The sequence below is a fragment of the Kitasatospora sp. NPDC090308 genome (assembly GCF_044769485.1).
GTDB lineage: Bacteria > Actinomycetota > Actinomycetes > Streptomycetales > Streptomycetaceae > Kitasatospora > Kitasatospora fiedleri.
The window spans coordinates 1-54,382 of the sequence record NZ_JBIVXY010000011.1; the positions used below are offsets into that span (position 1 = coordinate 1).

Sequence of the window (54,382 nt, forward strand, 5' to 3'; positions counted from 1 at the left end):
GCGGCACCGCGCTGGCCCACGTCAAGTGGCAGTGGCTGCTGCTGGTGAACGCCCCGATCGCACTGATCGCCGCCATCGGCGTGCGCCTGGGCGTCTCCGCCGACCGGCCCGAAGACCTCACCCGCGACCGCCTCGACCTGCCCGGCGCGCTCCTCAGCGTCGCCGCCATCGGCCTCGCCTGCTACGCGCTGACCAGCGGCGTCGACCACGGCTGGACCTCCGCCGCCACCCTCGGCTCGATCCTCGGCGCCCTGCTGGCGGGCGCGGTGTTCGTCTGGCACGAGCGCCGCACCGCCTCGCCGATGCTGGACCTGCGGCTGTTCTCGAACGGCACCGTCCGGGGCGCGGCCGTGGCGCAGATCGGCACCGCCATCGCCATGGCCGCCGTCATGTTCGGCCTGATCCTGCACTTCCAGTACGCCTACGGCTGGAGCCCCGTCAAAGCGGGCCTGGCCAACCTGCCGATCATCGTCACCATGCTCGCCGCCACCCCGCTGTCCGAATGGTTCGCCAAGCGCTTCGGCCACCGCATCGCCTGCCTGATCGGCGCGCTCTGCCTGTCGGGTTCGCTGGCGGGCCTGGCCTGGGGCGTCTCGCACGGCTACGCCGCCATCGCGGTCTGCATGGTGGTGATGACGATTGGCCTGCGCACCGTGATGACCATCTGCGCGATCGCCCTGGTCGAGAAGATGCCCGAGAACCGCACCTCGATCGGCACCGCCCTCAACGACACCGCCCAGGAGGTCGGCAGCAGCGTCGGCACCGCCGTCGTCGGCACCCTGATCGCCGCCCTGGTCACCACCCAGCTCCCCGCCGGCACCTGGAGCAACACCCTCGTCCACTCCTTCTTCCACGGCGAACGCATCACCTACGCCATCCTCGCCGCCGTCGTCGGCCTCATCACCGCATTCGGCGCACTCACCCTCACCGACTCCCACAGCACCGAAGAGCACCCCGCCTGACCCCTCCGGTGCTTCGACCGCGACCGGCGCCCCGCCCCTCCCGGCGGGGCGCCGGTCGCGGTCGGATGCGGGCCCGGATCACCAGTGTCTCCTCGCGGGCCGAGACGTGGGAGGCGATTCGCGCGCGCCGGGAAGCAGGGGGTCTGCTCCTACATCGAGGAGGCCGTGCAGCGGCAGCTCCAGCGCGAAGCCATCGACGGGTACATCGCCACCGCCGAAGCGGAACACGGCCCGGTCGATCCGGCCGAGGTGGCGGCCAGGGCGGAGCGCGTCCGCGCCCACCACGCCGCCCACCGCAGCAACTCGACTCCGGCGGACGCGGCGTGAGCGGCACGCGCCGCGAGCGAACTCCTCGCGACCGAAGAGGCTGCACGGCCACAAGGACGCCGTCGACGCCACTGTCGCCGAGATGGCGCTCCGCCGGCCGGGGCCGGTGGCCGTGCTCACCTCGGACGTCGACGACACGGCCAAGCTCTGCGGTTCACGGGTCCGACCGATCGCGATCCGAGCCGGAGCGGAACCTGAACGGCTCCTGGTGGGTGTTTCGACAGGTCGGGCAGCGGGGCTCGCGCCGGCAGGCGCGCGGGGTCGTGATCTGCGCGAGCCCCAGCCCGCGAAGATCACGGACCGTGCGGTGCCCCGCCCAGTCGATCAGTTGCCCGGCGTCTTCTCGGGGACGGGGGTGGAGCGGACCAGCCAGACGTCGTACTCCTCGGTCGTCACGCCGCAGGAGGTGTGGCCGTCGCGTGCCATGGCGACGAACTCCGGCTGCTGTGGGCCGTCGGTGAGGTGCGCGGCCAAGTGCGCGTCGTCGTTCCAGCGGACCAGGGCCCAGCCGAGGCGGCCCATGCCGTGGCCTCCGACGTGGATGAGGAAAGTCCCGTCGGGGGCGAGCAGTTCGGACTCCCGCGAGAGCCGGAGCCAGTGCTCGTCGACCTGCGCGGCCCAGTCGGAGGTGCTGAGCGGAACGGTGGCGTCGGGTTCCACGAGGAAGCCGATGACCGACTGCCAGACCTCGCCCGGGGACGGTAGGCCGGCCTCGTCCGGCGCGCCGAGGACGGTGAGACCGGCGGCTTCCAGCAGTAGCCTTCTCGAATCCTCGGAAGGGGCCGGCATTATTTCCTCCGGTAGAAGAAGTGGTGGTCTCCGCCAGGTTTGTTCATCTTACCGTAGCGTTCCATCCTGGTGTAGCCCTCGGGTGAGTTGTCCCAGCCGAAATTGACCAATTCCCGGGTGTCGTCGTACTTGGGTTTTCCGGCGTGGAAGTGCAGGCCGGCGGGGTCGTCGGTGTGCTCCACGACCACGCGGGAACCGTTTTCCGTCTCGAATTGACGGAAATTCCCCCAGTGCGTGGGATCTTCGGAGTAGACATGTCCCGGCATGTTCCGGTACCGCTTGTCCCCGACGACCTTCCATTCCGCGATCGGTTCTTCCCCGTACGGAACGCCCGCCAGGTCGAAGGCCGCCCGCTCGGCCTCCTCGCGGGAGTCGAAGGGGTTGCTGTGCTCACCCCGCGGCGGCCCCTGGTGGTTCTGGTGGGGGGACAGGCCGAGCGGGTCGCACCAGGTGTGCGGGTTGGTGACGTAGGCGTCCGGGTTCGGGCCGGGGATCAGGCCCAGCGGATCCGGCGTCAGGTACCGGGCGGTCTCGGGGTTGTAGTAGCGGTGGACGTTGTAGTGGAGGCGGGTCTCGGGGTCGAAGTACTGGCCGGGGAAGCGCAGCGGCGTGTAGGTGGTGCTGTCGGACGGCCAGGTGGTCTGCCCCCAGAGGGTGGGAGTGGCGCGCCAGGCGATCGACTCGGCGGCCGGGTCGATCAGTTCGGTGGGCGTGCCGATCAGGTCGGTGACGATCGCGAAGAACCGCCGGTCCACCCGCTCCGCCGTGCTGATGGTCTCGGTCTGCGTGAGCGGACGGATCCCGTGGTGCTCCCAGCTCAGGGTGTGCGGGCCCGGGAGGTAGGGCGCGGAGGTGGTCTGCTCGGCGAGCACCGGGCCGTCCCAGGTGAAGTCCGTGCGCTCCCCGGCGCTGCCGGAGGTGGGGGTCCGCTCCTTGGCGATGCGGCGGCCGAACGGGTCGTAGCGGTACTGCCAACGGCTGCCGTCCGGGGTGGTGACCTCGGTCAGCCGGTCCTCGGCGTCCCAGGTGTAGTGCCAGGCGTCGGGCTTGCGGGAGAGCCGGGTGACCCGGCGCACCGTGGTGCGACCTGCGGCGTCGTACTCGAAGGCCGTCCGGCCCGCGGTGGAGATCAGGGTGCCGGAGTAGGTCCGCTCACCGACGGCCGACCGGGTGGTGCCGGTCGCGGGCCACGACGCGCGGGTGATGTTGCCGGCCGGGTCGTAGGCGTAGCTCTCCTCCCACTCCGTTCCCCGGACGGCCGTGACCCTCCCGACCGGGTCGAGGTCGAAGGCACGGGGACCGCCCCACAGGTCCTCGACCGTCACGAGCGAGCTGTCGGCGCGGTAGTCGTAACTGCGCTGCTGCAGGGTACGGTCGGCCGTACGGGCCGACTGCCCGGTCATCCGGTGCCTGGAGTCCCACTCGCTGGTCAGCACGAGCCGCCGGTCGAAGGTCCGGTGGGTCTCACGACCGGCCGGGTCGTAGCCGAACGCGATGCTTCCGTCCGGGGTGTCCAGCGCCGTCGCGCGGCCTGCGCCGTCGTACGTCCAGGTCCCGGAGCGGCCGGTGGGGGTGGTGCGGCTCGTGCGGCGGCCGAGGACGTCGCGGGTGATGCGCAGGGTGCGCCCGTTGACCGTCTCCTCCAAGAGGTTGCCGAGGGCGTCGACCGTACGGACGACCGTCGCGTCGGCGTTCTCCGCCCGCACCAGGTGGCCCGATCCGTTGTACGCGTAGGCCGTCTCCCGGCCACCGGCGTTCTTCCGGACCAGGTGGCCGGTCAGGTCGTAGGAGTACTCGGTGACCGTGCCGAGCGAATCGGTCACCGCGGTGACCTGTCCCGCGGCGTCCAGCCGGTATGTCAGGGTGCGGCCCTGGTAGTCGCGTTCGCCGGTCACCCGCCCCGCGGCGTCGTAGTCGTAGTGCCAGGTCCGGCCGAGCCCGTCGGTGACCGCGATCAGCCGCATGTCGGCGTCGTGAGTGAAGGCGACGCGGGCACCGTCGGGAGCGGTGCGGGCGGCGAGCGTCTCGAAGTGGGTGTACTCGAACGCGGTGGTCAGGCCGAGTTGGTCGGTGTGGGTCAGCGCGTTGCCCTCGCCGTCGTACGTCCAGCGCTCGGTGCTGCCGTCCGGGCGGGTCCGCTCAGCCAGGTTGCCCTCGACCGTCCAGCGCGACCGGACGGTGCCGCCGAGCGGGTCGGTGATCGCCACGACCCGGCCGAAGGCGTCCCGGTCGTAGCGGATCACCGCGCCGGTGGGGTCCGTGACCTCGACGGGGAGACCGGCGGGGTCGCAGCGCACTCGGGTGGTGTGGCCCAGGGCGTCGGTCGTGCCGGCGAGGTGACCGAGCCCGTCGTAGGCGTACGTGGTGGTGGCGCCGAGCGGGCCGGTCAGGGCGGTGCGCAGGCCGTTCTCGTCGTACGTCTGGTGCCAGGTGGCGCCGCCGGGTTCGGTGATCGTGACCGGAAGGCCGAGGAGGTCGGCGTACTGCGCAGTGGAACGCCCGCCGTCGGGGCGGGTGATGGCGGTGAGGTCGCCGGCGCCGTCGTACTCGTAGCGGGTGGTGCGGCCGAGCGGGTCGGTCTCGGCGAGGAGGCGGTCGTGGTCGTCGCGTTCGTACCGGGTGGTGTGGCCGAGGGGGTCGGTGACGGCGGTGATCTGGGCGTGGTCGTTGACGGTGTAGGTGGTGGTGCGGCCGAGGGCGTTGGTCTCGGTGTGGGTGCGCAGGCCGGTGGCGGGGTCGGGGTCGCCGTAGGTGAAGGTGAAGCGCAGGGCGCCGGTGGTGCCGCCTTCGTCGACCACGCGGTCCAGGCTGTCGTACCGGTAGACGTACTGGGAGCCGTTGCGGTCGGTCCAGGAGGTGAGGCGTCCGGTGGCGTCGTTGGTGAAGCGCATCGGCTTGCCGCTGGAGTTGTAGACCGCGGCGAGGTGGCCGTCGGTGTAGCTGTAGCGGGTCAGCAGGGCGTCGCCGCCGTTGTCCCCGGCGCCCGCGAGGCGCAGGGCGGTGATGCGGTCGTTGTCGACGGTGACCAGGAGCCGGTAGCCACCGGAGTGGGTGATCGAGAGCGGGACGCCGTCGGGGTCGTAGGCGAGGGCGTAGTGGCGGCCGTGGCGGTCGCGGACCTCGGTGAGCAGCGCCTCGTCGCCGTCGGGGGTGGGGGTGAAGGTCTTGACCAGGCCGGTGGCGGGGTCGGTGACGGTGAAGCGGCCATTGACGAGGCCGAGTTCGTGGCGGGAGCCGGCCGAGGCGTGCACCGGGTCGCCGGGTTCGGGGTGCGGGTATGCCTGGGTGATCCGGTCGGGGCGGACGTGGACGACGCCGTGCTCGTCGATCTCCAGCCGCTCGTCGAAGGTGCAGATCCACCTCGGGCCCATCCAGCGGCCGGTCCGCAGGCCGGAGTCGAAGCCGCGGGTGAACCGCAGCGGCAGCGAGCCGGGCAGGCTCGCGTCGACCTGGTCGATGTACATCCGCCCGGTGGCCATGTCGACGGGCTCGCCGCCACCGCACCGGGTGTCCAGCGGGCGGCCCTCGGTACGCGGGCTCCCGACCTGCTCGCGCCCCCGGCCCCCGGGGTGCGAGGTGCCGTCCTTTCCGCGCCGTCCACCGCCGGAGCGCGGGTGCGGCAGGCCGTCCTTGCCCTCGCCCTTGAGGATCTTCTCCAGGTCCTTGACGTGCTTCTCCTCCACGTCCCGGACGTTCTTGGCGACCTTCTTCAGGTTGTCGCCGGCCTTGCGGTAGAAGCCCTTCAACGCCTTCCCGGCGTCCTCGGCCAGCGTCTTGCCGAGCTTCTGGGCGCCGTGCTCCAGTGCCTTGACGATCTGGTTGCTCATCCGGAGCTCACCGCCGCCCGGTACGAGGACCCCGCGCCCTGCGCGAACCCCCTCGCGTGCGGAGCGGACTCACCCACCTCGTCCGCGTGCACCGTCGGCCGGTCGATCCCGATCACCGACAGGAACGACACCACCTCGCCCGGCAGCTCGATCGCCACGCCAAGACCTCCCCCGAAGACGCCCGCACATCCGTGCGACCGTAACCACGGCCGCACACCGGGAAGGAGGGACTTTCCGAAACCTTGACCATGGAGGCGCGCAGGCCGACGGCGCACGGCCGTGCGTACGCCGTCGACGCGGCCCTCACCGCCACGGCCCGCCTCGGACGCGGCGACGCCACCGGACCCGGCCGCACAGCGGCGACCCCGCGCCACCCCACGGGTCAGCGGACTCCCCGGGAATCGTCCTGCGCTTCGAGGAAGTAGGCGATCCGATCGGTGTCCGTCCGGACACCCAGGAGCGCGGAGACCGCCGCGAGCCGGCTCTCCGGGAGCGGGAAGGACGACCCGACCAGGTCGGGGTGCGGTCCGACCAGCCGGGCCGCGTCGTCCTCGGTGAAGCTCGCGGGCAGCTCCCACTCCACCACCAGCGAGTCGCTGCTCCGGTCGAAGCCGAGTACCACCCAGGTCATTTCACGCGCTTCCGTCCTGGGCCGGGGCCCCTGAGCCGCCGGCCTCGCGGGAGAAGGACTCCAGCGCCTTGCCGGCGTCCTCGGCGAGTGTCCTGCCGAGCTTCTGCGCGCCGTGTTCGAGTGCTCTGACGATCTGGTTGCTCACTCGAAGCTCACTCCCGCGATCTTCGACTGGAAGGCCTGGGCGTGGCCGGCGACGGTCTCGGCGTGGTCGTGCATGGTGCGGGCGTGTTCGTCCAGGGCGTCCGGGTCGATGCGGAAGCCGGTGCCGCCCGCGCCGCCGGCGGAGACGCCGAGCGCGCCTTCGGCGGCCTGGAAGACCATGCCCTGGACGGCGTTGGCGACGGTGTCCACCAGCGGGTTGATGGCGGCTTCCACCACCTGGCCGATGACGTACTGCTCCAACTGCTGTTCCAGGTAGTTGATCAGGCGTTTGGCGGCCTCCTCGATCAGGAGCACCGCGGCTTCGGCCGCGCCGAGGGTGGCGATCGCGGCGGCCTGGTCGGCGACGAACGCGGCGGCCAGCGCGACCAGTTCGGCGATGGTCTCCACCTTCATCGCCACGATCACGTCCGCCGCCGCGTCCAGTGCCTGCGCCACCACGTGGCAGGCCTGGACGAGTTCGTTCAGGTGCTGGTCGGAGACGGCCGCCCACTTGGCGAGCAGCGCCTCGTAGGAGGCGCCCTCGTAGGCCTGGCCCAGTTGCTGGATCGTCGCCGTGGACTGCTGGTGCGAGGCGTCCACGTTCTCCGCGAACTCCCGCACGTGGCCCGCGAACTCGCGGACCTTGTCCTCGTTCACCGTCGGCCAGTTGATGCCGATGATCGAGAGGAAGTCCACCACCTCGCCGGGCAGTTCGATCGCCACGCCAAGCCCCCCCGAAGACGTCCGCACATCCGGCGCACATCCGGGCGACCGTAACCACGGGTGGGCGGGCGGGAGGGGGATTTTGCGCAACGTTGACCGCGTGCACCGGGCCCGCGCGTACGGTGGTGCCGGCCGTCGGCGGTCCGGGACGGCGCGTTCCCAGCGGGCCCGCTCTTTGGGAGCATGGACCGGACCGGACCCAGACCGCGGAGGTGCTGCGTGAACACCGGTGCACCGCCCACCGACGACATCCCCGACGACGGCGCCGGTGACACCCCCGGCGACGGCGCCGACGGCGCCACCGGTGACCGCGTCGACGGGACCGTCCGGCCCGCGGGGCGCGAACGGCGGCGGACGGCCGACGCGGTCTGGCCGACCGGCTCGTACCTGGGCCTGCTGTCCGCGCCGTCGCGGCAACTCCTGCTGCGGGCGGGGCGGGTGGCGTCCTACGCCCCCGGCGAGGTCATCCTCCGGGAGGGGGACCGGGCCTCCCACCTCCTCCTGATCGAGAAGGGGCTCGTCAAGGTCACGTCCACGACCCGGGAGGGGCACACCAGCCTGCTCGCCATCCGGGCCGCGGGCGACGTGGTCGGGGAGCTCGCCGCGATCGACGGCGCGCCCCGCTCCGCCACGGTGACCGCGGCCCGGGCGGTGCGGGCGCGCGCCATCCAGCACGGCGAGTTCGTGCGCCTCTTCCGCGAGCAGCCGCAGATCGCCCTCGCCCTGGTGGCGGCCGTGGCGGGCAAGCTGCGGGCGGCCACCAGGGCCCGGGTGGACACCGGGGGCTACCCGCTCCAGGTGCGCATGGCGCGGGCGCTGGTGGAACTCGCGGAGACCTACGGGGAGCCCGCGGGCACCGGGATCACCATCACCGTCCCGCTGAGCCAGGAGGACCTGGCCGCGCTGATCTCCTCGTCCACGGCGGGGGTGACGCGGTCGCTCCAGCACCTCAGGAAGAACGGGCTCATCGACACCAGCTACCGGCGGCTGACCGTCCTGGACCTGGACGCGCTCAGCGAGCTGGCGGTGCTCTCCCGCCCGGCCGACGGGACGGTCGACGGGGCGGTCGGCGGGACGGTCGACAGGGCGATCGGCGGGACGGCCACCGGGCTCCCGGCGGGGACGTAGCCGGGCTACGCCGGACCGACGACCGGCACCTGGACGTGCGCAGGTGGGAGCTGCGGGCTACCACCCCCGCGGCTCCACCCACGGTCGCACTGCGGCGGGCTCGGCAGGAGGACCCGGCGACAGCCTGATCAGGGTAGATGCCCGGACCGGGCCAAGACCTGCTCAAAGTAGAGAGTCCGACGCCCTTTCCGCGCTCCGTTCCGAGCCGCCCGAAGCCCTGGAGCCCGGCACTTCCGGCTCGTAGCGTGGACTCCACCGGCCGCCCGCGAGACGCGGCACCCCCCTACCAGGGCGCCCCGGGGCCGCCGGTGCCCAGGGCTCGGCAGACACCCCTTCCGGGAGGCAGTTTGGACACCAACATCTGGATCGCGGCGGTCGGCGCGGTGGTCGCGCTGGCCGCCCTCGGCCTGGCGGGCTTCGCCGTCGCCAGGATGAGCGGGAGCGCCCCGCTCAAGGTGGCGGCCGTGATCACCGCGCTGGCCGGACTGATCGCCGTACTTCCGCCGCTGATCGCCGCGTTCGCCTCCTTCAAGGTCTAGCGGTGACCGGACAGGGGCGCCCGCCCTCCAGGGCCGGCCGCGGACGGGGGTGCCGGAAGCAGCCGGCGCCGCCCCGCGAGGCCGGCCCCGGCGGGGAGGCGGCGCCCCTGCTACCGGAACGGCTGCACACCGAACCGTTCGTCCTGCTGGGGGAGTTGGGCCTCCCGCCCGAGGACCTGCTGATCGCCGGGAGCGCCCCCCTGTACGTCCGGGGACTGCGCGACCGGATCGGCGACCTCGACGTGGTGGCGCGGGGCGAGGCGCTGCGGCGGGCCCTGCTGCTCGGCGAACCGGAACCGGCTCCGTTCGACGGCGCCGTCTCGGTCCGCCTGCTGGAAGGGCGGCTGGAGATCACCGACAGCTGGTTCACCGGCCTCCTCGGCGGCGTGGAGGAACTGTTCGACCGGGCGGAGGAGATCGGCGGCCTCCACTTCCTGGGCATCGCCGACACCGCCGCGTGGAAACGCTGGCTCGACCGCCCGAAGGACCGGCTGGACCTCCGCCGCCTTGACCTCCACCGCCCGGACCTCCAACGCCCGGACCTCCACCGGCCGACCGGTCCGGCCGGGCCGACCGACCCCGGCCCCCGCCGGTCCGGCCGGTTCAGCCGGCCCCGACCGGGCTGCTCCGCCCCCGGCGTCGACGAGGACCGGGACGAGCGGGACGGGCGGGACGGGCGGACCGGGCGCGACACCGGGTCCGAGCCCGGACCTGATCAGTGGGGTGCCTCGGTGGTGGTCCGAACCGGGCCCTAGGCTCGGTGGCGGAGCCCGAAGGACGGGACCGGAGCCATGGAGGGGTACGGATGAGCGGGGACGGCGGCAGTCCGGGTCAGCAGCACGGCGGCGGGCAGCCGTACGGGCCGGGGGCCCACGGGCCGGGCGGCGGGCCGGGGTACTGGCCGGGGTACGGACAGCCGGGGGGCCACCCCAACGGGGGCTGGGGGCGGAGCCCCTGGGGCGCCGTGCCGGTCGCGCCGAAGCCCGGGGTGCTGCCGCTGCGCCCGCTCGCGTTCGGGGAGATGTTCAGCGCCGTCTTCGACACCGTGCGGCGCTACACCGGCGCGCTCTACCTGCCGCTCACGGCGGTCACCGGCGTCCTGGCGGTGCCGATGGTGGTGGTGTCGGTGCTGCTGGCGGGCCGGCTCGGCGACGCCTACAACGCCCTCCCGGACACCTCGCAGGGCGAAGTGCCCACCGGCGACCAACTGTGGGCGCTGTGCTGGCCACTGCTGGTGGTCTTCGGGCTGATCCTGCTGCTGGGGATCGTGCAGTACGTGATCGCCGGACCGCTGGCCACGGTGGTGCTGCGGGCCGCGACCCTCGGCCGCCGGATGACGGCCGGTCAGGCCTGGAAGGAGGCCCGCCCCCGGCTCGGGGCGGCCGTCGCCTCGATGGCGCTGCTGTACGGCCCGCTGCTGGTGCTGAACGTCCTGCTGCTGGGCCTGGCGGTGGGGCTCGGTGCCGTCACCGGCAGCGCGCCGCTGTTCCTGCTGCTGCTCCTGCTGAGCGCGGCCGTCGGGATCGCCGGCGTCTACGCGGTGGTGCGGCTGGCCCCGCAGGTCCCGGTGCTGGTGCTGGAGGACAGCACCCCGAAGGCGGCGATCGGCCGGGCCTGGCAGCTCAACCGGGGCAACTGGTGGCGCAGCTTCGGCCTCACCGCGCTGGTCATCGCCATCGGCCGGGTCGCGGCCGGGGTGATCAGCTACCCGCTGACGATCGTCCTGTCGGTGCTGGTGCCGCTCAGCTCCGTCGACTTCGAGGGCGAACCCGCCCGGCTCCAGCTCAGCCACGGCACGATGACCGCCGTGCTGGTGGGCTACTCGCTGCTGGTGCTGTTCGGCACGCTGGCGACCGGCCCGCTGGTCCCGCTGGTCAACGGCGTGCTCTACATCGACCGCCGGATCCGCAACGAGCGCCTGGACATCGCGCTCGCCGAGGCGGCCGGCATCCACTTCGCCGAGGCGTACGGCTACCCGCAGGCGGCGCCGTCCGCGCCGTCCCAGCCCGCGCCCGCCCAGCCCGCGCCGTCCGCGCCGTCCGCGCCCGTTCCTTCCCAGCCCGGGGCGCCCGCGGAGCCCGGGACGGCGGCCGAGCCGTCCGCCGAGGAGGGGCCGGCGGGGCGCTGAACCGCTCCGGTTCCGGGTTGCGGTTCAGTCACGGCCTGTCCGATTGGCCGTGGATTACGGCGATTGGTCGGCGGAACCGTGTTGTTGAGGGCCACACAGGTCTCACATAATTCGTGCACCGCGCAATGACGAACGCGTTCGGGCCGACCGGGGGGACGGCCCGCGCCGCTGCGCGGGCCGCCATGTGAACCCTGGGGGGAGACCCTTGTCCGTTCCCGAACCGTCCCCTGACCGGGACCTGACCCCGGATCCGGCGCCGACCCCGGCCTCGGTTCCGGCCCCGGCACCGACCCCGACGGCCCCGCCCGTCGCACCCGCGCCCGCGCCCGCGTCCGGGCCGGAGCCCGTGCCCGCGCCCGCCGCTGAGGCCCAGGAGACCCAGGACGCGCAGGCGGCCCCCGCCGGGCCCCCGCGCCGGCTGCCCCGGGCGGCCGGGGTGGTGCTGTCGGTGGCCGGGCTGCTCGCGGTGACCGCGGCCAGCGCGGCCGTCACCGTCGCGGTGGGCCGGCCCGACCGCTCCGGGCACGTCGCGGCCGTCGCGGCGTCCCCGTCGGCGGCCCCGAGCCCGTCGGCCACGCCGAGTCCGACCCCGACGCCGTCGGCCGCGCCGACCCCGTCGCCGACGGTGGCCCCGCGTCCGGCCAGCACCCTGCGGGGCAGCGTCTCGGGCGGCAAGCACAGCGGTGACCTGCGGTACTTCCTGCTGCCCGTGCCCGACGACGCGGACCCGTACGGCTCCCCGGACGGCGCGATGATGAGCATGGCGGACCTCCAGGCCCAGTACAGCAAGGACGTGGACATCAAGGCGGTCCTTGACTCCTGGGGCTTCAAGGAGGCGGCCACCCGCACCTACCGCACCCGGGACGGGAAGTCCGAGGTCCGCACCGACCTGCGGCGCTTCGGCCGGGCCGACCGGGCGCAGGGCTTCGCCGACAACACCAGTTACGACCAGCCCTCGTTCGGCGTCGACGGGGTGTCGAACGCCAGGGGCTACGTCTTCAAGCCCGAGCAGCAGGCGTACACCGGCGAGCTGGTCGGCATCGGCGTGGTCGGCGACGTGGTCTACGAGGTCACCGTCCAGGTGCAGGGCGACCCCGACAAGGCGCTGCTCGCCGACGCCATGAAACGTGCGCGCGACCGCCTTGCCAACGGCTGACGGACGTCCCGAACCCTCTTTCCAGGAGCACCAGTTGAGCACCGAACCCGCGGACGCGGCGGAGCCCGGGACGGCCGCTGCCGAGCCGTCCGCGCCACCCGCGCCGACCGTCCCGCCCACCGCACCCCTTGACCCCACCGCCCCCCTCGACCCCGCCGCACCCCTTGCCCCCGTCGCACCCCTCGACCCCGGGTCCGACCTGATCGAGTCGGGCCGCCCGGACGCCGAACCCGCCCGCGGCAGGCGGCGGTTCGGCGCGGGCGCGCTGTTCCTGGCCGCGGTGCTGGTCGGCCCGGTGGTCGGCGCCGGGGTGGGCTACGCGATCCAGGCGTCCCGGCCGCCGACGCCGCTGCCGGCCCTCACCGCGCCGAAGATGACGTACTCCGCCGAGCGGGTGGACGCCGCCGCGCTGGCCGCCGCCGGTCCGCCGCCGCTCGACATCGACGGCGACCTGCGCAAGCTGCTGGTCGAGCCGCCGTCGGGCAGCACCGACCTGACCGGCGAGGACGGCGACGGCGACGGCTGGCTGTCCCCGGCCGACCGGGCGGAGACCTTCGGCGACAGCGAGCAGATGTTCGTCCGGATGCTCGGCAACGGCTTCCGCCGCGCCGCCACGGTGCGCTGGAAGACGGGCGAGGACGTCTACCAGGTGATGCTGGTCCAGTACGTGCCCGAGTCCGTGGTGGAGGCGATCACCGGGATGACCCCGAGCGCCACCGCGGACATGGACGTGTCGAAGTTCCCGGGGAACGACGAGGGCGTCCTGCTGCTCGCCAAGCAGCCCTACACCTACGCGCGCAGCACCGAGACCTACCACTACGGCGAGGCGCTCGCCCGCAAGGGCACCGTGCTGATGACCGTCCAGGTCTACGCCGAGAAGCCGGTGGACCGGGCGCAACTCGAAGACATCGCCAAGCGCCAGTGGGAGCGACTCGCGTGACCGACATCGAATCCCCCGGGACGGACGCCCCGGTGAAACCCCGCCGACGGGCCCCGAAGGCGGTCGCCGCGGTGGTCGCGGCGGCGCTGCTCGGCGTCGGCATCGGCGAGGTGGTGATCCGGGTGCACTACGGCGACGAGCCGGCCGCGCCGGTCGCCGCCGCGGCCCCCGCGCCCTCGGTCGGCACGCCCGCGCCGTGGGGCGCCAAGTCCAACGGCAACCACTTCGGCAGCCTGCGCGACCTGCTGCTGCCGGTGCCCGACGGGTACCGGCTGGGCCCGGACTACAAGGACCTCGGCAACGACGACGAGTTCGGCGGCGCGGACCTGGCCCGGGCCCAGGAGGAACTGCTGGACGAGGTCCCGGAGAAGTACCGGGGCCAGTTGAAGGACGCGCTCTCCACCCTGCACTTCACCGGCATCGGGGTGCGCAGCCTGACCCGGTTCGACAACCGGCTGATGGCGGTGCTGAAGCTGACCCAGTTCAACCAGCAGACGGTGTCGGAGCAGAACGCGCTGTTCGGGGCCCTGGTCGACGACAGCGACCTGTTCCGGCGCGGCCCGGACGTACCGGGCCACCCGGACGCGCGCTGCGCGCTGCCGGCGCTCCAGGCCGGCGACCAACTCGACTACGTGACCTGCTACTCGGCCGAGGGCGACCTGCTGGTGCAGCTGCGGGTCTCGGGCGTGGCACCCCTCGACCAGAACAAGGTCGTGGACCTGTTCCGCCAGCAACTGGACCGACTGGCCCGACCGGGAGCCGCCGCATGAGCAGTGACACCACCCCTCCGCAGCCGGACGCCCCCGCGGCCCCGGCCACCCCGCCGCCGCCCGCGCAGCCGCTGGACCCCTGGGCGCCCCCGGCCCCGGACCCGTTCCAGCCCCCGGCCGAGGCCCCGGCCGGGGCGCGGACCGGCTCCGACCGCCGGCGCGGGTGGCAGGTCGGCGCGGCGGTGCTGCTGACGCTGGTGACCGGCGCGGCGACCGCCGTGCTGGTGACCCTGCCGGACCGCACCGACGTCCCGGGCCTGGCCACGCCGAACGACGGCCGGTACGCGTTCCCGGAACTGACGCTGCCTCCGCTGCCCGCGGGCGCCTCGGCCCCGTCCGACTACAAGGTCAGGACGCACGCGGCGGACCTGCGGGGGCTGCTGCTGCCGCTCCCGAAGGGCGCGGTCGCCACGGGTCCGTCGGCCGACCCGTCGGCCGATCCGTCGTCCAGCGCCTCCCCGGGAGCGTCCCCGAGCGCGTCCGCGTCCCCGAGCGCCGCCGCGACGGCCTCCGGCGCACCGTCCGCGACGCCGTCCGGGACCGCGTCCGGGTCCGCCGGGCCGGCCCTGCCCGCGGTGGCGGGCCGCTGGATCCCGTGCGACCGCGACGCGATGCTGGCCAAGGACGACGCGCACACCCTGCGGCTGACCACGGACGCCTGCCGGGGCGCCGCCGCCCAGGGCTGGACCACCCCCGACGGCACCCGCACCGAGCTGCGGCTGTTCCACTTCGGGACGGGCGACGAGGCGGCCGACTACTTCGCCGGCGCGACCCTGATGACGGGGACGAAGGACATCGCGTCCTGGCAGCTGGACGCCGGCGGCACGTACCCGATCGCCTTCGGGCGGGTGGACGTCCGGCTCTCCGACGAGCAGGCCCACGGGATGCCCACCGGCCGGGTCGGCTGGGTGCAGAGCGGCGACGTGGTGGCGATGGTCCAGCTGACCAACCCGCAGGGCGTCCCGGTGCAGGCGTTCCGGCAGGTGGTCGCCCTACAGAGCAGCATGCTGTCCTGAGCACGGCCCGGGCGGGCCGTTCCGGCCCGGGCGGCACCCTGACGCACCGTCGGGCGCCGCTCGGGCACCGGCCCGCCGCCCCGTCCCCTAGGGGGCGGGGCCGGGCGGTCATCCCGTGGGGGGAGGGAAGCCCGGCTTCCCAGCGCATTCCGCGGGCCGCCGGTGCACGGCTACGTTGATGACCGTGTCCACAGTCATCAAGACGGACGGCCTCACCAAGAGGTTCCCCCGGGTCACCGCACTCGACCGGCTCACCGTGGAGGTGCAGCCGGGCGTGGTCGGCCTGGTCGGGGCGAACGGCGCGGGCAAGTCCACCCTCATCAAGATCCTCCTCGGGCTGTCCCCGGCCACCGAGGGCACCGGCCAGGTGCTCGGCCTGGACATCGCCACCCAGGGCCCGGCGATCCGCGAACGCGTCGGCTACATGCCGGAGCACGACTGCCTGCCGCCGGACGTGTCCGCCACCGAGTTCGTGGTGCACATGGCCCGGATGTCCGGCCTGCCCGCCGCCGCGGCCCGCGAGCGCACCGCCGACACCCTGCGCCACGTCGGCCTGTACGAGGAGCGCTACCGCCCGATGGGCGGCTACTCGACCGGCATGAAGCAGCGGGTGAAGCTGGCCCAGGCGCTGGTCCACGACCCGCAGTTGGTGCTGCTGGACGAGCCGACCAACGGCCTCGACCCGGTCGGCCGGGACGAGATGCTCGGGCTGATCCGCCGCATCCACTCCGACTTCGGCATCTCGGTGCTGGTCACCACCCACCTGCTGGGCGAGCTGGAGCGGACCTGCGACCACCTGGTGGTGATCGACGGCGGCAAGCTGCTGCGGTCCTCCTCCACCGCCTCGTTCACCGGCACCACCCAGCTGCTCGCCGTCGAGGTCACCGACCACCCGGTCGACCGCGCCTTCGACGCCGACGCGGTGCTGCGCGAGCGGCTGACCGCGGCCGGCCTGACGGTCCGCGCCGACGGCAGCCGCATCCTGCTGGTGGAGATCGCCGGCGACGAGACGTACGACACCGTCCGCGACACCGTGGACGACCTCGGCCTCGGCCTGATCCGGCTGGAGCAGCGCCGCCACCGGGTCGCCGAGATCTTCAGCACCCGGTCCGACGAGGACGAGCCGGGCGAGTACGGCGAGTACGGCCACGACACGTACCGGGCCGCGGCCGTAGGAGGCGAGCAGGCATGACCACCCCCGCCGACGCCCACAGCGGCGTCATCCACGACATCGGCTACCGCCCGTACACCGGGCCGCGGTTGGGCCGCCGGTACGCCACCCGCTCGCTGTACGTGCAGAGCCTGCGGGCCGCGTTCGGCCTGGGCCGCTCCGGCAAGTCCAAGGTGCTGCCGTTCCTGCTGCTGGGCGGGATGGCCGCGCCGGCCCTGGCGATGCTGGCGATCGCGCTGTTCGCGCACCTGGACAAGATGCCGATGGACTACGCCGACTACCTGGCCACGTTCGTCGTCCTGCCGCAGATCTTCCTGGCCGCGCAGGCCCCCGTGCTGATGTCCCGGGACCTGCGGCACCACGTGGTGCCGCTGTACTTCTCCCGCCCGGCCACCCGCGGCGACTACGTGGCGGCCAAGTTCGCCGCGATGTTCAGCGCGCTGATGATCGTGCTGTCCACGCCGCTGCTGCTGCTGTTCGTCGGCGCGCTGCTGGCGAAGTTCCCGCTCGGCGACAACCTGCTGCACCTGCTGTACGGCCTGGTCGCGGCCCTGCTGTACGCGCTGCTGTACGCCTCGCTCGGCCTGCTGATCGCCGCCGCCACCCCGCGCCGCGGCTTCGGCGTGGCCGCGATCATGGGCGTCCTGATGATCACCCGGGCGCTGGCCTCGATCGTCTACGCGCTCAACGGCGGCCTCGACCCGCTGCGGTCGGACTCCGCCGCCTGGGCGTTCCTGATCTCGCCGTCCCAGCTGGTGGAGGCCCTGGCCAACCGGCTCTTCGGCCTGGGGACGGACAGCGCCACCGTCCTGCACGCCCCCGGCGCGGCCGGCGCGGCGGTGTTCGCGGCCGTGCTCGTCGCACTCACGGCCGGCGGCTACGCGCTGATGCTGCGCCGCTACCGGAACGTCTGAGAGGCAGCCATGGCCGTCATCACCATCGACAAGGTCTCCCGCTGGTTCGGCAACGTGGTCGCCGTCAACGACGTCACCATGACCATCGGACCCGGCATCACCGGCCTGCTGGGCCCCAACGGCGCCGGGAAGTCCACCCTCATCCACATGATGAGCGGCTTCCTCGCCCCCTCCTCCGGCACCGTCGCCCTCGACGGCACCCCGATCTGGCGCAACCAGGAGGTCTACCGGGAGATCGGCCTGGTCCCCGAGAAGGAGTCGATGTACGACTACCTGACCGGCTGGGAGTTCGTCCTCGCCAACGCCGAACTGCACGGCCTGGCCGACCCGGGCGCCGCCGCCGAACACGCCCTCGCCCTGGTCGAGATGGAGTACGCCCAGGACCGGCACACCGGCACCTACTCCAAGGGCATGAAGCAGCGGGTCAAGATGGCCTCCGCGCTGGTCCACGACCCCTCGGTGCTGCTGCTGGACGAACCGTTCAACGGCATGGACCCGCGCCAGCGCCTGCACCTGATGGAGCTGCTGCGCCGGTTCGGCGCCGACGGGCGCACCGTGCTGTTCTCCTCGCACATCCTGGAGGAGGTCGAGCAACTGGCCCGCCACATCGAGGTGGTGGTGGCCGGGCGGCACGCCGCGTCCGGCGACTTCCGGGAGATCCGCCGCCTGATGACCGACCGCCCGCACCGCTACCTGGTGCGCTCCAGCGACGACCGGCGGCTCGCCTCGGCGCTGATCGCGGACGGCTCCACCGCGGGCATCGAACTCGACGCCGCCGAGAAGGCCCTGCGCATCCAGGCGATCGACTTCCAGGGCTTCACCACCCTGCTGCCCAAGGTCGCCCGCGAGGCCGGCATCCGCCTGTACACCGTCTCCCCGGCCGACGAGTCGCTGGAAAGCGTTTTCTCGTACCTGGTCTCGTCCTGAAGGGCCCACCGATGAACACCACCGTCGCCCGGCTCACCGCGCGCGGCCTGTTCGGCCGCCGCCGGGTCCTGGTCCTGCTGGCCGTCCCGGTCATGCTGCTGGTCCTGGCCGTGATCGCCGGCAACAGCACCCTGGACGAGCTGGACCTCGCGCACAGCGTCCTGGGCAGCCTCGCCCTGGGCACCCTGGTCCCGATCACCGGCCTGATCGTCGGCACCGGCGTGATCGCCACCGAGATCGAGGACGGCTCGATCGTCTACCTGCTCGCCAAGCCGCTGCCCCGCTGGAAGATCGTCACCACCAAGCTGGCCGTCGCCGTCGCCAGCACCTGGCTGCTCTCCGCCGTCCCCACCTACGTCGCCGGCCTGATCCTGTACGGCCCCGGGGACGGCGTGGCGCTCGGCTACGGGGTGGGCGCGCTCGCCGCGGGCGCCGCCTACAGCGCGCTGTTCCTGCTGCTGGGCGTGCTCACCCGGCACGCGGTGATCGCCGGCCTCGCCTACGCGCTGATCTGGGAGTCCCTGATCGGCAACTACGTCGAGGGCGCCCGCACCCTCTCGGTCCAGCAGTGGGGCCTGGCCCTGACCGAGGCGGTCGCCGCCGACGGCACCGTCACCGCCCCGGTCGGCCTGACCACCGCGGTCTGGCTGCTGGTCGTCGTCGCGGCGGGCGCCACCGCCGTCGCCTCGGTCAAGCTGGCCGGACTCACCCTCGGCAGCGAGGAGTAGGCCCGGCGGCACCGGCCGCGGGCCCCGGACACGCGGACGGGCGGGAAGGTCGACGACCTTCCCGCCCGTCCGTCCTCCCGCCCCGTCACACCGTCCGGTTGCGGCCCGCGCCCCAGCCCGCCACCGCCGCGACCGCGGCCAGCACCAGCATCACCAGCAGCGTCGCGTCCCAGCCGCCGGTCAGCTGGTGCAGCGCACCCGCACCGACCGGGCCGGCCGCCGCCACCAGGTAGCCCACCGCCTGGCTCATCCCGCCCAGCCGGGCCGCGCCCGGCACGCTGTCGGTGCGCAGCACGATGAACGCCAGGCCCAGGCCCAGCGAACCGCCCTGCGCCAGGCCCAGCACCGTCGCCGAGAACCAGGCCCCGGACACCGGCGCCAGCAGCAGCCACAGCACGCCCGCGCCGTTCAGCCCGGCCATCACCAGCGCCAGCCCGCGCTGCCGGGTCATCCGGCCCGCCGCCAGCGGCACCAGGAACGCGCCGACCACCTGCACCAGGTTGCTGAACGCGAACACCAGGCCCGCCTCGCCGCGCGGCATCCCGTGGTCGGCCAGGATGGTCGGCATCCACGCCACCAGGGTGTACACCAGCAGCGAGGAGATGCCCATGAACACGCTGATCTGCCAGGCCAGCCCGGACCGCCACGAGCTGGTGCCGAAGTCCGGGACGGGCGTCACCGGGGCGACCCGCAGGGGCACCGTCCGCTCCTGACGGGCCTTCAGCACCTGCGGCAGCCAGGCCACCGCGGCGACCAGCGCCAGCACCGACCAGGCCCCCAGCGACGCCTGCCAGCCGCCGCCCAGCGCGTGCTCCAGCGGCACCGACAGCCCGGCGGCCATGGTCGCGCCGACCAGCATGGTGGTCGAGTAGACGCCGGTCATCGCCGCGGCCCTCTGCGGGAACTCCCGCTTCACCAGGCCCGGCATCGACACGTTCAGCACCGCGATCGCCACGCCGATCACCACGCAGCCCGCGTACAGCGCCGCCACCGAGGGCAGCACCCGCAGCAGCACGCCCGCGCCCAGCGCCAGCACCGCGCCCAGCACCACCCGCTCGGTGCCGAACCGCCGGGTCAGCCGGGGCGTGAGCGGCGCGCCCACGCCCTGGAACAGCACCGGCACGGTGGTGATCAGGCCGCTCGCGGTGGCGGACAGGCCGAAGGCGCGCTGGATCTCCGCGACCATCGGCGACACCGCGGCCAGGCAGGCCCGCATGTTCAGGGCCACCAGCACGATCCCGGCCAGCAGCAGGGCGGGGTGGGCGTACGGGGCGGCGGTCCGGCCGCCGGCCTTCTGGTCGAGGACGGGCGGCACGGCACGGGTGACCGACATGGCGGGGCTGACTCTCTGTGCGGGTGGAACGGAACGGGGAAGGGGCGGAACCGGGTCGACCGGACTGACCGGGCGTTACTTCCGGGCGGCGATCTCGGCGAGCAGCTGCTCCACCGCCGCCGTCGGCTCCGCCAGCAGCGCCCGGCAGGCCGCCTCGGCCCGCTCCGGGTCCCGGCTCTCGATCGCGTCGACCAGCGCCGCGTGGGTGGCGATCGCCACCTCCGGCATCTCGTGGTCGCCGAACGCGGTGCGCATCGACTCCCGCACCGAGGCCCCGAAGTACCGGTAGACCTCGGTCAGCGCCGGATTGTGCGCCGCCTCCACCACGGCGGTGTGGAACTCCAGGTCGTGCTCGACGGTGGCCTCCCGGCCGGCCCGCTCAGGGTGCGCCGCCATCACGGCGGCCTCCCGCTCCAGCGCCGCCCGCATCCGGGCCAGGTCCTCCGCGGTGTGCCGCTCGGCGGCCAGCCGCGCCGCCTCGGTCTCCAGCGCGGCCCGCACCTCCAGCACGTCCCGCACCCCCGACCGCTGCACCCCGCGCAGCACCGACGCCGGGTCGCTCGTCGACCGGACGAACGTCCCCTCCCCCTGCCGCGACACCAGCATCCCCGCGTGCACCAGCACCCGGATCGCCTCCCGCACGGTGTTGCGCCCCACCCGGAGCCGCTCCGCCAGCTCGTGCTCGGTCGGGATCCGCGCCCCCACCGGCCACACCCCGGACGCCAGTTGCTCCCGCAGCTGCTCGATCGCGGCGTCCACCAACGAACGCCGCCCCGCCGCCTGCAACCCCTCCACGCCCGGGCTCCTCTCCGTACGCACCGACCGACCGACGCCGGTCATCCTACAACCCCTTGCCCGGTCATCCTACAACTGGCCGGTCCCGCGCCTCCCGGCCCCGCGCGCCCACCACCGGGGCGGGTGGGACGTGCGCGGCGTTGTGCGTCTCACACCCGGGGCGGGAACCGGCGGTCCGCGTGCCGGCGTTCCATTGCTCGGAGTGGTGCCCCGGGCGGTGACTCGGAAATGATCCCTTTGTATGCTCCGCTCTCCGGCTTCATCCGTCCGCCGCGCCGATCCGGGCGGACGGCGCGGTGGCAGAGGCGCCCGACGGCAGCCTCCGGTGAAGGGTGCAGGTATGACAGGCCACAGGGCGGGGTCGTCGGGCGAGGACCCCGGCTGGTGGGAGAACCTCCCGCCGCAGGGGGACACCTACCGGCAGGACGCCCCCCGGCGCGACGACGCACCCGCGCCGACCGTTCCGCGCCGCCGTTCCCCCGACCACGACAGCGCCGCCCCCGCCCGGGGCCGCGCCGAGGCCCGCCGGGCCGCCCAGGGCCGCCCCGGAGCCGGTGGCGGCACCAGCGGCGGTGCCGGCGGTGGCGGTGCCGGTGGCGGCGGACGGGCGGAGGCCCGCCGGGCCGCGCAGGGCGGCGGCGGTGGCGGCCGGGCCGCCGCGCAGGGCCGCCGCAAACCGCCCCGCCGGACCAAGCGGATAGTCGTCTGGAGCCTGGTCGGCACCAGCCTCGCCGTGGTCGGCACCGGAGGCTTCCTCTACTGGCGGCTGAACGCCAACCTCTCCTCCTGGGACAGCGCCGGCGTCAGCGAGAGCCGCCCGCCGGAGGCGCAGGCCGACGCCAACGGCAACAAGCCGATGAACATCCTGCTGATCGGCTCCGACTCGCGCGACGGCGCCAACAAGGACCTCGGCGGCGGCGACGAGGGCGGCGCCCGCTCCGACACCACGATCCTGCTGCACGTCTACGCCGACCACAAGCACGCCGTCGGTGTCTCGTTCCCCCGCGACGCCCTGGTCGACATCCCCAAGTGCATGCTGGCCAACAAGAGTTGGACCAAGCCCCAGACCGACGTCATGTTCAACAGCGCCTTCTCGGTGGGCAACTTCAAGGACGGCAACCCGGCCTGCACCCAGAACACCGTCGAGCAGCTCACCAACCTCCGGGTCGACCACACCATCGTGGTCAACTTCGAGGGCTTCGCCGCGATGACCAAGGCGGTCGGCGGCGTCGAGGTCTGCCTGCCCAACGACATCTACGAGCGCGACATCAACCCCAACCTGCCCCGCAAGGGCAACCTGGTCTACCCGAAGGGCGTCCAGAAGGTCGAGGGCCAGGCCGCGCTGGACTACGTCCGGCTGCGCCACGGCATCGGCGACGGCTCCGACGTCGGCCGGATGCAGCGCCAGCAGGCGTTCCTCTCCTCGCTGATCAAGCAGGTCAAGGCGAACGGGATGAGCCCGACCAGCCTGTTCCCGCTGGCCGACGCCGCCACCAAGTCGCTGACGGTGGACGAGGACCTGGGCAGCGTGCAGAAGCTGACCGACCTGGCGATGTCGCTCAAGAACATCGACCTGCACGACATCAAGTTCCTCACCACCCCCTGGCACTACCAGGGCGAGCGGATCGGCCTCAACCACCCCGAGGTCGACCAGCTCTGGGCCGCGCTGAAGGCCGACCGCACCCTGGACGGGAAGGACGCCAGCGCGGGCACCGCCGCCCCGAGTCCCGACCCGGCCACGCCGACCGCGACCCCGGCCCCGCCCGCGGACGGCACCGGCGTGAAGGTCGCCGTCTACAACGGCACCACCACCGGCGGCCTCGGCACCAAGGCCGCCGCGACCCTCAAGGCCGCCAACTACACCATCACCGCGACCGGCAACGCGGCCAGCCAGAACCACGCCACCACGGTGGTGCAGTACGGCTCCGCCGGGCAGAAGGCGCACGCCGAGGCGGTGGCCGCGCTGTTCCCCGGCTCGACCGTCGAGGCGGGCGGCGGCGCGGGCGTCACGCTGATCCTCGGCAAGGACTACGCGGGCACGGCCCCGGCCGCCGGCGCCACCGACCCGGGCCCGGTCGCCTCCCAGGTCGCCGAGAACGCCCGCTCGGCGGACGACGACGCCTGCTCCAACGTCAGCTACGGCTGACCGGACGGCAGGTGACGGCGGGTCACCGCAGGACGGTACGGACGGCGGAGGGGCCGGGCGGACGCCCGGCCCCTCCGCCGTCCCCGCGGGGCGGTGCGGCTCAGCGCAGCCCGAACACCCGCTCCAGCACCACGGCCACGCCGTCCTCGTCGTTGTCGACCGTCACCTCGTCGGCCACCGCGCGCAGCCGCTCGTGCGCGTTGCCCATCGCCACGCCGTACCCGGCCCAGTGGAACATCGGGACGTCGTTGGGCATGTCGCCGAAGGCGATCGTCTCGGCGGCGGTGACGCCCAGCCGGCGGGCGGCCAGCGAGAGGCCGGTGGCCTTGGTCAGGCCGAGCGGGAGGAGTTCGACGATGCCCGCGCCGGCCATCGTGATGCCGACCAGCTGGCCGGCCACCGACCAGGCGGCCTCGGCGAGCTGGTCGTCGGTCAGCTCGGGGTGCTGGATGTAGAGCTTGCTGACGGGGGTGGCGAGCAGCTGGTCGGGGGAGACCGGGCGCAGCGGCAGCTCGGCGCCGATCCGCAGCCGGTAGCCGGGCCCGGCGAGCACCTCGCCGTCCAGGCCGTCCTGGTTGGCGGCGACGGCGAGCGGGCCGACCTCGGCCTCGATCTTGGCGAGGGCGACCGCGGCCAGCCGCCGGTCCAGGGTGACGGAGGTGATCAGCTTGTGCGCGCCCGCGTCGTAGACCTGGGCGCCCTGCCCGCACACCGCTATCCCGTCGTACCCGATCTCGTCGAGCACCGGCCTGGTCCAGCCGGCCGAGCGCCCGGTGACGATGATGTGCCTCGCCCCGAGCGCGGTGACCGCGCCCAGGGCCGCGCGGGTGCGGGCGGAGACGTTCTCGGCGCTGGTGAGCAGCGTCCCGTCGAGGTCGGTGGCGACCAGTCGGTAGGGCAGGGGTGCGGTGCTCATGGCGCGGGGTGCTCCTGGGAGAGGGGGCGTTACTTGGTGACGGGCTCCAGCACGGCCTTCCCGCCGAGGAAGGGCCGCAGCGCCTCGGGGAGGACCACCGAGCCGTCCGCCCGCTGGTGGTTCTCCAGCAGCGCGACGATCACCCGGGGGACGGCGACCAGGGTGCCGTTGAGGGTGGCGAGCGGGCGGACGCCGTCGGCGTCGCGCATCCGGATGGAGAGTCGGCGGGCCTGGTACTCGGTGGTGTTGGAGGTGGAGGTGACCTCGCGGTACTTGCCCTGGGTCGGCACCCACGCCTCGATGTCGAACTTGCGGGCGGCGGAGGAGCCGAGGTCGCCGGAGGCGACGTCGATCACCCGGTAGGGCAGTTCCAGCGCGTTCAGGAAGTCCTTCTCCCACTGGAGCAGGCGGCGGTGCTCGGCCTCGGCGTCCTCGGGGGTGGTGAAGACGAACATCTCCACCTTCTCGAACTGGTGGACCCGGATGATGCCGCGGGTGTCCTTGCCGTAGGTGCCGGCCTCGCGGCGGAAGCAGGAGGAGAAGCCGGCGTAGCGCAGCGGGAGCCGCTCGGCGTCCAGGATCTCGTCCATGTGGTACGCGGCGAGCGGGACCTCGCTGGTGCCGACCAGGTAGCGGTCGTCGTCGGCGAGGTAGTACACGTTCTCGGCGGCCTGGCCGAGGAAGCCGGTGCCGTCCATCGCGGCGGGGCGCACCAGCGCCGGGGTGATCATCGGGGTGAAGCCGACCGCGGTGGCCCGCGCCATCGCCATGTTGACCAGGGCCAGCTCCAGCAGCGCGCCGGGGCCGGTCAGGTAGTAGGAGCGGGCGCCGGCCACCTTGGCGCCGCGCTCGGTGTCGATCGCGCCGAGCAGCCGGCCGAGCTCGACGTGGTCGCGGGGCTCGAAGCCCTCGGCGGCGAAGTCGCGCGGGGTGCCGATCTCCTCCAGCGTGACGAAGTCCTCCTCGCCGCCGACCGGGGCGGCCGGGTCGATCAGGTTGGCCAGCGAGCGCTGCAGCCGCTCGGCCTCCTCCCGGGCCTCGCCCTGCGCGGCGTCGGCGGCCTTCACCTCGGCGGCCAGCTCCTTGGTGCGGGCCAGCAGGGCGGCCTTCTCCTCGCCCTTGGCGGCGGCCACCAGCTTGCCCAGCTGCTTCTGCTCGGCGCGCAGTTCGTCGAAGCGGGTGCCGGACGCGCGGCGGCGTTCGTCGGCGGAGAGCAGGGCGTCGACCAGGTCGACGTCCTCACCACGGGAGCGCTGCGAGGTGCGCACTCGCTCGGGGTCGTCACGGAGCAGGCGAAGGTCGATCACGGGCTCCAGCCTACCGGTGGGCGGGGGGCGCTCCGGGACGCCGCCCGGCTCGGCCGGGGGCGGGTTCCGGCCGGTGCGCGGTGTGCGGTGGTCTGTGGCCTTCCGGCAGGAAATGCGGCATCCTGCCCCGGGCCGCCGGGGGAGGGGGCCGGGGCGGCCCCGCCCGGCCTGGGGATAACCCGGCCCCGCCTGTGGATAACCCCGGTGGACAACTCTGCCGGGGGCGAGTTATCCACAGGTTCCGGGCCGGGCCTGTGGACAGCGGGAAACCGAAGGTCCGCAGGCGTCCGAACCGGGAATTCCAGGTTTCAAACCTCGATTCGGCTTCCCGAGTGAGGGAATTCGCTCGCTCGCCCAGGTGATTTGTCGGCGCGAGGGGGACTCTGGTCCGATAAGTCCACTCCGCGCCCCTAGTAGATGATCTGACCGGTACTGGGGGTTTCTTTACCGGTTTGTCGACTCGCGCCGGGCCCTGTGGATAACTGCCCGTCAGCTGGGGACAACCGCCCCTGTGGACGCCGACCGCCGCCCTGTGGATGAACCGCCCCGCCCGCCCCGGCCCGCGCGGCGCCCGGTCGCACCGCCGGTGAACGGCGCTCGGCCGGGCAGGTGACGTGCGGGCAGGTCGGAAATGAACGGGACGGGACGGCGTACCGTCCCGTCCGGCCGGAATCGCACCCCCGCGCCGGGGGGCGCGCTCAGAGCTCCCCGCGCCCGTCCAGGCAGCGCGACAGCCAGTCCGCGGCGTTCGCGAAATCCAGGTCCGAGGTGCCGGCCCGCAGCGGCGCGGAGGTGCCCTGGTCGGCCCGCGGGTAGGAGCCGAGGAAGCGCACCTGCGGGCAGATCCGCTTCAGGCCCATCAGCGCCTCGCTGACCCGTCGCTCGCTGAGGTGCCCCTCGCAGTCGATCAGGAAGCAGTAGTTGCCCATGCCCTCGCCGGTCGGCCGGGACTCGATCCGCATCAGGTTGATCCCGCGCACCGCGAACTCCTGGAGCAGCTCCAGCAGCGCGCCCGGGTGGTCCTCCGGCAGCCACACCACCATCGAGGTCTTGTCCCAGCCGGTCGCCGAGGACACCCGCCCGGGACGGCCCGCCAGCACGAACCGGGTGGTCGGCGCCGCCGCGTCGTGGATCTCGTCGGACAGCACCTCCAGCCCGTACAGCTCGGCGGCGAACGCCCCCGCCACCGCCGCGTCGTAGCGGCCGTCCTGGACCAGCCGGGCCGCCTCCGCGTTGGACGCCGCCGACTCCCACTGCGCGTCCGGCAGGTGCGCGGCCAGCCAGTGCCGCACCTGCGGCTGGGCCACCGGGTGGCCGCTGACCGTCTTCACGTCCGACAGCGCCGTGCCCGGCCGCACCAGCACCGCGAACGAGATCGGGAGCAGCACCTCGCGGTAGATCATCAGCGGGCTGCCGTTGATCAGCTCGTCGCTGGTGGTGGTGACCGCGCCGTCCACCGAGTTCTCGATCGCCACCATCGCGCCCGCGGCCTCGCCCGCCCGCACCGCGTCCAGCGCCGCCGACACCGACGCCATCGGCGTCAGCTCCCGCGTCCCGGCCTCCGGCAGGGTGCGCAGGGCGGCCTCGGTGAACGTGCCCGCGGGCCCGAGGTAGGTGTAACGGGTCGCCGACATGACCGCCTCCGAACGAGCAGCGAGTGTTGCGCGGCCCGAAGGCCGATCCGCCTTCACCCTAGCCACTTCCGCCGCCCCGCCCGGCCCCGTTCCGCACTCCGGGCAGCCGGCCCGGCTCCCCCCGGGCGGCGGCCCGCGCCCCCGGCGGGCTCAGCCCTCCAGCAGCGGCTGCCCCACGTACCCGCCCTCGGGCGCGCCCGGCGGCACCGCGAACAGCGCGGACGCCTCGTGCCGCAGGTAGCGGGAGAGGCCGTCGCCGCGCGCCAGCCGCTGCTGCACCGGCACGAAGCCGCGCGCCGGGTCGGCCTGGTACGCGGCGAACAGCAGCCCGGCGTCGGGGGAGCCGTCCGGCAGCAGGCCGTCGTGGAAGGAGAAGCCGCGGCGCAGCATCGCCGCCCCGCCGTTGGAGGCCGCCGCGGCGACCCGGACGTGCGCGTCGGGGGCGATCGCCAGGGTGCCGTCCGGGTGGGTGGCGGCCAGGTCGACGGGGGTGCGCTCGACGGCGTCCGGCCCGCCGGACAGCGGGGCGCCGTCGCTCTTGCGGCGGCCGACGATCCGCTCCTGGCGCTCCAGCGGCAGGGTGTCCCAGCCCTCCAGCAGCATCCTGATCCGGCGCAGCACGGCGTAGCTGCCGCCGGCCATCCAGTCCGGGCCGGTGGCGAACACGGTGGCGGCGAAGCCCTCGTCCTGCGGGCGCGGGTTGTTGGTGCCGTCGACCTGGCCCATCAGGTTGCGGCCGGTCATCGGGTGCGGGGTCGCGCCGGGCGTCCGGGCGAAGCCGGACATCAGCCAGCGCGGCGCGGCCAGCCCGGTGGCCAGCCGCACCAGCACCCGCAGCGCGTGCACCGCGACCAGGGCGTCGTCGGCGCCGACCTGCACCCACAGGTCGCCGTCGGAGCGGGCCGGGTCCAGCGCGTCGCCGGGGAAGGCGGGCAGCGCGGCCAGCGCCTCGGGGCGGCGGTCGGCCAGCCCGGCCTTGTCGAACAGGGTGGCGCCGAAGCCGAAGGTGACGGTCAGCGAGCTGGGCCCGGCGTCCAGCGCGATCTGGTTCTCGCCCTCCGCGGCGGGCTCGCCCGCGGCCATCCGGGCCGCCGCCGCCGACCAGCCGCGCAGCAGCGCGGCCAGCCCGTCCCGGCGGGTGCTGGACAGCAGGTCGAACGCCGCCCACTCGACCCGGGCCTGGGCCGGTTCGACGATCCCGCCCTGCCGCGCCCCGTGGAACGGCACCCGGGCCCCGCCCGGCGCGGCCCCGGCACCCGCCGCCGGGGCCTGCGCCGAGGCCCGGCCGCCCCACGCCCCGCCGGCCGCGCCCACCGCGAGCCCGGCCCCGGCCCCGCCGAGCACCGCCCGCCGGGACGGCCCCCGCGCCGCCCCCGGCGCGGCGGCGGGCGGCCGCTCGGCGGTGCCCGGCCGCTCGGCGGTGCTCACTGGCCGACCTTGAGCTGCTGGGTGGCCGTCACCTGGTCGATGTCGGAGGAGCGGACGGTCACCGACACCACCCACACCCCGCCCAGCGGGAGCTGCGCGGTGCCGCTCCAACTGCCGGCGCCCTGCGGCTGGAGGGTGACGGGGAGCGGGCCGAGGTCGCGGTCGGGGAGGGTGAACGCCAGCTCCAGCTCCGGGACTTCGGCCGGCTGCCCGGCGGAGTCGGTGAGCTTGAGGGTGACCGCGTTCGGGCCGGTGCCGACCGGGTCGACGGTGACGGTCGCGGTGCCCTTGGCGTTGGGCGTGCGGCCGCCGGTGTCGTACGGGAGCTTGAGCTCCTCGGTCCGCCCGGGCGCCGCCGGGGCCCCGGCGGAGGGGGCGGTCGCGGGCGCGTCGGCGGCGGCCCGGGCGACGCGTCCGGGCGGGGAGTTGGTGAGCAGGGTGGTGACCACCAGGACCAGCACGGCCACCGAGGTCTCCACCACCACGCTGCGCCGCAGCCCGGACCGGGCCGGGGAGCCCCCGCCGGCCCGCTCGCCCCGGGCGCGCACCCGCAGCGCCCGCTGCCGGGCGAGCTGGGCGGCCCGCTCCGGGTCGCCGCCGCCGACCGCGGCCCTCACCGGCTCGGCGTCCACCGGCTCGGCGTCCACCGCAGCCGGGTCGGCGGGCCCGCCGTCCGCCGCGACGGACGGCGTCTCGTCGGCGGTGCGCAGCCGGGCCGTCCAGGCGCGGGAGATCCAGGCCACGCCGAGCATCGCGGCCACGCAGCCCACCTTGACCAGCAGCAGCCGCCCGTACGAGGTGTCGACCAGCGCGCTCCACGAGCCGAGGCCGCGCCAGGACTGGTAGACGCCGGTGGCCACGAGCACCGCGACCAGCCAGAACGCCAGCCTGGAGAAGCGCTCGACGGCGGCGGCGGGCAGGCCGTGGCGCAGGCCGACGGCCAGCACGGCCAGGCCGCCGAGCCAGCCGGCCATCGCCAGCAGGTGCAGGGCGGCCAGCGGCAGCGCGAGGGCGACCTGGATGCCGACCGAGGAGTGGTCGGCGCCGACCCAGGTCGCGGAGAGCGCCAGGGCGAGGGCGAGCCCGGCCAGGCCGAGGCCGAGCCGGGTGTCGCGCTGCGGGCGCTCGGCGGCGGCCCGCTCCAGCCGGCGCAGCTCCGCCTCCTCCTCGTCCTCGGGGTCCTCGGGGTCCTCGGGTTCCGGGGCGGTGGCGGGCTTCGGCTGCTGCACCCCCAACTGGCCGACCAGCAGCGACAGGAAGACGCCCGCGGCGGCGAGCAGCAGCAGCCGGGCGGCGAGCGCGGTGCCGATCCGCTCGTCCAGGGTGGCGCGCACCAGCGACAGGTCGAAGGACTGCCCGAGGCCGGTGCCGCGCTCGTACGGGCCGCGCAGCATCAGCACGGCGACGGTGGACAGCAGCAGCCCGATCCAGCCGGTCATCAGCAGCCGCTGCACGCCGCGCACGGCCGCGCCGCCGGGCCAGACCGCGATCACGAACGCGGCGGCGCCGGCCAGCAGCGCGAACCCGAGGTAGGCGACGGTGCGGGCGGTGCCGTAGGCGAAGGCGACCGCGCCGTCGGCCTCGGCGCCCTGCACGGCGGCGGCGTTGACCGAGGTGTCGGAGGGGGCGCCGACGGAGAAGGTGAACGCGCCGCCGACCGGGTGCGAGTCCTCCGAGACGGCCCGCCAGGCCACCGTGTAGGTGCCGTCGGCCAGGCCGGGGCGCAGCCCCACCCGGGCGGTCGACTCCTTGCCGTCCACGTGCTCGGGCTTCCCGTCGTCGACCGCCTCGCCCCGCGGGTCGAGCACCCGCACCGAGTCCGCGGCCAGCGAGACGCCCTCGCTGAAGGTCAGCGTCACCGCGGCGGGCGCGGTGGCCACCACCGAGCCCCGCTGCGGGTCGGTGCCCTCCAGGCTGGCGTGCGCGGACGCGGCCGTCGCCCCGCCGAGCACCAGCCCGAGCGCCGCCACCAGCACCGCCAGCAGCGCGCCCAGCCGCCGCCTCGCCCCTGTCACCACGTGCGTGCCCCTTCTCGTCGCCATCGCCGATCAGCTACCCGGACGGTACGTCAGCGGTTTCACCGGGACCTTGACCACGACCCGGCCCGCCTTGGCGAACTCCAGGTCCAGTTCCAGCTCGTCGCCCAGCGCGGGCCGCCTGGCCCAGTCCATGATCATCAGGTGTGCGCCGCCGCGGGCCAGGTCGAGGGTGCCGCCGGCCGGCACGTCCATCGCCGCGACCGGCTCCATCGAGGTGTCGGTCGAGCGGTGGATGGTCACCGACCCGGCGGCCGGGCTGCTCACCCCCACCAGGGTGTCCGCGCCGCCGCTGTTGCGGACCGTCAGGTAGCCCGCGCCCATCCCGTCGGGCGTGGCGGGCAGCGGTATGTACGGGTCCGCGACGGTCAGCCGCGGCGCGCCGCCGGGCCCGTCGGACTGGTGCGCCACCGCGACCGCGCCCACCGCCAGGGCGGCGGCCAGCCCCGCCCCGACCAGCGCGCCGCGCCGGAACGCCCGGCTCACACCGCCACCCCGTTCGCCATCAGCTCCAGGTCGTGCCGGTAGACGTCGATCGAGGTGCCCGCCATGTACAGCAGGTGCGCCCTGTCGTCGCCGGGCAGGAACGCCAGCACCTGCGCGCCGTGGGTGGAGGTCACCGCGCCCTTGGCGTCCACCACCGGGTCCTCGACCAGGATGCCCAGCGGCTTGGCCGCGGCCTTCACCTTCGCCAGGTCGCCGGTCATCCCGACGAAGTCCTTGCCCATCGAGTCCAGCCAGGTCCGCAGCACCTGCGGGGTGTCCCGCTCCGGGTCGGTGGAGACGAACACCACCGCCAGCTTCGCCCGCTGCTCCGGGGTCAGCTTCGACATCGCCACGCCGATGTCGCCCATCGTGGTCGGGCAGACGTCCGGGCAGCTGGTGTACCCGAAGAACAGCAGCACCGTCCTGCCCGCGGTCCGCGCCCGCAGGTCGTACGGCTGCCCGGAGGTGTCGTCCAGCACCAGGTCCGGCTTCTCGAAGTTCTTGCTCAGCACCGTGCCCTGGTACGGGCTGGTCGACGCCTTCCTGCTGACCTTGGCCGCCCCGGTGTCCTGCGCGCCTCCTCCGGACGAGGAGCAGGCGGACAGCGCGAGCGAGGCGCCCAGGACGAGGGCGGCGGCGGACAGGAGCCGGGGGCGGGTGCGGCGGAGGGAGACCAAGGGACTTTCCTGTTCGTGCGGGGAGCGGGTGGTGCGCGGGAGCGGGCGCGCGGCGGCGCCGGGTGCGGCGAGGGGCCGGAGCGGGGCCGCCGGACGTGCGGCGGCCCCGCCCCGGCGGGGCGTCAGGACTGCGCGGAACGGCGGCGCAGCCCGGCCGCGCCGAGCGCCGCGCCGACCACGCCGACCACGATGCCGACCACGCCCAGCGTGCGGGCGGTCGAGTCGGAGGACTTCGCGCCGGACGCGGCCTCCTGCTGGCCGGTGGAGTCCGCCGAGTGCTGGTCGGCGGCCGCGGCGGTGGCGCCCGCGGCCTTGGTCAGCTTCAGCGCCGGGGCGGGCTTGGACGGTTCGGGCTGCCCGTCCTTGGCCTCCTCGATCCAGCGGACCACGTCGCCGTTGTCGTACGTCTGGAGCGCCTTGAAGACCAGCGTGTCGGCGTCGGTCGGCAGCGCGCCGAGCGAGACCGCGAAGTCCTGGTACTGCCCGGGCGCGATCTTGGTGCCCTCGTTGGCGGTCCAGGTGATCTTCGAGACGGCCTCGGTGATCTGCTGGCCGTGCGAGTCCAGCGGCTTGTCGAGCTTCGACTTCTCCAGGACGGCGGTCCAGCCCGGGACCGGCTGGGTGCGCACCGAGGCCATCGGGTGGTCCAGCGGCAGGTTGACCTCGACCTTCACGGTGGAGGCGGTGTCGCTCTCGTTCGGCACCCGGAACGCCACGGCGCTGTAGCCGCCCTGCTGGACACTGCCGGGCTGGACGGTGACGTGGGCGAAGGCGGGCACGGCGGACGCCAGCAGGGCGCCGGCCGTCACTACGAGCGCGCCGAGGGAACGACGGGCGGGAAGCGAACGCATCAGGGGACTCCTGAGGGAGAGGGGCCGCGCGGCGGTGCGCGTCGGCCCGGTGGGGGAGGTGCGGGAGACTCGGCCGGCCCGCTCAGGGCGCGGGCACGGCGGCAGCGGCGCGCGCCCGAGCCCCGGTTCCCCCGGGCCCGGTCAGCGCGCGAACGCCACCGCGGGCGGTCCCCGGCGCGGCAGGCTGTGCCGCAGCACCGCCGCCACCGGCAGCGGCCAGTCCTCCGGACGCCCGGCCCGGCGCGGCGCGGCCGGGCGCTCGGCGCCCAGCAGCAGCGCCGACAGCAGCGCCACCGCGCGGCGCACCGGCGCCGCCCACTCCCGGGCGGTCAGCGCGGCCGTCCGCACCAGCCGCCACAGCGCGGCCTCGCCGCGCCGCAGCCACCAGCCCGCGACCAGCGCCGCCGCCAGGTGCCCCAGCAGCATGCCGGGGGTCAGCCCCAGCCAGCCGGACGCGTGCGGCGCGGCGGCGGCGACCACCGCCTGCGGGTCCAGGCCCGCGGCGCTCACCACCTGTTCCGGCGTGGTGTCCAGCGGGACGACGGTCAGCCCGTTGCCGGGCGTGTCGTCGCACAGCAGCCGGCCCGCGGCGACCGCCAGCGGGTCCATGGAGCCGTTTCCGGCCATCTGCGCGTGCGCCATCGCCCGACCGCCGCCCAGCCCGCTCCCGAAGGAGTGGAACAGCAGGTGCAGGCCCAGTTGCCCGGTGCCCAGCCCGGCCGCGATCGCCCCCAGCGGGCGTTCCCGCCCGCCGGCCAGCGCCGCCACCGCGCACACCGCGGCGAACCCCAGCACCAGCGTGTCGGGTGCCACCGCGCCGCCCGCCCGGACGTGCCCGAAGGCCGCCACCAGCGTGCACACCAGCGCGAACGGCACCGCCCGCAGCAGCCGCAGGTCCCAGGCGGCCGTCGGCACCCGTCCAGCGGGCGCGGCGGCGGCCCGGCGGGCGGCGGCGGTGGGGTCGGTCATGGCCGGGCCATCATCTCACCGCCTACACCCGCTACCGGGGCAGGGTCGGCAACCCGTCGCGAATGGCGGGAAACCGCCCGGCGCACTCACCCGGCCACGCGCTGATCGGCACACCCGGCGGGGCCGGTCCATCCGCCGAACGGGCGGGCTTCGCTCGTGCGGACGGTTCACCGCGCACGGCCGAGGAGATAGCTAGTTGTATGTGGAGCCGCAGCCAGGAGGGATCTCCCGTGGACATCTGGTGGACTCTGCACCTCAAGCGCGACCCGGCCAGCGTGCCGCTCGCCCGCCGCATCCTGCTCGGCGCCATGGACTCCGCCGGAGTCGACCCGCAGATCGCCTTCGACCTCGGACTGGCCCTCACCGAGGCGTGCGCCAACGCGGTCGAGCACGCCGTTCCCGCCCACCCCGGGGACACCTTCCAGGTCACCGCCTCGCTCAGCGGCGACCTGCTGCGGATCGAGGTCGCCAACGCCTGCCCGGCCGCCCCCGCCGTGTCCGCCCCCGCCCCCGCCGCGTCCGCCGCCGCGCCCGTGGCCGCCGAGCGCCCCGGCCCGCGCCCGGCCGCGCCGCGCCGCCCCGCCGCCGACCGGCCCGGCCCGCGCTGCCGCACCCGCCGCGGCCGGGCCTCCGTCCCGGCCCGGGTGCTCGCCGTCCGCCGTCCCGCCGCGGACCGCCCCGCCCCCTACGACACCCACGTGCTGCCCCCGCTGCGCCCCGCGCTGCCGGCCCCGGTCGCCGACACCGTCCCCGACCTGGACGCCGAGTGCGGCCGCGGCCTGTTCCTGATCCACGCCCTGGCCGACCGCGTCCAGCTGCGCACCCACCCGCTGCGCGGCGCCACCGTGAGCTTCGACAAGATCCTCACCCCGCGCCCGACCGCCCCGCTGCTGCGCACCGCCTCCTGAGGGCCCGTCCGGCCCGTCCCGCCGCCGCGCACCGCCGCCGAGCCCCGCTTCCGCTGCGGCCCCGTCCGGCCGACGCGGGGCCCGTCCCACGGCCCGAAACCCGTTGGCCGAGCGCCCCGGAACTCCGGTTAAGGTCTAGACCGGCCACCGGAGGGACCATGACCACCACTGCCGCGGAGCCGTTCTCCGCACCTCGTCGCGCGCTGTCCCGGATGGGTCAGGCCCTCCAGGGGCGGGACTTCCGCATCTGGTTCTACGGCCAGCTGACGTCCGCGTCCGGCACCCTCGCGCAGGGCGTCGCACTGTCCTGGCTGATCTTCGAACTCACCCACAACGCCGTCTGGTTGACCGTCCTGACGGCCTGCACCTGGGGCCCGACGCTGGTCCTCGGCCCGTGGGCCGGCGCCCTGGTCGACCGCTCCGACCGGCGCCGCCTGCTGCTGCTCACCCAGGGCCTGATGATGGCCGTCGGCCTGACCCTGGCCCTGCTCACCGCCGTCGGCGGCGTCCACCTGTGGGTGCTGCTGGCGCTCGCCACCTGCACCGGGCTGATCGCGACCGTCGACTCCCCGGCCCGCCAGGTCTTCGTGGTCGACCTGGTCGGCGCCGGCTCGGTGGCCAGCGCGGTCGGCCTCTGGGAGGTCGCGCTCAACGCCTCCCGGGTGATCGGCCCCAGCATCGCCGGCGCGCTGCTCGCCACCAACGGCCCGGCGTTCTGCTTCGCCTTCAACGGCCTCGCCTACGCCGCCCCGATGATCGCCCTGATCAAGCTCCGCCCCGCCGACGGCGGCCCGCGCCGGGAGGTCGTCCGCGGCCCGCGGGCGAGCGCCCGCGAGGGGCTGGCCTACGCCCGGCGCTCGCCGATCGTCCGCGGCCTGCTGCCGATGTCCGCGGCCAGCGGCCTGATCTTCGCGATGAACCTCACCCTCCCGCCGCTGGTCAGCCGCTCCCTGCAGATGGGCGGCGGCGGGTACGGCCTGCTGATGGCCGCGTTCGGGATCGGCGGCCTGCCCGGCGCGCTGCTCGCCGCCTCCGCGCCCGAACCCACCCCGCGCCGGGTGCGCACCCTGGCGCTGACCACCTCCGTCGCCGTCCTCGGCACCGCGCTGTCGCCCAACGCCTTCGTCGCGGTGATCGGCATGGCCGCCGTCGGCCTCACCTCGATCTGGTTCATCGCCACCGCCAACACCCTGGCCCAGCTGCGCTCCGCCCCCGGGATGCGCGGCCGGGTGATGTCGCTGTGGGGCAGCGCGATGACCGGCACCCTCCCCTTCACCGGACTCGCCGTCACCTTCGTGGCCCAGCACGTCGGCGCCCGGGTCGGCTTCTGCGTCTCCGGCACCGCCCTGCTGCTGGCCACCCTGGCGGCCTGGCGGGCCCTGCGCGCCACCGACTGAGCCCCCGCGGGTACGGCGGCCGGGACGTCGCGGACCCGGGACGTCGAGAGCGGCGTCCCGGCTCCGACCCTGGTACGGAGGACGACGAACCAGCCGCGCCCCGAGGAGCCCCGCCGTGACGTACATGCTGCAACTGCACTTCAGCCAGGACGACACCCCCGTCCCGCCGATCCCGACCTGGGACGCCGGGGCCGTCGCCGCGCACGTCGCGTACATGCGGCGGGCGGTGGCCGACCTGACCGCCACCGGCGAACTGGTCGAGGCCCGCGGCCTGGCGGCGCCGGAGACCGCCCGGATCGTGCGGGCCGCCGACGGGGCGCCCGCCGTCACCGGCGGGCCGTTCCCGGACCACAAGGAGTTCCTGTTCGGCTGGTGGATCGTCGACTGCGCGGACGAGGCGCGGGCGGTCGAGGTCGCGGCCCTGGTCTCCGCCGCGCCCGGGCACGACGGGAGGCCGATGAACATGCCGGTCGAGGTCCGCGAGGTGCTGCCGGAGCCCCCGGCCGGGGGCTGAGCCGCGCACGCCGGGGGAGGGCCCCGGGCGCGGTACCGCCCGGGGTACGAATTGCCGGAGCGGTCCGGGCGGCGGACCATGGTGATCATGATGCATCAGATGCGCGCCGAGACCGGCCCGGACGGTGCCACGGACTCCGTGGTCAGCTGGCACATCGTCCGCAACGCGGACCTCATCGCCCTGTGCGGCAAGGAGCTCGCCGCCACCGCCCCCGTCGAGGAGGCCACCCGCTGGACCCTCGACCCCGACCGCAACTGCCACACCTGCGGGGCGCTCTTCCTGCGCGAGACCCCGTACCTGCCGGACGAGCACACCGGCTGACGGCCGCCCCGGCGTACGCTGGCGGGTGTCCCCGACCCGCCCCGCCGGAGGTGTTCCCGTGGCCGCCAGCCCCTCCACCAAGGCCGCTCCCGCCGCGACCGTCCCGGCCGTGGCCGTCCGCGCCGCGACCGTCCCCGTCGAGGTCTCCCCGGAGGCCCGCTCCACCGACGGCCGGGTCCAGCGCGGCAACGAGACCCGGCGGGCGGTGCTCGGCCGGGCGGTGCAGATCGCGTCGGTCGAGGGCCTGGAGGCGCTGTCGATCGGGCGGCTGGCGGCGGACCTGGGGCTGAGCAAGAGCGGCGTGTTCGCGGGCTTCGGCTCCAAGGAGGAGCTCCAGCTGGCCACCGTCCGGGCGGCCCGGCGGATCTTCTACGACCGGGTGGTCACCCCGGCGCTGGAGCGCCCGGAGGGGGCGGCCCGGCTGCTGGCGCTGTGCGAGCACTGGCTGGACTACTCGCGCGGCCGGGTCTTCGCGGGCGGCTGCTTCTTCTACGCGGTGACGGCCGAGTTCGACGCCCGGCCCGGCCCGCTGCGCGACGCGCTGGCCGAGTCGGCGCTGGAGTGGGAGGGCCTGGTCGCCGACCTGGCCCGGGCGGCCGACGCGTCCGGCGAACTGCCGGCGGGCACCGACCCGGCGGAGCTGGCCCTGCTGCTGACCGCCCTGATGGAGAGCGCGAACAGCCTCGCGGTGCTGCACGACGACCCGTCCCGCTACGACCGGGCGGCGCGGATCATCCGCCGCCTGCTCGGCTTTCCCGCGGCCTGACCGGCGGGTCCGTCCTTCCCGCCCCGCGACCGCCCCGCCCCGCGACCGCCCCGTCCGGCTCCGGCGCGGGGCTTCTTCTCACCCATCAAACTGCACGAACGGTCGTGCTAACATCTCGCCCATGGCAGCTACCGCTCTCCTGCGCACCACGCTGAACGCCACCTCCCTGGTCGCCACCGCCCCGCCGGGCCGAGTGGCCTACGAGCTCTTCCGCCGCCCGCTCCGCCGCAGCCGGGTGCGCACGGCGGAGCGCGAACTGCACGACCGCGCCACCACCGAGGAGCTGGCGGTGAACGGCAAGCGGGTGCGCGCCTACCGCTGGGGCGACGGCCGGCGGCCGGTGCTGCTGGTGCACGGCTGGCAGTCCCGGGCGTCCCGGTTCGCGCCGTACGTGCGGGGCCTGCTCGACCTCGGGATGAGCCCGGTCGCCTTCGACGCCCCCGGCCACGGCGACTCCGCGGGGCGGGCCACCACGATCCTGGAGTACCGCGAGCTGATCGGCCGGCTCGCCGAGCGGCACGGTCCGTTCGAGGGCGCCGTCGCGCACTCCTTCGGGGTCTGCTGCACCTTCCTCGCGATGGCCGAGGGCGTGCCGGTCGGCCGCCTGGTCGCCGTCGCCGGGGTCGCCGAATTCGGCTTCCTGGTCGAGGGGTTCACCGCCGGCCTGGGCCTGAACGACCGCCTCAAGGCGGACCTCGCCCGGCGGATCGAACGCGTCCTGCTGCCGGACGCCGGGGACGTCCGGCGGCGCTTCGACGCCACCCACCGCCCCGAACGGGTCGGCGCGCCGATCCTGGTGGTGCACGACGAGGACGACGAGGTCGTCCCGCTCCGCCAGGCGCACCTGCTGCGCGCGGCGTACGGCGAGGAGCAGCTGCGCCTGATCACCACCCGGGGCCTGGGGCACCGCCGGGTGCTCTCCGAGCCGACGGTGGTCGACAACGCGCTGGCCTTCCTCGCCGAGCCGCTACCGCTGCCGGCGCCGGCGCCGCTGCCGGTCCCGCCGACCGCGCCCGCGGCCTGACCGCGGCCCGGTCGGGAACGCCGGACGGCCGGCCCCGCGCTCCGTGCGCGGGACCGGCCGTCCGGGTGCCGGGCGGGGGCCGCTCAGCCGCCGCTCTTGCGGCGGAAGGTGCGCTTGCCGCCGGCCGCGCCGTGGGTGCCGTGGATCTTCGAGTCGCCGCCGGGACCGCCGGCGGCGTTCCGGTTCTCGTTGCCCTTGCGCTGGAGCGCGGCCAGGAACTTGGCCTTCTGGTCGTCCGGGGCGGCGGCCTCGGCACCGTCGGTGGCGTCCGGCGAGGGCTCGGCGGCCGGGGCGGTGTCGCTGCTCATGGGGGGACCTCCTGGGCGGAAGACGGGTGTGCTGAGTGCCCACCCTGTCATGCCGACGGGGGGTGCTGTCAGCCGATATCGGTGTCCGTCAGCCCTGGCGCGCCGCGCCGTGCCCGTGCCGGCGGTCCTCGCGGTACTCCAGACCGCCCATCATGAACAGCAGGGTGAGGACCGGGAAGCCGATCGAGGCGATCACCAGGACGAAGAACTGCCAGACCATGGGGTGCTCCTGTTGCCGGGGCCGGAGGCCGGGACGCTGCGACTGATTGGCGCACTTTCGTACCATTATGTCCGAATCATTCCGCGGAGCGATCACGGTCGTCCCCCTGTTCGAGGCCGAGCCCCGGCCGCAGACTGGTGGGCATGCGGGTAGAGCTGGCAGTCGACGCGCGCCGCCCCGACCGGGCCAACGAGGACTTCGCGGCCGCCACCCCGGAGGCCCTGGTCCTCCTGGACGGCTCCAGCGCCCCGGACACCCTGCGGTCCGGCTGCACCCACGGCATCGCCTGGTACGTGCGCCGCCTCGGCGTCCACCTGCTGACCGGGCTCACCGACCGGACCGACCGCCCGATGGCCGACTGCCTGGCCGACGCGATCGCCGAGACCGCCGCCCTGCACGACGGCACCTGCGACCTGACCGACCCGGCCACCCCCGCCGCCATGGTGGTCGCCGCCCGGCTGCGCGGCGACACCCTGGAGTACCTGGCGCTCGGCGACTCCCTGCTGGTGCTGCACCCCAAGGACGGCCCGCCCCGGGTGATCGGCGACAACCAGCGCTTCCCCGACGGCGAGGCGCTGCGCCGGCAGATCTGGTCCACCGTCCCGGGCACCGCCGAACGCGCCGCGCTCTACCTGCGGTACGCGATCGCCGTCCGGGCCGCCCGCAACACCGGCCGCGGCCCGTGGATCGCCGCCGCCACCCCGCACGCCGCCGCGCACGCCGAGACCGGCGCCGTCGCCCGCGCCGACCTGCACGGCGTGGCCGCCCTCTCGGACGGCGCCGCCCGCTACACCGACCGCCTGGAACTGGGCAGTTGGGCCGACGCGCTCCGGCTGCTCGCCCAGGACGGCCCGGCCGAGCTGATCGCCCAGGTCCGGGCCGCCGAACGCTCCGACGCCGCCTGCCTGCGCTGGCCCCGCAGCAAGGCCCACGACGACGCCGCCGCGCTCTACGCCGCGCTCTGAACCCCCGTCAGGACCGGCCGTCCGCCACGAACACCGCCCGCAGCGCCGACCCGTCCGGCGCGGTGTACCCCGCCACCACCTGGCCCGCCACCGGCTCCCCGGCCGGCTCCAGCACCCGGCGCACCACCGGCACGACCTCGCCCGCCACCGGCGCCACCGCCACGCTGCCGTCCACCGCGTCGCTCTCGCCCTGCATCTGCGGCACCGCCTCACCGCGCAGCAGCCGGGCCAACTCCTCGCGCACCAAGGGGTCCTGAGCCCCGTCGTAGAACCAGCGCGTCCCCAGCACCCCGTGCTCCGAGACCCCGATCAACGCCCCGGCCGGCGCCCCCTCCAGCGGCGCGCCCCGGTACGCCATCGGCACCAGGTAGGCGTCCCGGCCGTCCGTCACCACCATCAGCTCGATCCCCACCTCCCCCGCCGGATCGTCCAGCCGGAACCCCCCGGCCCGCACCAGCTCCCCGCCCCCCGGACGGAACCACTCCTGCTCCGGCAGCCACTTCGCCAGCAGCTCCAACTTGCCCGGCTCCAAGGTGGTGCGGTGAATCGTCGCCATGCCGTCCTCCCGGTCCTGCGGTCAACGTCACCCCCACCCTACGAACCCCCGCCCCGCCCCGGGCCGCCATTTCCCGCCCGCCGCCACCCGCGCCGCCCGCGCCCCGGCCGCCCGCTCCGCAGCGCCTCCCGCCCAGGGCTCCCCGCCCTCTCCCTCTTCCTCCTCCCGTGCCCTTCCGCCGCCGACCCCCCGTCCCGCGCGCCCCCGGCCGGTAGCGTGGCGGGTGCAGCGGACCGGCGGGCCACGGGGAGGGACCGGCATGGGGATCAGGCGGGTCGGCGAGGACGCCGGGCGGCGGGCCGGGGCGGCGCTGGCCTCGGTCCGGACCAGGGTGGGGACGGACTGGGCCCGGCGGGCACTGGAGACGCACCCGAAGCCGGGGACGCCGCCGACGCAGGAGTGGGAGGTCTCGCTCGCCGGGCTGGTCGGGCGGCTCCCGCGCGTCCCGGGCCCGGCGGTGCGGCTGCTGCACCTGCTGGACGGGCTCGGCCAGGTCGCGGTCGGGCCGGAGCAGGTCGGCTTCGACGGGGAGTCGGCCGCCTGGGACAAGGTGCTGGAGATCCGCTGCCACAGCACCGTCGACCTGCTGCCGGACGTGGTGGTCGACCGCGAGGTGGACCGGATCCGCGAGTTCCTGCCGCCCGTCCCGGGCCGCAGGTGGCTGGTCACCAGGGCCGCCGAGGCGCTGCTCACGGTCGCGCTGGCGGCGACCGCCACCGCCGAGCGGCAGGAGCGCCCGCTGCCCTGCGAGATCGTCGCCAAGAACCTGCTCGGCCGCCCGAAGAACCTGGCCGGCGGCCTGTTCGCGGCCTCCGCGCTCACCCTGATCCCGGAGGCGGGCGAGGCGGTCCTCGCCGCCGCCCGCGAACGCGGCATCCCGGTCACCGTCGTCGAGGACCCGATGACCGGCCTGCACGCCGAACGCGCCGCCCAGCTCCGCGGCGCCGCGGACCGCCTCACCGAGGCCCTGCGCCGCCTGCGCGCCGCCGAACCCGAGCCCACCAAGGCCGAGGCGGGCGCCGCCGCCCTCGCCGCACTCGAACAGCTCCGGGCCCGACCCCCCGCCCAGGACTGACCCGACGCCCGGTCAGCCCCCGTCCGGGGCGGGGGCGGTGGCGAAGGCGTGCAGCCAGGTCAGGTCGCGCTGGCCGGGTCCGTAGCGCTCGGCCTCGTGGGAGCGTTCGACGGCGACCACCCGGAAGCCGGCGGCTTCCAGCAGCGCGGTGACGCGGGCCGCGGACTGGTAGCGGTAGAAGCGGGAGGCGTCGCTGCTGAAGCGCTCGAAGACCTCCTCCTCGCCCTCGCCCTCCTTGAAGCTGGCGAACAGCGCCCCGCCGGGGGCCAGCACGCGGCGGAACCCGGCCAGCGCCGCGCCGACGTCGTGGTCCTTGAGGTGCAGCAGCGTGGCCTGGCACCAGACGCCCGCGAAGTGCCCGTCCGGGAAGGCCAGCCGCCGGGCGTCCATGACCCGGAAGTCGAGCTCCGGGTGGCGCTCCGCGGCCCGGGCCACGAACGCGGGCGACAGGTCGACGCCCCGCGCCCGCAGCCCGCGGGCGGCGAGCAGCCCGGTGTCCCGCCCGAAGGCGCAGCCGACGTCCAGCACCCGTCCGGCCGGGTCGGGCAACAGCCGGACGAACGCGTCGAGTTCGGCGTCCGGAAGCATCCCGGCGGTCGCCCGCTCGTAGCGCTCCGGGTCCCGGTCGTACGCCCGGATCGTCCCGCTGAGGTAGTCGTCCCCGGCCACGCCCGCCACCCTTCCCGCACCCGCACGGACGCCCCGCGCGCCACCCCGCCGGACGCGTTCCGCGCCCGGCGGGGTTCCCCGCGGCTACTTCTCGCAGGCGATCCCGTCGCCGTCCCGGTCGAGCGCGGAGCGGTAGCCGGGGTCCCCGCGGTGCAGCGGCGCGGCGCCGGCGGCCTTCGCCTCCGTGCAGTTCTTGTAGTACGCCGACGCCTGCTCGGTGGTGCGCTCCGGCTCGGGGGTGGGCTCCTGCGCCTCGGGCGTCGCGGCGGGCGGCACGGTCGGCGTCGGCACCGGGACCTCGGGCGTCGGGACCTCCGGTGTCGGGGTGGGGGTCGACGCGGGCGTCGGCGTCGGCTCGGGCGCACTGGTGGCGGGTTCCGGCGTGGGGCTGTCGTCGGGGCTGGGTGCGGCGCTGGGCGAGGCGGTGGTGGCCGCGGGCGCGGGGACGCGGCCCTTCTTCTCCGGGCCGACGATGACCGCGAACCAGAACAGCGACATGAACAGGCACCACACCGTCAGCAGCACCTTGGCCGCGAGGTGCACCCGGCGCGACCGCCACACCATCACGGCGGCCACCGGAGGCAGGAAGACCAGCAGGGCGATCCGCACCCAGCGGTTTCCTGCCGTCCGCCGGCCGGATCGGGGCGAGGGGGTCCGGTACGGATTCACTGGCGCGTTCCTCGGATGGGCGGATGTGGACGAGACGTGAACATCATCGCGTCCGGTACCGCCGCTCCGTCCGTGTTCGGCGGAGCCGTGACCGAACGGAAGCCGTCCGGGGCCCGTTCGGTCCGGAACGGGAGACGCCCGCGCGAACCGCTCCGGAGAGGGTTCGCGCGGGCGTCGTGCCGGTGACCGGTCAGTTGGCGTCGGCCGGGACGGTGCCGAGGCGGCCGGCCTGGAAGTCCTCCATGGCCTGCTGGAGTTCGCGGTGGCTGTTCATCACGAACGGGCCGTACCAGGCGACGGGCTCGCGGATGGGGAGGCCGCCGAGCAGGACGAACTCGAAGGTGGCGGAGCGGGAGTCTTGCTTCTCGTCGGCGCGGACGGTCAGGCTGTCGCCGTCGCCGAAGACGACGGCCTGGCCGGTGTGGAACGGCCGCCGCTCCTGGCCGGCGGAGCCGCTGCCGGCCAGTCCGTAGGCGAGGGCGTTGAAGTCGGCGCGCCACGGCAGGGTGATCTGGGCGCCGGGGGTGAGCGAGACGTGGGTCATGGTGATGGGGGTGTGGGTGGCGCCGGGGCCCTGGTGGCCGTCGACCTCGCCGGCGATGACGCGGATCAGCGCGCCGCCGTCCTCGGAGGTGAGCAGCTTGACGCTGCCGCTGCGGATGTCCTGGTACTTCGGGGTGATCATCTTGTCCGAGGCGGGCAGGTTGACCCAGAGCTGGAGGCCGTGGAAGAGGCCGCCGGACATCACCAGCGACTCGGGCGGGGTCTCGATGTGCAGCAGGCCGGAGCCGGCCGTCATCCACTGGGTGTCGCCGTCGGTGATGACGCCGCCGCCGCCGTGCGAGTCCCGGTGGATGAAGGTGCCGTCGATGATGTAGGTGACCGTCTCGAAGCCGCGGTGCGGGTGCCAGGGGGTGCCCTTGGGCTCGCCGGCCTCGTAGTCGACCTCGCCCATCTGGTCCATCATGATGAACGGGTCGAGGAACTTGGTGTTGATCTTGGCGAAGGCCCGGCGGACGGGGAAGCCCTCGCCCTCGTAGCCCTCGGGGGCGGTGGCCACGGTGAGGACCGGCCGGGCGGTGCTGTGCACCGGGTCGGGGCTGGTGACGCGCGGCAGGGTCAGCGGGTTCTCGACGGTCACGGCGGGCATGTCGGCCTCCTTAGGCGGGTCTGTGGCCTACGTCCACCACAGTAGTTCAATCATCAACCACTCGCAAGGTTGAACGTTGAACTACTTGGACGCATTCCCGTCCGGCGGCAGGCGCAGGAGGAGGGGAGAAGGGGAGGGGAGAAGGGGTCAGCCGTACATGCGGCGCATGGTGAAGTCCACCATCTGCTCGACCGCCCGCGCGTCGAAGACCATCCGGTGCTCGCCCTCCATGTCGAGGGCGAAGCCGTAGCCGGTGGGCAGCAGGTCGAGGATCTCCGCGCCGGTCACCGAGAAGTGCTTGGACTCCTTGCCCGCGTACCGCTTCAGCTCCTTGAGCGAGCTGAACATCGGGATGACCGGGGTCGGGGTGTTGTGCAGGGCCAGGAAGCCGGGGCGGTCGCCGCGCGGGCAGTACACCTTGGAGGTGATGAAGATGGCCTGGAAGTCCTCCACGGGCATCGCGCCGGTGGTGAAGGCGCGCACCGCGTCCGCGAGCGAGGGTGGCGAGGGCTCGGGGTAGAGCGACTGCTGGGCGGCCTGCGGGTCGCCGTACCCGGGGCCGGGCATGCCGGACATCCCCTGCTGCATCTGCTGCTGGTAGGGGTCCTGGTAGGCGCTCTGCTCGTAGCCGTACACGGGGACAAGGCTATCGGGCCGCGCCCCGCTTGGGGGCGGGTGATCCGCACAATCCGGCCCGGGGAGCCATTGTGGGACGTGACCACGTTCATAGCTCCGTCACGTCAGGGGGCTTGAACAAGTTACCAACCGGTAGCATCATGGGGCGTACTGGTGGGTAAGCGGTGCGCCGGAAGCGGCCGCCCGTGGAGCAGACGAACCGGAGAAACGGTCATGGGTCACTACAAGTCCAACCTGCGGGACGTGGAGTTCAACCTCTTCGAGGTGTTCGGCCGCGACCAGGTGTACGGCACCGGTCCGTTCGCCGACATGGACGTCGACACCGCGAAGAACATCCTCAGCGAGATCTCCCGGCTGGCCGAGAACGACCTCGCGGCCTCCTTCGTCGACGCCGACCGCAACCCGCCGGTGTTCGACCCGGAGACCAACACGGCTCCGATCCCGGAGACCTTCAAGAAGAGCTACCAGACCTTCATGGACGCCGAGTGGTGGCGCCTGGGCATCCCGGAGGGCATCGGCGGCCAGGTCACCCCGAACTCCCTGGTCTGGGCGTACGCGGAGCAGGTGCTCGGCTCCAACCCGGCGATCTGGATGTACTCCTCCGGCCCGGCCTTCGCCGGCGTCGTCTACGACGAGGGCACCGAGGAGCAGCAGAAGGTCGCCCAGCGGATGGTCGAGGGCCTCTGGGGCGCCACCATGGTGCTGACCGAGCCGGACGCCGGCTCGGACGTGGGCGCCGGCCGCACCAAGGCGGTCAAGCAGGAAGACGGCTCCTGGCACATCGAGGGCGTCAAGCGCTTCATCACCTCGGGCGAGCACGATATGTCCGAGAACATCATCCACCTGGTGCTGGCCCGCCCCGAGGGCGGCAAGCCGGGCACCAAGGGCCTGGGCCTGTACATCGTGCCGAAGTTCGACTTCGACTGGGAGACCGGCGAGCTCGGCGAGCGCAACGGCGTCTACGCCACCAACGTCGAGCACAAGATGGGCCTCAAGGCGTCCAACACCTGCGAGATGACCTTCGGCGCCAAGCACCCGGCCAAGGGCTGGCTGCTGGGCGAGACCGTCGACGGCATCCGCCAGATGTTCAAGATCATCGAGTTCGCCCGGATGATGGTCGGCACGAAGGCCATCGCCACCCTGTCCACCGGCTACCTGAACGCGCTGGAGTACGCCAAGGAGCGTGTGCAGGGCGCCGACATCTCGCAGTTCATGGACAAGACCGCGCCGCGCGTCACCATCACCCACCACCCCGACGTGCGCCGCTCGCTGCTCACCCAGAAGGCGTACGCCGAGGGCATGCGCGCCCTGGTGCTCTACACCGCCTCGGTGCAGGACGACATGCTGGCCGCCCGCCTGCGCGGCGAGCACGACGCCGCCGCCGAGCGCCTGAACGACCTGCTGCTGCCGATCGTGAAGGGCTACGGCTCGGAGAAGTCCTACGAGCAGCTGGCCCAGTCGCTGCAGACCTTCGGCGGCTCCGGCTACCTGCAGGAGTACCCGATCGAGCAGTACATCCGGGACGCCAAGATCGACACCCTGTACGAGGGCACCACCGCCATCCAGGGCCAGGACTTCTTCTTCCGGAAGATCGTCAAGGACGGCGGCCAGGCGCTGACCGCCGTCAACGAGCAGATCACCAAGTTCCTGGCCGCCGGCGAGGGCGGCGCCGAGCTGGCCGCCGAGCGCGACCTGCTGGCCAAGGCCGCCGGCGACCTGGAGGCCATCGTCGGCACCCTGATCGCCGACCTGTCGTCCGTCGAGCAGGACGTCAAGAACATGTACAAGGTGGGCCAGAACACCACCCGCCTGCTGCTGGTCTCCGGCGACGTGGTGGTCGGCTGGCTGCTGCTGCGCCAGGCCGCCGTCGCGCTCGCCAAGCTGGAGGCCGGCGCCTCCGAGAAGGACGTGCCGTTCTACCGCGGCAAGGTCGCCGCGGCCAAGCACTTCGCCCGCACCGTGCTGCCGACCACCGCCGCGCAGCGCCAGATCGCCGAGAACATCGACAACGAGCTGATGGAGCTGGCCGAAGAGGCGTTCTGACCCGGCGCCCGCCACAGGACCGCCCGACCCACCCTCACGCCGCGGGGCCCGGTACTCCACCGGGCCCCGCGGCGTTGTCCGCTCCCGGGGGCGCTCGGAGTCACTTCCGGGGCGCTCCGGGGCCGCTCCGAGCCGCTCCGGGGCGGCCCGGCCGCGGCGCCGGGTCGCGGCCCGTTCACTGTTGTGTCACCGTTGCGGACTTCCCGCGGCCCTGTCCGTGTACGGGCATATGCTCATGGTGCGGACCGGCAACCCCACCAGGCCCGCCCCGCCCTCTACCCAGGAGCAAAATGTCGACCGTCGCCCGAACGGCCCACTTCGACCGGAAGCACACGGACGACCTCATCGCCTTCCTCGCGGCCTCTCCCTCGCCGTACCACGCGGTGGCGAGCGCGGCCGAGCGGCTGGAGCGGGTCGGCTTCCGCCGGGTCAACGAGACGGACGCGTGGGACGGCGACGGCGGGGGCCGCTACCTGGTGCGCGGCGGCGCCCTGATGGCCTGGTACGTGCCGCCGAACGCGACGGCCGCGACCCCGTACCGGGTGGTCGGCACCCACACCGACTCGCCGAACCTGCGGGTCAAGCCGGTCCCGGACACCAGCTCGGCCGGCTGGCGGCAGATCGCCGTGGAGATCTACGGCGGCGTCCCGCTCAACACCTGGCTCGACCGGGACCTCGGGATCTCCGGCCGGCTCGCGCTGCGCGACGGCACCACCCGCCTGGTGCACCTGGACGAGCCGCTGCTGCGGGTGCCGCAGCTGGCCATCCACCTCGACCGCGGGGTCAACGACGGCCTCAAGCTCGACCGCCAGCGCCACCTGACGCCGATCTGGGGGATCGGCGGCACCACCGAGGGCGCCCTGCTGGAGTACGTCGCCGGGAAGGCCGGGCTGGACGCCGCCGACGTGGCCGGCTGGGACCTGATGGCGCACGACGTGCAGCCGCCCGCCTACCTGGGCCGCGACCGCGAACTGCTGGCCGGGCCGCGGCTGGACAACCAGCTGTCCGTGCACGCCGCCACCGCCGCGCTGGCCGCCGTCGCCGAGGCCGGCGCGGACCTGCCGTGCATCCCGGTGCTGGCCGCGTTCGACCACGAGGAGACCGGCAGCGAGTCCGACACCGGCGCGCAGAGCCCGCTGCTGGGGAACGTGCTGGAGCGCTCCTGCCACGCCCGCGGCGGCACCCTGGAGGACCGCGCCCGGGCGCTGGCCGGCACCGTCTGCCTCTCCTCCGACATGGGCCACGCGGTGCACCCCAACTACAGCGAGCGGCACGAGCCCGGCCACCACCCGATGCCCAACGGCGGCCCGATCCTCAAGGTCAACGTCAACAACCGGTACGCCACCGACGGGGTCGGCCGGGCGGTGTTCGCCGCCGCCTGCGAGAAGGCCGGCGTGCCGTGGCAGTCCTTCGTCTCCAACAACGCGATGCCCTGCGGCACCACGATCGGCCCGATCACCGCGGCCCGGCTCGGCATCACCACCGTCGACTGCGGCATCGCGGCGCTGTCCATGCACTCCGCCCGCGAGCTGTGCGGCGCCGAGGACCCGCACTACCTGGCGAGCGCGATCAAGGCGTTCCTGGAGGGCTGAGCGGCATCCCGGACGACGGGGGCGGGCCGGCGGCCCGCCCCCGTCCGCGTCTCACTCCATCCCGGCCAGCACCAGCGGCAGCCGGCTCGCGCCGCCCGCCACCAGCTTCACCGGCACGCCCCAGTCCTGCTGGTGCACGTGGCAGGCCGGGTACTCGACCGCCGGGTCGTCGTCGCAGGACGCCGCCATCGCCGAGACGTGCAGCACGCCCTCGGCCACCTCGCCGGAGAGCACCAGCTCGCGGCCGAGCGCGCTGTCCGCGCCCGCGCCCGACACCAGCAGCTCCGGCGGCGTGGCGCTGACCAGCAGCCGGGTGGACGGGCCGTAGCGCTCGTCCAGCTTCTGGCCGGACGGCGCGGAGAACACCACGTCCAGGCGGAACGGGCCCGGGGCGACCTCGGTGGCGGCCCGCCGGGTGCGGTGCGCGACGGCCTCGACCCGGACCGCCTCCTCGGGCAGCCGCAGCCTGGTCAGCCGGTGCCGGGCGGACTCCACCACCACGATGTCCCCGTCCACCACCACCGCGCCGGACGGCTCGCGCAGGTCGGTGGCCAGCGTGCTGACCTCGCCGGTCGCCGGGTCGTAGCGGCGCAGCGCGTGGTTGTAGGTGTCGCTGACGGCCACCGAGCCGTCCGGGAGCACGGTGACGCCCAACGGGTGCTGGAGCAGCGCCTGCCCGGCCGCGCCGTCCCGGTGCCCGAAGTCGAACAGGCCGGTGCCGACGGCGGTGCGCACCTCGCCGGTTCCACGTGAAACCCAGCGCAGCGCGGAGGTCTCCGCGTCGGCCACCCACAGCCGCTCGCCGTCGGCGGACACCGCCAGGCCGGACGGCTGGGCGAACCACGCCTCCGCGGCCGGACCGTCCACCAGGCCCTCGTTGGTGGTGCCCGCCGCGACGGCGACCGTCCCGGCCACCGGGTCGAAGGACCACAGCTGGTGCACGCCCGCCATCGCGATCCACACCCGGCCGTCGAAGAACGCGACGTCCCACGGCGAGGACAGCTCCACCTCGCGGGCCGGGCCCGCGGTCGGCGAGCCCTGCCACCACTGCTTCCCGGTGCCGGCCAGCGTGGTCACCCGGCCGTCCGCCAGCCGGACGCCGCGCAGCGCGTGGTTGACGGTGTCGGCCACCACCACGTCGTAGCCCAGGTCGAGGCCCGCCGGCACCAGCGCCAGCCCCTGCGGCTCGCTGAACCGCGGCTCGACCCCGTCCACCAGCCCGCGCACGCCGTCACCGATCCGCCGCACCACCCGCTCGCCGTCCTCGGCCAGCTCCACCAGCGCGTGGTGCCCCGAGTCCGCGACCAGGTAGTGCCCGTCCGGCAGCCGCACCGCCTTCCCCGGGAAGCGCAGGTCCCCCGCCTCCGGCTCGGGCGCCACGTACGGCCCGTCACCGCGCCGCAGCGTCCCCTTCGCCGCGTGCTCGGCCTCCAGCTCCTCCACCAGCTTCGCGATCGCGTGCGCATGCCCCTCCCCGGCGTGCTGCGCGACCACGTACCCCTCCGGGTCGATCACCACCAGCGTCGGCCAGGCCCGCACCGCGTACTGCTTCCACGTCACCAGCTCCGGATCGTCCAACACCGGATGGTGCACCTCGTACCGCGCCACCGCGTCCACCACCGCCCGGTGGTCGGCCTCGTGGACGAACTTCGGCGAGTGCACGCCGACGATCACCACGGTGTCCCGGTGCCGCTCCTCCAACTCCCGGAGCTCGTCCAGGACGTGGAGGCAGTTGACGCAGCAGAAGGTCCAGAAGTCCGCGATCACGATCTTGCCGCGGAAGTCGACCAGCGACAGGTCCTTGCCGCCGGTGTTCAGCCATCCGCCCTTGCCCACCAGCTCGGGGGCCCGGACGCGTGCACGAGAAGTCATGCCCCCAGTCAACCGCATCGGGCCGAGGGCACTGACGGCCGGTAAAGGCTTCGGAAAACTGTCGTCAGGATCCGGTGACAGGAGACGTGGACCACGGCGGTCCGGTCGGTGGCGGGTCATCCTGCGGTGGAGGGTCGTGCGAGGCGCGACCGGTGGGCTGTGCGTTGACCGGCGCCGAAGTTCCACTCCTGGCCACGTCCCGGAAGGATGACCGGTGGAACTTCTCCTGCGTCGCTCGGGCGGCGACCCGCCCCGGGAACCGCGCTCCCGGGGCCGACTGGCGGCCCTGGACGGACTGCGGCTGGTCGCCGCGCTGATGGTGCTCTTCCACCACTACGTGGGCTACGGCGGGGGCACGAAGCCGGCGGAGAGCGCCTGGGAGCGGCCGGCGGTGGAGGTGTTCCACGGCTACGCGGAACTCGGCGCGTACACCTGGACCGGGGTGTGCCTGTTCTTCGTCATCAGCGGCTTCGTGATCTGCATGAGCTCCTGGGGGCGCAGCCTCGGGGACTTCGTCCGCTCCCGGGTGGTCCGGCTGTACCCGGCCTACTGGTTCGCGGTGCTCACGACCACGGCGTTCCTGGCGCTGTGGCCGACCCTGCGCAAGCCGCTGACCGTGGACGCGGTGCTGGCCAACCTGACCATGTTCCACCTCGGGCTGAACCTGGACAGCGTGGACGCGGTCTACTGGACGCTGTGGGTGGAGATGCGCTTCTACCTGCTGTTCGCCCCACTGGTGTGGCGCGGCCTGACGTACCGCAAGATCGTCGTCTTCTGCGTGCTGTGGACCGTGGCCTCGGCGTGGTCGACCCCCCTCGTCGACTCCATCGGCATGTCGGAGTACTCCTCGTTCTTCGTGGCCGGAATGGCGATGTACCTGATGCACAGGTTCGGTCCGAACCTGCTGCTGTGGGGCATCGTCGGGTTCAACTGGGCGCTGTCGGTCGAGAACGGGCTGCGCCACCAGGCGGAGGTGCAGCCCTCGCTGGGCGACGCGCGGGTCGCGCCGCTGGACGTCGCCGGCCTGCACCTCGAACACTGGCCGGTGGTCCTGCTGGTCACCCTCGCGTACCTGGCGGTGCTGGCGGTCGCGCTCGGGTGGACCGCGCGGATCCAGTGGCGCTGGCTGACCGTCGCCGGAGCGCTCACCTACCCGCTGTACCTGCTGCACGAAGTCATGGGCTGGACGGCGCTGCGCTGGCTGCACCGCAGCGGGATGGGCCCGTGGCCGGCGGTCGGGACGGTCACCGCGGCGATGCTGGTGGTCGCCTGGCTGGTGCACCGGCTGGTCGAGAGGCCGCTCGCGCCGGTGCTGCGCCGCGGCCTGGACCGGGCCCTGGAGCAGGTGCGGGCCGCCGATCCGCCCGGGCGCCGTTCCCCGGCCGGCCCGGCGGGAGCCGCGGCGCCGGTCCTGGTGGAGCCGGAGTTCCGGGCCCCGCTCCCGCAGGAGCGCTCCCCGGTCTGATCGTCCGGCCGCCGGTCAGGCGTCGGCCGCCGCCTCCGCCGCGCAGGCGCGGACCAGGGCGACGGCCGCGTCCAGCCGTCCGTGGTCCGCGGCGTCGAGCACCGGGTCGGCGGCGCGGCGGGCGCGGGCGGTGGTGAGGTGGTGGGTGGTGAGCGGGGGGAGGCCGTGGAGGAGGGGGACGAGGACGGCGGGGGCGGCGGCGGTGTGTTCGGGCATGCCGAGCAGGGCCTGGGCGAGGACGACGGCGCTCATCGCGGTGTCCAGGCCGGGGTCGCCCTCGGTGGCGGTGGCCCAGTCGATGACGACCGGTCCGCGGGGGGTGAGCAGGACGTTCTCGGGGTGCAGGTCGAGGTGGAGCACCCGGTCGCCGGGGTGGGCGGCGGTGCGGGGCGGGACGGCGTGCAGGCGGCGCAGCAGGTCGGCGAGCATCCGGCCGGCGGCGTCGGGGGCGAGTGCGCCGGTGGTGACGGCCTGCGCCATGGTGGGGCCGTCGAGCCGTTCCATCAGCAGGTCGGTGGGCCGCTCGCCGGGCCACGCGGCCGGTACGGGGTAGCCGTGCCCGGCGAGGTGGGCCATCAGGTCGGCCTCGCCCCGCGCGTCGGCCCACGCGCCGGCCCCGGCGCGGTAGCGGCGCAGCACCCGCCCGTCGGGCAGCGCGAAGACGTCCGCGGTGCGGCCGGTGCCGAGCAGCTCGCCCGGTGCGCCCGGTGCGCCCGGTGCGCCCGGTGCGAACGGTTCGCCCGGTGCGACCGCTTCGACAGGTCCGCTGGTCGTTTCGGACACGTGGTTCCCCCGTTCCTCGTGCCGGTAGGTACGTCCGGCGCCCCGCCCCGGTTCCCGGCCGGAACCCGGGTGACGCCGCGCCGCCCGCGCGCGACAATGGCCGGATGATCGCCTACGTACCCGGGGACGACGTCGAAGTGCCGCCCGCCGTGGCCGAGTTGGCCGCCGGTGAGCCGGTCGTCGCGGTGTGGCGCAACGAGCTGCACGGCCTGACGTTCCGGCTCGGCGACGGGCCGGGGCGGCGGTTCGTGAAGTGGGCGCCGGCCGGCAGCCCGGCGGACCTCGCGGTGGAGGCCGAACGGCTGGGCTGGGCGCGGCGGTTCACCACCGTCCCGGAGGTGCTCGCGCTGGGCGGCGGCGAGGCCGCGGGCGGCCACTGGCTGCTGACGGCGGGGCTGCCGGGGCGGTCGGCCGTGGACGAGGCGTGGAAGCGGGACCCGGCGACGGCCGTCCGGGCGGTCGGCGCGGGTCTGCGGGCCTTCCACGAGGCGCTGCCGGTGGCCGGCTGCCCGTACGACTGGTCCGCGCCGGGCCGGGTGGCCCGCGCCGCCGCGCTGCGCCGCGACCCGGCCGACTGGCACCCGGACCTGCGCCACCACGGCACCGTGGAGCGGGCGCTGGCGGTGCTCGCCGACCCGCCGCCGGTGGACGTCGAGGTGGTCTGCCACGGCGACGCCTGCGCGCCCAACACCCTGGTCGGCGCGGACGGCCGCCCCTCGGGCCACGTCGACCTGGGCGCCCTCGGCACGGCCGACCGCTGGGCGGACCTGGCGGTGGCCACCTGGAGCACGGTGTGGAACTACGGCCCGGGCTGGGAGCGTCCGCTGCTGGAGGCGTACGGCGTCGCGCCGGACGCCGAGCGGCTCGCCTACTACCGCCTGTTGTGGGACCTGGCGTAGCGGCCGGTGGCACCATGTCGGGTGCCGCCCGACGGCGGGCCGGCGAGCACCAGACGAGGAGTCGGGGACATGGGTCGGAAGTTCGTGGTCAAGGAGCGCCTCTTCGCGGTCGGCGACGACTACTGGGTCGAGGACGAGCACGGCGAGAAGGCGTTCCTGGTGGACGGCAAGGTGCTGCGGATGCGCGACACCTTCGAGTTGCAGGACACCGCGGGCAACACGGTCGCCACCGTCCGGGAGAAGGTGCTGACCGTCCGCGACGCGATGAAGATCGAGAACGCGGACGGGGACGTGGTGGCGACCGTCCGCAAGAAGCTGTTCACCCCGTTCCACGACAAGTACCACGTGGAGCTGGAGAACGGCGGCGAGTACGAGATCCACGGCGACCTGATCGACAAGGAGTACACCGTCAAGGGCGACGGCCACCGGCTCGCCGAGGTCTCCCGCAAGTGGTTCCGGATCCGCGACACCTACGGCGTGGAGATCGAGGACGGCGTCGACGTCCCGCTGATGATCGCCGTCGCGGTCTGCCTGGACCGCCTGGTCGAGCACAACGACTGAGCCTCGGCCCCGTCCGGCCGCCCGCCCCGTGCGCTATGTTGTGCCGGTCCTCGGCACGGGCCGGCGGCCGGACAGGCAGGAGGGGCGGGACGCATGAACGACATCCTTCACCAGCTGGGATACGCGTCCGCGTACGGTGCGGTCGGGCTGGTCCTGCTGCTGCTCGGCGTGCTGCTGGTCGACCTGCTGACGCCCGGCGAGCTGCGCCGGCAGATCTGGATCGAGCGCAACCGGAACGCCGCCGTGGTGCTCAGCTCGGCGCTGCTGGCGATCGGCGCGATCGTGTTCACCGCCGTGATGTCGACCTACCAGGAGTTCGCCAAGGGCCTGGCCGCGGCGGCCGTGTTCGGCCTGTTCGGCCTGGTGCTGATGGCCGTCTCGTTCTGGGTGCTGGACCTGGTGACGCCCGGCAGGCTCGGCGAGCTGCTGGTCGACCGCGAGCCGCACCCGGCGGTCTGGGTGACCGCCTCCACCAACCTGGCCGTGGCGGCGATCGTCTCCGCCGCCATCTACTGACGTCCGCCGGCGGCCGGTCCGGCCGCCACCGCGCGCGAGAGGCCCGGCACCCCCGTCCGAACGGGGGTGCCGGGC

The 54,382-nt window shown here is 74.5% G+C and carries 55 protein-coding genes and 1 pseudogene; 30 read left to right on the top strand and 26 right to left on the bottom strand.

Annotated elements, in window-relative coordinates; translation table 11 throughout:
* The 3 genes and pseudogenes from ACIQVD_RS23320 to ACIQVD_RS23330 all read left to right on the top strand — a co-directional run.
* Positions 1 to 962 (top strand): MFS transporter (locus ACIQVD_RS23320; RefSeq protein ID WP_402291532.1); only part of this gene is annotated, 962 nt, incomplete at its 5' end.
* Between the two features lie 165 nt (positions 963 to 1,127).
* Positions 1,128 to 1,289: a hypothetical protein gene (locus ACIQVD_RS23325; protein WP_402291534.1), complete on the top strand. Its 162-nt coding sequence runs from the start codon at positions 1,128 to 1,130 to the stop codon at positions 1,287 to 1,289.
* 3 nt (positions 1,290 to 1,292) lie between these two features.
* Positions 1,293 to 1,467, top strand: a pseudogene (locus tag ACIQVD_RS23330) (DNA-binding protein); the annotation flags it as partial.
* A 146-nt stretch (positions 1,468 to 1,613) separates the two neighbouring features.
* Here ACIQVD_RS23330 and ACIQVD_RS23335 read toward each other — a convergent pair.
* The 6 genes from ACIQVD_RS23335 to ACIQVD_RS23360 form a co-directional block, all read right to left on the bottom strand.
* Positions 1,614 to 2,078 carry a hypothetical protein gene (locus ACIQVD_RS23335; protein WP_400691496.1) on the bottom strand — a complete coding sequence of 155 codons (465 nt, stop codon included), beginning with the start codon at positions 2,076 to 2,078 and terminating at the stop codon, positions 1,614 to 1,616.
* Complete coding sequence (locus ACIQVD_RS23340) at positions 2,078 to 5,905, bottom strand: RHS repeat-associated core domain-containing protein (RefSeq protein WP_402291536.1); 3,828 nt, start codon at positions 5,903 to 5,905, stop codon at positions 2,078 to 2,080. Before ACIQVD_RS23340 ends, ACIQVD_RS23335 begins: the two co-directional genes overlap by 1 nt.
* Positions 5,902 to 6,063, bottom strand: coding sequence for a hypothetical protein (locus ACIQVD_RS23345; RefSeq protein WP_402291538.1), 162 nt, complete (start codon positions 6,061 to 6,063; stop codon positions 5,902 to 5,904). Before ACIQVD_RS23345 ends, ACIQVD_RS23340 begins: the two co-directional genes overlap by 4 nt.
* A 224-nt stretch (positions 6,064 to 6,287) precedes the next feature.
* Complete coding sequence (locus ACIQVD_RS23350) at positions 6,288 to 6,536, bottom strand: hypothetical protein (RefSeq protein WP_402291540.1); 249 nt, start codon at positions 6,534 to 6,536, stop codon at positions 6,288 to 6,290.
* Between the two features lies 1 nt (position 6,537).
* On the bottom strand, positions 6,538 to 6,681 hold the full coding sequence (locus ACIQVD_RS23355; RefSeq protein WP_402291542.1) for a hypothetical protein: 144 nt from the start codon (positions 6,679 to 6,681) through the stop codon (positions 6,538 to 6,540).
* The gene (locus ACIQVD_RS23360) at positions 6,678 to 7,403 is read right to left on the bottom strand and encodes a WXG100 family type VII secretion target (RefSeq protein ID WP_400691510.1); all 726 of its coding nucleotides are present in this window, start codon (positions 7,401 to 7,403) and stop codon (positions 6,678 to 6,680) included. Before ACIQVD_RS23360 ends, ACIQVD_RS23355 begins: the two co-directional genes overlap by 4 nt.
* Before the next feature lie 219 nt (positions 7,404 to 7,622).
* Here ACIQVD_RS23360 and ACIQVD_RS23365 point away from each other — a divergent pair, with 219 nt between their 5' ends.
* The 12 genes from ACIQVD_RS23365 to ACIQVD_RS23420 all read left to right on the top strand — a co-directional run bounded on the left by ACIQVD_RS23365 (position 7,623) and on the right by ACIQVD_RS23420 (position 18,820).
* Positions 7,623 to 8,531, top strand: coding sequence for a Crp/Fnr family transcriptional regulator (locus tag ACIQVD_RS23365; RefSeq protein ID WP_402291544.1), 909 nt, complete (start codon positions 7,623 to 7,625; stop codon positions 8,529 to 8,531).
* Positions 8,532 to 8,878: 347 nt separating this feature from the next.
* On the top strand, positions 8,879 to 9,070 hold the full coding sequence (locus ACIQVD_RS23370; protein ID WP_400691516.1) for a hypothetical protein: 192 nt from the start codon (positions 8,879 to 8,881) through the stop codon (positions 9,068 to 9,070).
* 2 nt (positions 9,071 to 9,072) lie between these two features.
* Positions 9,073 to 9,825 carry a hypothetical protein gene (locus ACIQVD_RS23375; RefSeq protein ID WP_402291546.1) on the top strand — a complete coding sequence of 251 codons (753 nt, stop codon included), beginning with the start codon at positions 9,073 to 9,075 and terminating at the stop codon, positions 9,823 to 9,825.
* A gap of 209 nt (positions 9,826 to 10,034) precedes the next feature.
* On the top strand, positions 10,035 to 11,198 hold the full coding sequence (locus ACIQVD_RS23380; RefSeq protein ID WP_402291548.1) for a hypothetical protein: 1,164 nt from the start codon (positions 10,035 to 10,037) through the stop codon (positions 11,196 to 11,198).
* A 346-nt stretch (positions 11,199 to 11,544) separates the two neighbouring features.
* Entirely contained in the window at positions 11,545 to 12,354 is an 810-nt protein-coding gene (locus tag ACIQVD_RS23385) for a hypothetical protein (protein WP_402291550.1), read from the top strand.
* Positions 12,355 to 12,388: 34 nt separating this feature from the next.
* Positions 12,389 to 13,294 carry a hypothetical protein gene (locus tag ACIQVD_RS23390; protein ID WP_400691526.1) on the top strand — a complete coding sequence of 302 codons (906 nt, stop codon included), beginning with the start codon at positions 12,389 to 12,391 and terminating at the stop codon, positions 13,292 to 13,294.
* Positions 13,291 to 14,064, top strand: a complete 774-nt coding sequence (locus ACIQVD_RS23395; RefSeq protein ID WP_402291552.1) for a hypothetical protein — start codon at positions 13,291 to 13,293, stop codon at positions 14,062 to 14,064. Before ACIQVD_RS23390 ends, ACIQVD_RS23395 begins: the two co-directional genes overlap by 4 nt.
* On the top strand, positions 14,061 to 15,080 hold the full coding sequence (locus ACIQVD_RS23400) for a hypothetical protein (protein WP_402291553.1): 1,020 nt from the start codon (positions 14,061 to 14,063) through the stop codon (positions 15,078 to 15,080). The genes ACIQVD_RS23395 and ACIQVD_RS23400 overlap by 4 nt, the downstream gene beginning before the upstream one ends.
* Positions 15,081 to 15,258: 178 nt before the next feature.
* Positions 15,259 to 16,272, top strand: a complete 1,014-nt coding sequence (locus tag ACIQVD_RS23405) for an ABC transporter ATP-binding protein (protein ID WP_400691534.1) — start codon at positions 15,259 to 15,261, stop codon at positions 16,270 to 16,272.
* A complete protein-coding gene (locus ACIQVD_RS23410; protein WP_100837129.1) occupies positions 16,269 to 17,165 on the top strand; it encodes an ABC transporter permease in 897 nt (298 codons plus the stop codon). Before ACIQVD_RS23405 ends, ACIQVD_RS23410 begins: the two co-directional genes overlap by 4 nt.
* Positions 17,166 to 17,174: 9 nt before the next feature.
* Entirely contained in the window at positions 17,175 to 18,092 is a 918-nt protein-coding gene (locus ACIQVD_RS23415) for an ABC transporter ATP-binding protein (protein ID WP_282202063.1), read from the top strand.
* An 11-nt stretch (positions 18,093 to 18,103) separates the two neighbouring features.
* Positions 18,104 to 18,820 carry an ABC transporter permease gene (locus ACIQVD_RS23420; protein WP_400691539.1) on the top strand — a complete coding sequence of 239 codons (717 nt, stop codon included), beginning with the start codon at positions 18,104 to 18,106 and terminating at the stop codon, positions 18,818 to 18,820.
* An 85-nt stretch (positions 18,821 to 18,905) separates the two neighbouring features.
* On the opposite strand, the gene ACIQVD_RS23425 is transcribed toward ACIQVD_RS23420, so the two are convergent.
* Positions 18,906 to 20,153 (bottom strand): CynX/NimT family MFS transporter, encoded by a 1,248-nt coding sequence (locus ACIQVD_RS23425; RefSeq protein ID WP_402291556.1) that lies wholly within the window; start codon positions 20,151 to 20,153, stop codon positions 18,906 to 18,908.
* Between the two features lie 75 nt (positions 20,154 to 20,228).
* Positions 20,229 to 20,948, bottom strand: a complete 720-nt coding sequence (locus ACIQVD_RS23430; RefSeq protein WP_400691545.1) for a FadR/GntR family transcriptional regulator — start codon at positions 20,946 to 20,948, stop codon at positions 20,229 to 20,231.
* Positions 20,949 to 21,288: 340 nt separating this feature from the next.
* Between ACIQVD_RS23430 and ACIQVD_RS23435 the strand changes: the two genes are divergently transcribed.
* Complete coding sequence (locus tag ACIQVD_RS23435) at positions 21,289 to 23,094, top strand: LCP family protein (RefSeq protein ID WP_400691548.1); 1,806 nt, start codon at positions 21,289 to 21,291, stop codon at positions 23,092 to 23,094.
* Between the two features lie 100 nt (positions 23,095 to 23,194).
* Here ACIQVD_RS23435 and ACIQVD_RS23440 read toward each other — a convergent pair whose 3' ends face one another.
* The 9 genes from ACIQVD_RS23440 to ACIQVD_RS23480 all read right to left on the bottom strand — a co-directional run bounded on the left by ACIQVD_RS23440 (position 23,195) and on the right by ACIQVD_RS23480 (position 33,398).
* On the bottom strand, positions 23,195 to 24,010 hold the full coding sequence (locus ACIQVD_RS23440; protein ID WP_400691551.1) for an HAD family hydrolase: 816 nt from the start codon (positions 24,008 to 24,010) through the stop codon (positions 23,195 to 23,197).
* A 29-nt stretch (positions 24,011 to 24,039) separates the two neighbouring features.
* Positions 24,040 to 25,317, bottom strand: coding sequence for a serine--tRNA ligase (gene serS, locus ACIQVD_RS23445; protein ID WP_402291559.1), 1,278 nt, complete (start codon positions 25,315 to 25,317; stop codon positions 24,040 to 24,042).
* 698 nt (positions 25,318 to 26,015) lie between these two features.
* Complete coding sequence (pheA, locus tag ACIQVD_RS23450) at positions 26,016 to 26,951, bottom strand: prephenate dehydratase (protein WP_100837121.1); 936 nt, start codon at positions 26,949 to 26,951, stop codon at positions 26,016 to 26,018.
* Between the two features lie 150 nt (positions 26,952 to 27,101).
* The gene (gene efeB, locus ACIQVD_RS23455) at positions 27,102 to 28,379 is read right to left on the bottom strand and encodes an iron uptake transporter deferrochelatase/peroxidase subunit (RefSeq protein ID WP_402291561.1); all 1,278 of its coding nucleotides are present in this window, start codon (positions 28,377 to 28,379) and stop codon (positions 27,102 to 27,104) included.
* Positions 28,376 to 30,421, bottom strand: a complete 2,046-nt coding sequence (locus tag ACIQVD_RS23460; RefSeq protein WP_402291563.1) for a FixH family protein — start codon at positions 30,419 to 30,421, stop codon at positions 28,376 to 28,378. The genes efeB and ACIQVD_RS23460 overlap by 4 nt, the downstream gene beginning before the upstream one ends.
* A gap of 6 nt (positions 30,422 to 30,427) precedes the next feature.
* A complete protein-coding gene (locus tag ACIQVD_RS23465; RefSeq protein ID WP_100837118.1) occupies positions 30,428 to 30,901 on the bottom strand; it encodes a copper chaperone PCu(A)C in 474 nt (157 codons plus the stop codon).
* Entirely contained in the window at positions 30,898 to 31,578 is a 681-nt protein-coding gene (locus tag ACIQVD_RS23470) for an SCO family protein (protein ID WP_402291565.1), read from the bottom strand. Before ACIQVD_RS23470 ends, ACIQVD_RS23465 begins: the two co-directional genes overlap by 4 nt.
* A 122-nt stretch (positions 31,579 to 31,700) precedes the next feature.
* A complete protein-coding gene (locus ACIQVD_RS23475) occupies positions 31,701 to 32,429 on the bottom strand; it encodes a YcnI family protein (protein WP_402291567.1) in 729 nt (242 codons plus the stop codon).
* A gap of 141 nt (positions 32,430 to 32,570) precedes the next feature.
* Positions 32,571 to 33,398: a hypothetical protein gene (locus tag ACIQVD_RS23480; RefSeq protein ID WP_400691571.1), complete on the bottom strand. Its 828-nt coding sequence runs from the start codon at positions 33,396 to 33,398 to the stop codon at positions 32,571 to 32,573.
* Between the two features lie 230 nt (positions 33,399 to 33,628).
* On the opposite strand from ACIQVD_RS23480, the gene ACIQVD_RS23485 reads away from it, so the two are divergent.
* The 6 genes from ACIQVD_RS23485 (at position 33,629) to ACIQVD_RS23510 (ending at position 38,328) form a co-directional block, all read left to right on the top strand.
* Complete coding sequence (locus ACIQVD_RS23485) at positions 33,629 to 34,306, top strand: ATP-binding protein (RefSeq protein ID WP_402291569.1); 678 nt, start codon at positions 33,629 to 33,631, stop codon at positions 34,304 to 34,306.
* Between the two features lie 158 nt (positions 34,307 to 34,464).
* Complete coding sequence (locus tag ACIQVD_RS23490) at positions 34,465 to 35,703, top strand: MFS transporter (RefSeq protein ID WP_402291571.1); 1,239 nt, start codon at positions 34,465 to 34,467, stop codon at positions 35,701 to 35,703.
* Between the two features lie 124 nt (positions 35,704 to 35,827).
* Positions 35,828 to 36,217 (top strand): YciI family protein, encoded by a 390-nt coding sequence (locus ACIQVD_RS23495; RefSeq protein ID WP_402291682.1) that lies wholly within the window; start codon positions 35,828 to 35,830, stop codon positions 36,215 to 36,217.
* 87 nt (positions 36,218 to 36,304) lie between these two features.
* Complete coding sequence (locus ACIQVD_RS23500) at positions 36,305 to 36,538, top strand: hypothetical protein (protein ID WP_159073119.1); 234 nt, start codon at positions 36,305 to 36,307, stop codon at positions 36,536 to 36,538.
* A 109-nt stretch (positions 36,539 to 36,647) separates the two neighbouring features.
* Positions 36,648 to 37,304 carry a TetR/AcrR family transcriptional regulator gene (locus tag ACIQVD_RS23505; protein ID WP_402291683.1) on the top strand — a complete coding sequence of 219 codons (657 nt, stop codon included), beginning with the start codon at positions 36,648 to 36,650 and terminating at the stop codon, positions 37,302 to 37,304.
* 121 nt (positions 37,305 to 37,425) lie between these two features.
* Positions 37,426 to 38,328 (top strand): alpha/beta fold hydrolase, encoded by a 903-nt coding sequence (locus tag ACIQVD_RS23510; protein ID WP_402291573.1) that lies wholly within the window; start codon positions 37,426 to 37,428, stop codon positions 38,326 to 38,328.
* 83 nt (positions 38,329 to 38,411) lie between these two features.
* On the opposite strand, the gene ACIQVD_RS23515 is transcribed toward ACIQVD_RS23510, so the two are convergent.
* Positions 38,412 to 38,636 carry a DUF5302 domain-containing protein gene (locus ACIQVD_RS23515; RefSeq protein ID WP_400691582.1) on the bottom strand — a complete coding sequence of 75 codons (225 nt, stop codon included), beginning with the start codon at positions 38,634 to 38,636 and terminating at the stop codon, positions 38,412 to 38,414.
* Between the two features lie 88 nt (positions 38,637 to 38,724).
* The gene (locus ACIQVD_RS23520) at positions 38,725 to 38,856 is read right to left on the bottom strand and encodes a hypothetical protein (protein WP_282202074.1); all 132 of its coding nucleotides are present in this window, start codon (positions 38,854 to 38,856) and stop codon (positions 38,725 to 38,727) included.
* A gap of 143 nt (positions 38,857 to 38,999) precedes the next feature.
* On the opposite strand from ACIQVD_RS23520, the gene ACIQVD_RS23525 reads away from it, so the two are divergent.
* The gene (locus ACIQVD_RS23525; protein WP_402291576.1) at positions 39,000 to 39,821 is read left to right on the top strand and encodes an integrase; all 822 of its coding nucleotides are present in this window, start codon (positions 39,000 to 39,002) and stop codon (positions 39,819 to 39,821) included.
* A 7-nt stretch (positions 39,822 to 39,828) separates the two neighbouring features.
* Here ACIQVD_RS23525 and ACIQVD_RS23530 read toward each other — a convergent pair whose 3' ends face one another.
* Positions 39,829 to 40,377 carry a 1,4-alpha-glucan branching protein gene (locus ACIQVD_RS23530; protein WP_402291578.1) on the bottom strand — a complete coding sequence of 183 codons (549 nt, stop codon included), beginning with the start codon at positions 40,375 to 40,377 and terminating at the stop codon, positions 39,829 to 39,831.
* Between the two features lie 259 nt (positions 40,378 to 40,636).
* On the opposite strand from ACIQVD_RS23530, the gene ACIQVD_RS23535 reads away from it, so the two are divergent.
* Complete coding sequence (locus tag ACIQVD_RS23535; RefSeq protein ID WP_402291580.1) at positions 40,637 to 41,452, top strand: hypothetical protein; 816 nt, start codon at positions 40,637 to 40,639, stop codon at positions 41,450 to 41,452.
* A gap of 12 nt (positions 41,453 to 41,464) precedes the next feature.
* On the opposite strand, the gene ACIQVD_RS23540 is transcribed toward ACIQVD_RS23535, so the two are convergent.
* From ACIQVD_RS23540 to ACIQVD_RS23555, 4 genes are all read right to left on the bottom strand, one after another.
* On the bottom strand, positions 41,465 to 42,121 hold the full coding sequence (locus ACIQVD_RS23540; protein ID WP_402291582.1) for a class I SAM-dependent methyltransferase: 657 nt from the start codon (positions 42,119 to 42,121) through the stop codon (positions 41,465 to 41,467).
* Positions 42,122 to 42,205: 84 nt separating this feature from the next.
* The gene (locus ACIQVD_RS23545; protein WP_400691596.1) at positions 42,206 to 42,730 is read right to left on the bottom strand and encodes an excalibur calcium-binding domain-containing protein; all 525 of its coding nucleotides are present in this window, start codon (positions 42,728 to 42,730) and stop codon (positions 42,206 to 42,208) included.
* 250 nt (positions 42,731 to 42,980) lie between these two features.
* Positions 42,981 to 43,940, bottom strand: coding sequence for a pirin family protein (locus ACIQVD_RS23550; RefSeq protein WP_402291584.1), 960 nt, complete (start codon positions 43,938 to 43,940; stop codon positions 42,981 to 42,983).
* Positions 43,941 to 44,087: 147 nt separating this feature from the next.
* Positions 44,088 to 44,576, bottom strand: coding sequence for an SseB family protein (locus ACIQVD_RS23555; protein WP_033251964.1), 489 nt, complete (start codon positions 44,574 to 44,576; stop codon positions 44,088 to 44,090).
* Between the two features lie 213 nt (positions 44,577 to 44,789).
* On the opposite strand from ACIQVD_RS23555, the gene ACIQVD_RS23560 reads away from it, so the two are divergent.
* Complete coding sequence (locus ACIQVD_RS23560) at positions 44,790 to 46,619, top strand: acyl-CoA dehydrogenase (protein WP_400691713.1); 1,830 nt, start codon at positions 44,790 to 44,792, stop codon at positions 46,617 to 46,619.
* A 290-nt stretch (positions 46,620 to 46,909) separates the two neighbouring features.
* Positions 46,910 to 48,211, top strand: a complete 1,302-nt coding sequence (locus ACIQVD_RS23565; RefSeq protein WP_282202080.1) for a M18 family aminopeptidase — start codon at positions 46,910 to 46,912, stop codon at positions 48,209 to 48,211.
* Positions 48,212 to 48,262: 51 nt separating this feature from the next.
* Here the strand turns inward: ACIQVD_RS23565 and ACIQVD_RS23570 are convergent, their stop codons facing one another.
* The gene (locus ACIQVD_RS23570; protein ID WP_402291587.1) at positions 48,263 to 50,083 is read right to left on the bottom strand and encodes an NHL domain-containing thioredoxin family protein; all 1,821 of its coding nucleotides are present in this window, start codon (positions 50,081 to 50,083) and stop codon (positions 48,263 to 48,265) included.
* 214 nt (positions 50,084 to 50,297) lie between these two features.
* Here ACIQVD_RS23570 and ACIQVD_RS23575 point away from each other — a divergent pair, with 214 nt between their 5' ends.
* Complete coding sequence (locus ACIQVD_RS23575) at positions 50,298 to 51,548, top strand: acyltransferase family protein (protein WP_402291589.1); 1,251 nt, start codon at positions 50,298 to 50,300, stop codon at positions 51,546 to 51,548.
* Between the two features lie 15 nt (positions 51,549 to 51,563).
* Here the strand turns inward: ACIQVD_RS23575 and ACIQVD_RS23580 are convergent, their stop codons facing one another.
* The gene (locus tag ACIQVD_RS23580; RefSeq protein WP_402291591.1) at positions 51,564 to 52,331 is read right to left on the bottom strand and encodes a phosphotransferase; all 768 of its coding nucleotides are present in this window, start codon (positions 52,329 to 52,331) and stop codon (positions 51,564 to 51,566) included.
* A 104-nt stretch (positions 52,332 to 52,435) separates the two neighbouring features.
* On the opposite strand from ACIQVD_RS23580, the gene ACIQVD_RS23585 reads away from it, so the two are divergent.
* From ACIQVD_RS23585 to ACIQVD_RS23595, 3 genes are all read left to right on the top strand, one after another.
* Positions 52,436 to 53,230: a phosphotransferase gene (locus ACIQVD_RS23585; RefSeq protein ID WP_400691726.1), complete on the top strand. Its 795-nt coding sequence runs from the start codon at positions 52,436 to 52,438 to the stop codon at positions 53,228 to 53,230.
* 69 nt (positions 53,231 to 53,299) lie between these two features.
* Positions 53,300 to 53,791 (top strand): LURP-one-related/scramblase family protein, encoded by a 492-nt coding sequence (locus ACIQVD_RS23590; RefSeq protein WP_400691729.1) that lies wholly within the window; start codon positions 53,300 to 53,302, stop codon positions 53,789 to 53,791.
* Between the two features lie 93 nt (positions 53,792 to 53,884).
* Positions 53,885 to 54,307, top strand: coding sequence for a DUF350 domain-containing protein (locus ACIQVD_RS23595; protein WP_100837096.1), 423 nt, complete (start codon positions 53,885 to 53,887; stop codon positions 54,305 to 54,307).
* The last annotated feature ends 75 nt before the right edge of the window (positions 54,308 to 54,382 follow it).

Excerpts from the sequence above, each read along its gene's own strand:
- ACIQVD_RS23405 (WP_400691534.1), top strand. The coding sequence starts at position 15,259 with ATGACCGTGTCCACAGTCATCAAGACGGACGGCCTCACCAAGAGGTTC.
- ACIQVD_RS23410 (WP_100837129.1), top strand. The coding sequence starts at position 16,269 with ATGACCACCCCCGCCGACGCCCACAGCGGCGTCATCCACGACATCGGC.
- pheA (WP_100837121.1), bottom strand. The coding sequence starts at position 26,951 with ATGTCGGCGACCCGTTACACCTACCTCGGGCCCGCGGGCACGTTCACC.
- ACIQVD_RS23495 (WP_402291682.1), top strand. The coding sequence starts at position 35,828 with ATGCTGCAACTGCACTTCAGCCAGGACGACACCCCCGTCCCGCCGATC.
- ACIQVD_RS23550 (WP_402291584.1), bottom strand. The coding sequence starts at position 43,940 with ATGCCCGCCGTGACCGTCGAGAACCCGCTGACCCTGCCGCGCGTCACC.
- ACIQVD_RS23425 (WP_402291556.1), bottom strand. The coding sequence starts at position 20,153 with ATGTCGGTCACCCGTGCCGTGCCGCCCGTCCTCGACCAGAAGGCCGGC.
- ACIQVD_RS23570 (WP_402291587.1), bottom strand. The coding sequence starts at position 50,083 with ATGACTTCTCGTGCACGCGTCCGGGCCCCCGAGCTGGTGGGCAAGGGC.
- ACIQVD_RS23340 (WP_402291536.1), bottom strand. The coding sequence starts at position 5,905 with ATGAGCAACCAGATCGTCAAGGCACTGGAGCACGGCGCCCAGAAGCTC.
- ACIQVD_RS23435 (WP_400691548.1), top strand. The coding sequence starts at position 21,289 with ATGACAGGCCACAGGGCGGGGTCGTCGGGCGAGGACCCCGGCTGGTGG.
- ACIQVD_RS23480 (WP_400691571.1), bottom strand. The coding sequence starts at position 33,398 with ATGACCGACCCCACCGCCGCCGCCCGCCGGGCCGCCGCCGCGCCCGCT.
- ACIQVD_RS23400 (WP_402291553.1), top strand. The coding sequence starts at position 14,061 with ATGAGCAGTGACACCACCCCTCCGCAGCCGGACGCCCCCGCGGCCCCG.
- ACIQVD_RS23585 (WP_400691726.1), top strand. The coding sequence starts at position 52,436 with ATGATCGCCTACGTACCCGGGGACGACGTCGAAGTGCCGCCCGCCGTG.
- ACIQVD_RS23510 (WP_402291573.1), top strand. The coding sequence starts at position 37,426 with ATGGCAGCTACCGCTCTCCTGCGCACCACGCTGAACGCCACCTCCCTG.
- ACIQVD_RS23530 (WP_402291578.1), bottom strand. The coding sequence starts at position 40,377 with ATGGCGACGATTCACCGCACCACCTTGGAGCCGGGCAAGTTGGAGCTG.
- ACIQVD_RS23565 (WP_282202080.1), top strand. The coding sequence starts at position 46,910 with ATGTCGACCGTCGCCCGAACGGCCCACTTCGACCGGAAGCACACGGAC.
- ACIQVD_RS23475 (WP_402291567.1), bottom strand. The coding sequence starts at position 32,429 with ATGCGTTCGCTTCCCGCCCGTCGTTCCCTCGGCGCGCTCGTAGTGACG.
- ACIQVD_RS23350 (WP_402291540.1), bottom strand. The coding sequence starts at position 6,536 with ATGACCTGGGTGGTACTCGGCTTCGACCGGAGCAGCGACTCGCTGGTG.
- ACIQVD_RS23440 (WP_400691551.1), bottom strand. The coding sequence starts at position 24,010 with ATGAGCACCGCACCCCTGCCCTACCGACTGGTCGCCACCGACCTCGAC.
- ACIQVD_RS23520 (WP_282202074.1), bottom strand. The coding sequence starts at position 38,856 with ATGGTCTGGCAGTTCTTCGTCCTGGTGATCGCCTCGATCGGCTTCCCG.
- ACIQVD_RS23525 (WP_402291576.1), top strand. The coding sequence starts at position 39,000 with ATGCGGGTAGAGCTGGCAGTCGACGCGCGCCGCCCCGACCGGGCCAAC.
- ACIQVD_RS23515 (WP_400691582.1), bottom strand. The coding sequence starts at position 38,636 with ATGAGCAGCGACACCGCCCCGGCCGCCGAGCCCTCGCCGGACGCCACC.
- ACIQVD_RS23500 (WP_159073119.1), top strand. The coding sequence starts at position 36,305 with ATGATGCATCAGATGCGCGCCGAGACCGGCCCGGACGGTGCCACGGAC.
- ACIQVD_RS23535 (WP_402291580.1), top strand. The coding sequence starts at position 40,637 with ATGGGGATCAGGCGGGTCGGCGAGGACGCCGGGCGGCGGGCCGGGGCG.
- ACIQVD_RS23590 (WP_400691729.1), top strand. The coding sequence starts at position 53,300 with ATGGGTCGGAAGTTCGTGGTCAAGGAGCGCCTCTTCGCGGTCGGCGAC.
- ACIQVD_RS23335 (WP_400691496.1), bottom strand. The coding sequence starts at position 2,078 with ATGCCGGCCCCTTCCGAGGATTCGAGAAGGCTACTGCTGGAAGCCGCC.
- ACIQVD_RS23415 (WP_282202063.1), top strand. The coding sequence starts at position 17,175 with ATGGCCGTCATCACCATCGACAAGGTCTCCCGCTGGTTCGGCAACGTG.
- ACIQVD_RS23560 (WP_400691713.1), top strand. The coding sequence starts at position 44,790 with ATGGGTCACTACAAGTCCAACCTGCGGGACGTGGAGTTCAACCTCTTC.
- ACIQVD_RS23460 (WP_402291563.1), bottom strand. The coding sequence starts at position 30,421 with ATGGCGACGAGAAGGGGCACGCACGTGGTGACAGGGGCGAGGCGGCGG.
- ACIQVD_RS23595 (WP_100837096.1), top strand. The coding sequence starts at position 53,885 with ATGAACGACATCCTTCACCAGCTGGGATACGCGTCCGCGTACGGTGCG.
- ACIQVD_RS23490 (WP_402291571.1), top strand. The coding sequence starts at position 34,465 with ATGACCACCACTGCCGCGGAGCCGTTCTCCGCACCTCGTCGCGCGCTG.
- ACIQVD_RS23420 (WP_400691539.1), top strand. The coding sequence starts at position 18,104 with ATGAACACCACCGTCGCCCGGCTCACCGCGCGCGGCCTGTTCGGCCGC.